The sequence below is a fragment of the Rhodococcus sp. Leaf278 genome, assembly GCF_001426085.1.
Classification (GTDB): Bacteria; Actinomycetota; Actinomycetes; order Mycobacteriales; family Mycobacteriaceae; genus Rhodococcoides.
In genome coordinates this window covers 57,127-114,797 of the sequence record NZ_LMRR01000009.1, presented here as the reverse complement: position 1 = coordinate 114,797, position 57,671 = coordinate 57,127, and the positions used below count along the sequence as shown (strand labels likewise).

Sequence of the window (57,671 nt, the reverse complement as noted above, 5' to 3'; positions counted from 1 at the left end):
CGCGAAACCGAGCGTCGGTGGAGTTGTCACCCGGGAACAGCTCGTCCAGCCGGGCCGAACTGCCGTCGAGTTGTGGGGAATCCATCGCCTCGTCCTTCGATACCAGCGTTCCGCTGGAACTCGGCGGGCGCAATCTCGGCGTCGATTGTAGCCGAGCGCCCGGTATGCAGGCGTTTCGCTCATCCTCCGTGGGGGTACTGGGCCGAGCATGCCCTCCTCATCAAGTCTCCCGTACCCCCTGGGCGTCTCACGTCTGTCCGACGACGGTGCCAACCTTGCCGTCTACTCCGAAACGGCGGACTCGGTGTCCGTGGTCGTACTGAACGACGATGGAACAGAGCGCAGTACAACTCCGTTGACGCTACGCACCGGCCACGTGTTCCACGACCTGGTTCCCGATGTCACGCCGGGTGCCCGCTACGGACTCCGGGTCGACGGCCCATGGGATCCCGCCTCGGGCCTGCGGCACAATTCCGCCAAGCTGCTCCTCGACCCTTATGCCACCGCCATCACCGGGCAGGTCGACTGGAACGAATCGGTGTTCAGCCACCTCCACGCCGAGCCCGAGACCCGCAACGACGAGGACTCGGCTCCGTACATGCCGTATTCCGTTGCAGTGCAGTCGAATTTCGATTGGTCCGGGGACGAGTCGCCGCGCACACCGTTGGATCGCACGGTGGTCTACGAGGTACACGTCAAGGGTTTCACTGCAACCAATCCTGATGTGCCCGAGGACATTCGAGGAACTTATGCAGGCCTGGCCCACCCGGCCGCAATTGCGCATCTGAAGCGAATCGGAGTCACGGCAGTCGAGCTACTGCCGATCCACCAATTCGTCCAGGATTCACACCTGCTGGAAGAAGGTCGACGCAATTACTGGGGATACAACTCCATCGGCTTCTTCGCCCCGCACAACGAGTACAGCAGCACTGGCGACACCGGCGGCCAGGTGGACGAGTTCAAGGCTCTGGTCAAGGCCATGCACGAGAACGGTATCGAGGTCATTCTCGACGTCGTCTACAACCACACCGCCGAGGGCAACCATCTCGGACCGACCCTCTCGCTCAAGGGAATCGACAACGGCTCGCACTACCGGCTGGTCGACGACGACCGAAGTGCGTACTACGACACCACCGGCACCGGCAACAGCCTCAACGTCGGTCACCCCGCCGCACTGGCGCTGATTCTGGACTCCCTGCGGTACTGGGTGACGGAAATGCACGTCGACGGCTTCCGGTTCGATCTGGCAAGTACCTTGACGCGCCAGGATTCCGGCTTGGACAAGCACAGTGCGTTCTTGGATCTGGTGCACCAGGATCCGACTCTTGCCCCGGTCAAACTCATCGCCGAGCCCTGGGACACCCAGGGTTACCAGGTGGGCGGCTTCCCGGCTCGCTGGTCGGAGTGGAACGGCAAGTTCCGCGACGACGTTCGTGACTTCTGGCGCGGCGAGAGCGGCGCGCTGCCGGCCCTGGCGCAGCGCGTCACCGGTAGCCCCGACGTCTACGAGAGCACCCGTCGACCCACGTTGGCGAGCGTCAACTTCATCACCGCACACGACGGATTCACGTTGGCGGACTTGAACTCCTACGACGAGAAGCACAACGAGGAGAACGGCGAGGACAGTCAGGACGGCGAGTCCGACAATCGCTCGTGGGGTTGCGGTGCCGAGGGCCCGACCGACGACGAGGGCGTCAATGCACTGCGCGCCCGACAGCAACGTAATCACCTTGCGACGCTTCTGCTTTCGGCCGGCGTGCCGATGATTCTCGGCGGCGATGAGCTGGGCCGCACGCAGGGCGGCAACAACAACGCGTACTGCCAGGACAACGAGGTTTCCTGGTTCGACTGGAGCACAGCCGACCAGGATCTCATCGACTTCACCACGCACCTGATTGCGCTGCGCACCGAGCACCCGGCCCTACGTCCCACGTGGTTCCGCCACGACAGCGATTCCGCGGAAGAGGGCGTCGGACCCGATACCGTCGATTTCTACCGAGCCGACGGCGAGAAGTTGTCCGACGAGGACTGGTCCGACGGCAACGCACACAGCATCCTGGTCCTCATGCGCGCAGGCGAGGGAGATGCGTCGTTCGCCTGGATGGTCAACGCCTCACCCGGAACCGTCGAGTTCACTCTGCCGGAGGGGCATTGGACTCAGTCCACGTCCAGTGATCCGGATCAGGCCTACGAGGCGGGCGGTCCGTCGATCCTGATTCGTGAGCATTCGTTCACGTTGTTGCAGGGGTAGGTCGCGAGCGCGGTGGCAGCGGTCCCCTCGACGGGATCTGCTGCCACTGGCTGCTCGCGGAGGCACGGCGGCGTATTCGACCTCATCGAGTTGATGCGCGGCGAGGCTTCCTCAACGAATTGTCGAGCCACCGATGAAGACGTGGTGCGACGGCTTCGAGATCTGGCTCCGCCTCGGTATCGAGGAGGTCCGACGCGACCTGTCTGACTGCGTAAACCGCGCCGACCAGTGCTTCCATCGAGACATCCGGGTCCAGGTCGGGATCGGACTGCGCCTGACGTCCCAACTCGGCGTGCAGAAGAGCAGCCAGCCCGCGCAGGGCTTGTCTACGACGCTCTCTGGCCCGTGGACCTGCCGCATCCATCTCGACTTGGAACGCCCGAGCAACCACCAAATCCGATCCCAAGGTGGCCAGATAGGTAGCCAGGACCGCGAACACGTCCTCGCTGGACTGGTGGACGATACTGGCGGACATCTCTGTCACCAAGACCGAAATGAATCGGGCGTATGCGGCTTCCGCGCAGGATTCTTTCGAGTCGAAACACATGTAGAAGGCCGATCGCGAAACCGAAGATCGGTCCACGATTTCTTTGACGCCGACGGCAGCGTATCCGTGCGAAGCGATGAGCTCTGTGAACGCGATCATCATTCGTTCACTGTGACTGCGGATTACCTCGTCGCGGGCGAGGCCGTGAGGTCCGCGCGGTAACCGAGGTGGGGTAGTGAAGAAAACCCCTTCGGCGATGCGCGGAATCTCCGACGCCGATTCTTTCGTCACAATGGCCCTCCGCGGTGTAGCGTACGCATTCGTACTTTACTAGACGGCGGCCCTGGGGGGGACATGCAACACAGATCGAGACGAACGACGGCAATGTTGGTGGCAGGTGTGGTGGCAGTCGCAGCCGCGACTGTCGGGCCGGTCCAGGCAGGGGCGGAGGAGACGACTTCACTCTCACGTGACGACATGATGCGGACGATACGCACGTTGACGGAGATGGCACCTCGAGCCACAGGATCACCAGGCGGTCTCGCTGCGGCGGAGTACGTCGCCGATCGCTACCGCGGCGCGGGCCTGACGGACGTTCACTTCGAGGAAGTGACGTCGTACGACTGGACTCCGTCGAACGACGGACTGACCATCGGGAACGACGACATCGCTGCTTCACCGGTGAATCATTCGTTCATACCGGCCGATGCAGGCCCCGGAAGGCAAACCACCGGGCCGGACGGCCTCACCGCTCCCGTCGTCGACATCGGCCGGGGGAAGGTGGACGGTGTCGACGTTCGCGGGCGGATCGTGCTGTTCGACCTCACCTTCGTGCTGCCGACAGCAGGCCTGCTCCCGTTCGCCGAATTCATCCACGATCCGGACAACGCGCGATTCGAGCCCGAGAAGATGTTGTCTTCCAACCCCTTCGTCACAACCTTGGAGGCGACCGTTCGAGCGGCGCAAGAGGGCGGGGCGGTGGGCTTCGTCGGAGTTCTCGCCGACTACTTCGATTCCAACCGATACCACAACGAGTACTACCGCCGGCTGGCGATGACAATCCCAGGAATGTGGGTAACCCGCGACGAGGGCGCTCGAGTTCGCGATGCGTTGACCCGTAACGATTATCGCGCCCGAATCGACCTCACCGTCGACCGCGAGGCAGTGACTGCACGGACGGTCGTGGGAATGCTTCCGGGGCGAACCGACGACACCATCATGGTGCAATCCCATCACGATTCGATCGGACCGGGGGCCGTCGAGGACGCGAGCGGCACCGCAGAAGTCATTGCCCTCGCCGAGCACTACGGCCTTTCCGCACAACGGCCCGGGGCACGCCTTCGGGAAAAGTCCCTGATGTTCGTTACCTTCGACACGCATTTCACCGGCTACCAGAGTCACCTCGCATTCATGAAGAAATACCTGATCGATAGGGAAACCCGATGGAACATCGTCGCCAACGCGACGATCGAACATGTCGGCAAGTTCGCACGGCGAACCGACGGTGGTCAACTCCAGACGCTCGACGAGCCCGAGCCGAAGGGCATCTTCGAGAATCTGAACCTAAACTTGAAGTTCGAGATGGCGAATATGTTGCAGTACAACGATGTTCGTTCGACGTCGATGCTGAATGCCGTCATACCGAAGCAGCTGGGCGGAATTCCGACCGATGCCTCGTTCGTTCTTCTCGCCGGTGTTCCGATCGTCAGCATGATTGCCGGCCCGTTGTACATGTACGACGACGCGGACACCCTGGACAAGGTGGATCAGACGCAACTCGAGCCGGTAGCCCGGTTCTATCGCGACATCCTGGATCGGCTGGACCGCGAACCCTCGCACGCCATCGGTCTGATCCCGGCTCCCATCCGATGAAGCATCGACTGTTCGGGTGGGGCACGCTGCTCGTCGTCCCTGTACTACTGGCCCCTGTCGCACATGCCGATTCGAGTCCGGGCCCGCGAATCGTGGCCGAGGCCGTCGTGAGCGACGCGCCGGTCGCGCATCCTGGAGCCTCCGTCACGACTGTCTTTCGCTACACATCGGTCGGTGTCGACGGAGGTCCCACCGAGATGACCGGGTCCTATTCGCTGCCCCGCACTCCCCCGCCGCCGGGTGGATGGCCGATCCTGGTGTTTTCGCACATGACTGTCGGCGGCGCGGACAAATGTGCGCCGTCGACAATTCGAGCCGGCGATCCCGAGTTGATTCGAACCAATACCGGCGACGCTGTCGCCGGCCGAATGCTCGACGCCGGGTTCGTCGTCGTCAGGCCCGACTACGAGGGAATAGGCACGCCCGGACCTCACCCCTACCTGATGGGAAGATCTCTGGCGCGCGCGGTGATCGACTCCGCTCGAGCTGTTCATGGGGCCGACGAGCGAATCGGTTCCGACGTCGTGCTCATGGGCCACTCGGAGGGTGCTGTCGCCGCGCTGTTCGCATCTGCGGCGGACGAGAGCGAGTGGGGGTCGCTCACACTGCGTGGTGTCACTGCAGTGACACCACCGACCGGGATGCGGCAGATCATCGAGAGTGCGCACGCGATTCCGTTCTCCGGCAGCGGAATCGGCGACATGGTAGGGCTCGCGGCGCTGTTCATCGTGGGAGCCAGTACAGTCGACCCCGCTTTCGCTGACATCCTCCGGAACGGCGGACTCTCAGCGCCCGCTGTCGCACTGCTACCTGATACAGAGAGCCGGTGCTTCGGCGAATTGTCGTCGCCGAGCTCGTTCGGTCGACTCGCACCGTCTCAGTTACTCGGCCCCAATGGGAAGCTTGCCTCGGCCACGCTGGCGAATATCGCCGACGCCAACGACGTCGCGCATCTCCGCATCGACCACACGGTGCCAATACGAATCGACGCCGGTGCCGCGGATCCTGTGGTTCCGGTTCCGGTAGCGCTTGCATTGGCCGCCCACTACCGATCGATCGGCAACGATGTGACCTTTGCGGTACAACCCGGGGGTCACACAGCCGTGCCCTCGTCACCCGAAGCAGCCGAGTCGATTGCGAGGTGGCTCGTCGACGCGGCGGGCCGACATTCGTGAGTCGGTGATCCGATGAGCCAGCGGCGGTCCTCGTCACGAGGACCGCCGCCGTTGCTCGGTTCAGCTCACCCCGGCACGCACATCCGGTGCCCCGAGCCGTGCTGCGTCGGCAGTATCGTCATCGGGCTGCTCCTGCGAATCCCGTTCTGCCAGAACACGAAGCCGATAGTGCTCGATCTCCTCGGCAACGTGCTGCTCGTCCCATCCCAGGATGGGTGCCACCAGCCGGGCCACCTCGTCGGCGGCCGCTTCACCACGATCGGGAACCTCGATGGAGATGCGGGTGCGCCGGGTGAGGATGTCCTCGAGATGCTGCGCGCCTTCATGACTCGCGGCATAGACGACCTCGGCCTTCAGGTACTCCGGTGCGCTTTCGAGAGGCTCACCGAGTTCCGGATCGGCATCGATGAGATCCAACAACTCACCCATCAGAGTGCCGTACCGACCGAGCAGATGCTCGACGCGAGAGACGCGCATCCCGGTGCGTTCGGCCGTGAGCGCCCGGGCATTGAACGCGCCGAGGTAGCCGTCGGCACCGACCAGCGGGATGTTCTCGGTGACGCACTTAGGCACCGTGCGCTCGAGTCCGTGTACCGCGGAATCGACCGCATCCTTGGCCATCACACGGTAGGTGGTGTACTTGCCACCCGCGATGACCGTCAAACCTCGGACCGGACTGGACACCGCATGCTCCCGGGAAAGGGTGCTGGTGGAATCGGATTCGCCGTAGAGCAACGGTCGAAGCCCGGCGTACACACCGACCACATCGGTCCGGTCCAGCGGATCGGCCAGCAACTTGTTCACATGTCCGAGGATGTAGTCGATGTCGCTCTGGCTCGCCGCCGGGTGAGCCAGATCGAGCTTCCAGTCGGTATCGGTGGTGCCGATGATCCAGTGACTGCCCCACGGAATGACGAACAGCAGACTCTTCTCGGTGCGCGTGATGATGCCGGTGGCACTGTTGATGCGATTGCGCGGCACCACCAGGTGCACACCCTTGGAGGCGCGAACCTGGAACTGCCCACGGCCACCGACCATCTGCTGCACCTCGTCGGTCCAGACACCGGCAGCATTGATGACCTGCTTGGCCCGGACCTCGAAGGAGCGGCCCGTTTCGAGATCGCTGGCCACGACTCCGACAACCTTGTCGTCCTCCCGGAGGAAGCCGGTGACGCGAGTGCTGTTGGCGCACAATGCCCCGTACGCAGCCGCGGTACGAGCGATCATCATCGTGTGCCGGGCGTCGTCGACCTGGCCCTCGTAGAACTTCACCGCACCACGAATCGCCGACCTCTTACCCGAGGGGAACGACTCGAGCGTCTTCTTCTTGCCGAGGTGCTTGTGGTGACTCGGTACACCGCGTCCGGCACCCATGACGTCGTACACGCCGATTCCGAGCCCGACGTACGGACGATCGATCACCTTCTCCAGCGGATAGATGAACGGCACCGGACGAGCGAGATGCGGGCACAGCGTGTTCAGTACCAGCGACCGTTCCTTCAATGCCTCGAACACCAGCGCGAAGTTGAACTGTTCGAGATAGCGCAGACCGCCGTGGAAGAGCTTGCTGGAGCGGCTGGACGTGCCGGCCGCATAGTCCCGCGCTTCGAGTAGGCCTACCTTCAGTCCGCGGGTGACTGCGTCCAACGCCGTTCCCGCGCCGACGACACCGCCGCCGATCACCAGGATGTCCAGCTCTTCGGCTTCCATTCGTGCGATCGCATCGGCGCGCGCGGTGGGACTCAAAGCCGTTGTGGTGGAACTCATTCTTCATCAACCCAATCGAGAGTACGTGTTACTGCTTTCTTCCAACCGGCGTACAGCTTGGCCCGTTGGTCTTCGTCCATGGACGGGGTCCACGTCTTGTCCTCGGCCCAGTTCTGGCGGATGTCGTCCTCGCTCTCCCAATAGCCTACGGCGAGACCGGCGGCGTATGCCGCTCCGAGAGCAGTGGTTTCGGCCACCACGGGGCGCACCACGTCGACGTTGAGGATGTCGGACTGGAACTGCATCAGCAGTTCGTTCACGACCATTCCGCCGTCGACCTTGAGCACCTCGAGATCGACACCGGAGTCCGCATTCATGGCCTCGATCACCTCACGCGTCTGGTACGCGGTGGCTTCGAGCACGGCACGGGCCAGATGACCCTTGTTGACGAACCTAGTCAATCCCACGATGGCACCGCGGGCATCCGCGCGCCAGTGCGGGGCGAAGAGCCCGGAGAATGCGGGCACGAAATACGCGCCGCCGTTGTCGTCCACCGAACGTGCGTCGGTCTCGATGTCCGCGGCCGAAGAGATCATGCCGAGGTTGTCGCGGAGCCACTGCACGAGCGAGCCCGTCACGGCGATGGAACCTTCGAGCGCATAGATCGTCGGCTGGTCGCCGATCTTGTAGCAGACCGTGGTCAGCAATCCGTTCTTGCTCATGACCTTTTCGGTGCCGGTGTTGAGCAGCACGAAATTGCCTGTGCCGTAGGTATTCTTGGCTTCACCGGGAGACAGGCAGGCCTGCCCGAAGGTGGCCGCCTGCTGATCGCCGAGGATGCCGGAGATCGGAACTCCGCGGAACGGTCCACGCTCGCGGCCGGTGCCGTACACCTCGGAGCTGGATCGAATCTCGGGCAGCATGGACATCGGAATACCCATGTCGGCGCAGATACTCTCGTCCCACTGCAGGGAGTCGAGGTCCATCAGCAGGGTGCGTGAGGCGTTGGTCGGATCGGTGTAGTGCAATCCGCCGTCGGTACCGCCGGTCATGTTCCACAACACCCAGGTGTCCATGTTGCCGAAACACAGTTCTCCCGCTTCGGCTTTCGCGCGTGCCCCGTCGACGTTGTCGAGGATCCACTTGATCTTCGGGCCGGAGAAGTAGGTGGCCAGGGGCAGACCGGTCTTGGCGGTGTACTTGTTGGCGTCGCCGCCGCCCAGCGCGGTGGCGATGCGATCGGTGCGGGTGTCCTGCCAGACGATGGCGTTGTAGATCGGCTTGCCCGTCTCGCGCTCCCACACGAGCGCCGTCTCACGCTGATTCGTGATACCGACGGCGGCGATGTCCTCGCGCGTCAGGTCGGCTGCGGCCATGGCACCGGCCGCGACGGCGCGAACGTTGTCCCAGATCTCCGACGCGTCGTGCTCGACCCAGCCGGCCTGAGGAAATATCTGCTTGTGTTCCTTCTGATCGACGGCGACAACGGTGCCCGCGTGGTCGAAGATCATGCACCGTGACGACGTGGTTCCCTGGTCGATCGCGGCGACGTACTTTCCTTCGAACTCGCTCATGACTTTTCTCCTGTGGTCTGGGTGTCGGCTGGGAGTCGTGACGGCGGTTCGGGTGCCGAACCTTCTTGCTTGCGTAGGTTCTTTCCGATCAGCAGGTCGTACAGGAACACTCCAATCGGTCCGCCTACGAGAGGTCCGACGATCGGGACCCAGAAGTACAGGCCGCCGTATTGATCACGCCATGCTCCACCGTATCCGGTGATGTACGACGCCAGGCGAGGTCCGAAATCTCGGGCCGGATTGATCGCGTATCCGGCGTTGGTGGCCCAGGCGAAGCCGATGGCAACGACGATGAGGCCGACGATCAGCGGAGCCATGTTGGCCATCGGTGCGGTACCGAGAGAATCGGTGACGGCAACAATGAGGAACAGCAGAATCGCGGTACCGATGATCTGGTCGATCAGGGCCGAGGACACGCTGACCGGCAGGGTGCCGTTACCGGGCAGCGTCGAGAAGATCCCCTGGGTGAGAGTGGTGTGCCCCGGGTCGACGGCGTTGAGCATGTCGTTGTAGTTCCAGCGCACCAGCAGTGCGGCCACGAAGGCACCTGCGGTCTGCGCGAGAATGTACGGCGCAACCATCTTCCAGCTGAATCCGCGGAAGAGTGCGAACGTGATCGTGACCGCGGGGTTGAGGTGCGCGCCGGTGATACGGCCGGCAACGTAGATGCCGAACATCACGCCCAGGCCCCATGCCCAGGCAATCGAGTCGTGGTCACCGAGACTTCCCGATTCACCGCCCGACACGACCTGCGCGACGACGCCGACGCCGAACAGAATGAGAATCATGGTTCCGGCGAACTCGGCAGCCATGTGCGCCGGCAGTCCCCATTCCGGTTCCTTACGAGCCATTGTGTAGCCTCCGCAAAGTTGGTGATGCACGCCACATTGCGTGCTGTTTGCCACGGTAGACGTCCTGCACTGCGTTGCACAGCTGATGCACATACGTGCAATTCGGTCGTACACTGGTGCCGGTGACCGAACCCGACATCACTCCCGAATCCGACCTGCGGACCGGCCACGCCACCCAGGCTGCGCGGCTTTATTACTTCCAGGACATGACCATGGCGGCAATCGGCCGTGAGCTGGGGGTCTCTCGTTCGACGGTCTCGCGGCTGATCACCTTCGCTCGGGCGTCGGGATTGGTGGAAATCAAGATCTCCACACCACTCGGGCAGGCACCGCGAATCGAGCAGGCATTCGCCGATCTGTACGACATCCGTGCACACGTCGTCCCCGTCTCGGAGACGGTGGACGAACTACAGCGTCTCGATCGTGTCGCCACGTTCGCCGGCCGACTGCTGACGTCGTTCTTCGAGTCCGACATGGTGATGGGTGTTGCCTGGGGAACAACCGTCAGCGCCGTCAGCCGCAAGCTGGCCCCCAAGAGGACCCATAATTCGACCGTCGTGCAGCTCAACGGGGCGGCCAACACCCGCACCACCGGAGTCTCCTACGCAACCGACATCATCAAAACCTTTGCTGACGCATACGGCGCTGTGGCACAGGGTTTTCCGGTCCCGGCATTCTTCGATTACCCCGAGACCCGCCGGCACCTGTGGCGTGAACGCAGCATCAAGCGAGTACTCGAGCTACAGGATCGGATGAACCTGGCCGTGTTCAGCATCGGCGTCATGAGCGGAGCCGTGCCGAGCCACGTGTACAGCGCCGGCTACCTCGAACCCGAGGACGGTGCCGAACTCCGACGGGACGGCGTGGTCGGCGACATCGCCACCGTGTTCCTCCGCTCCGACGGCAGTTACGACCGCATCGCGCTGAACGACAGGTCCAGCGGGCCCAGCCTGGACCGACTCAAAGCTGTTCCACGCCGGGTCGCGATCGTGGCCGGGGAGTCCAAACTCGACGCCCTCACCGCGGCCCTGCGCGGTGGTCTGATCACCGATCTGGTGATCGACGACATCAGCGCCGCGAACCTGGTGTTGCGTTCACGCCGGCCGTGAGTGATTCGGCACGCTGCACCACGTCGTAGGACTCGATGTCGAACGTGCGTAGTTGCTTTCGGAATCGGAAGCTGAAATCGGGCCACAGCGCGACATTGCGACCGGTGCTGTCGAGGAACCAACTTCGACAACCGCCGGTCACCCACACGCTCGTGCGCATCTTGTGCTGAAGATCCCGGTTGTACAGTTCCTGCACCTCGGGGCGCACCTCGACGCTGGCGATCTGTCGATCGTGGACAGCCGCCACCGCCTCGACGACGTAGTTGATCTGCGACTCGATCATGTAGATGGCCGAGGAGTAGCCCAGCCCCGAGTTCGGCCCGAGGAGGACGAACATGTTCGGGAACCCGGCCACGGCGGTGCCCTTGTAGGCGGTAACTCCGTGTTCCTCGTATATCTGGGTCAACGTCCGACCGCCCCGGCCGCGAAAGAGCTCGAACGCCGGCGAGTCGGTGATGCGAAAGCCGGTGGCGACCACGATCGCATCGACCGGGCGCACGGTGCCGTCGACCGTCACGATCGAATCCTTCTGCACACCGGCAATTCCGGAGCTGACAAGGTCGACGTTCTCGCGGCCGAGAGCCGGGTAATACTCGTTCGAGGACAGCATCCGCTGGCAGCCGACGCGAAATTCGGGAGTGACCCGAGCTCGCAGGGTGCGGTCTCGAACCTCGAGCCTCATCTTGACTGCCGCGATCAGTCCGAGCCCCGCAGTTGCCGGCGGAAACTTGATGAGCACGATCGCATAGATCTCTCGCAGCAGGTAGAGAATCGACCGAAAAACGCTGGTAAGACCGGGAACTCGACGAAAGGCGAACCGCTCGAGCCTGCTGTACTTACGGAGCAGCCGCGGGAAGATCCACGGTGCCGTCCGCTGGAAGACATCGAGATGAGCGACTGTGCTCGCGATTGCGGGCACGATCTGAATTGCCGAGGCTCCGGTACCGATCACCGCAACTCGCTTGTGTGCAAGGTCGACGGTGTGGTCCCACTGCGCCGAGTGGAAGATCGGTCCGTCGAACCGATCGAGTCCCTCGATGTCCGGCATGTTCGGCTCGCACAGTGCACCCATGGCCGACACCACTATTTTCGCACTGATCGGCCCGTGAGTGGTGGCCAGCATCCACCTCGACTTCGGTTCGTCCCAATCGGCTGCGATCAATTCATGATCGAAGGAGAACTTCTCTCGAATATTGTGCCGCTCCGCTACACCGAGAATGTAGTCCTGGATTTCCGGCTGCGTCGAGAACGTTTGCGACCAGTTCGGATTGTGATCGAACGAGAACGAGTACAGATGCGAGGGAACATCGCACGCGGCACCCGGATACGTGTTGTCGCGCCAGGTTCCACCGAAGTCGTTGCCGCGCTCGAGCACGACGAAGTCCTCGATACCGTGTCTGCGCAGTGCAACTGCGAGACCGATCCCGCCCACACCGCCGCCGATCACCGCAACCTCGACCTCTCGCACGGGTGTCGGCGCAGAATCGGACGGGTGCGGACGAGTCACTGCGGTGTCGTGGACGACCATGGTGTGGAATCACTTTCGGTATCGCTGGGGATGGTGTCTTCGGATCGTCCGGACTCGGGACGCGGTGGAGTTCGGCGCAGCGCCCGTATCGGCGACGGAAAGAACGCCGGCACTCGGGCGGCGTAGGCACGGTACGAACTGCCGAACCTCGCCAGCAGGTCCCTCTCCTCGAGCGCAGTCCCCAGCAGGATGTAGCCGGTGAGGCCGCCGGCCCACAGCAGATGCCCGACCGTCATCTCGCTGGCGGCCCAGAAGGTCAGCAGCAGCCCGGTCATCAGCGGGTGACGCACCAGCCGATAGGGCCCGTGAATCTGCAATCGATCCGCGGTGGCGTCGGGGGCTTGGAGGACGTACTCACGGTAGGCCTGTCGCAGGCCCAGCAGGTGGAAGTGATCGAGCAACAGGGTTGCGATGTAGACCAGGACCACGCCCAGCCAGAAGGCGGAGTCGAGCACGCGGCCGGCGACACCGTCGATCGACCACAGTCGGTACGGGATGGGCTGCCAGGCCAGGACGAGGACCCACACGACCGTGCTCACCATGAAGATGTAGACGGTGCGTTCGAGCGCCTCGGGTACTCGCCGGGTGAGCCACGCCTTGAACGACGGTCTCGCCATCCCCGAGTGCTGCAGCCCGAACAGACCGATCAGCGCCAGGTCGATGAGGACGGCAAGCCACGTCGACACGTACGGACCGTCGTCGACCGTCTTGGGCAGCAACCGACCACCGGAGAAGAGCAACAGCAATGGGACCGTCATGCCGGCGATCGCGTAACCGGTCAGAGCAACGAGGAAGGGCAGCAGCCGAGTTCGATCGCGCAGGGTCGCGTGAATCTGCGGCCCGGGAATCAGATCCATGCAAACCAGCGCATAACTCGCGGCCGCACGGTGCCTGCTTCGATCTTGCTCTCCAGCTTGGCTTTCCAGCGCTCACCGTACGTTGCGTCCAGGAACGCGCCAGGGATCGCCAGCCGCCATGCGGACTGGATCGTCATCCAGTAGGGAACGATGACCTCCGGCTCCACGTCGCGCATGAACACGAGCTTGTCCGGAATGACGCTCCAGTGCACACCGGGATAGCGATGGTGCACACTGTGATATCCCTGATTGAAGATGAAGAAGTTGAGCCAGTTCCCGGCCGTGTTCAGCGACTTGCTCGGGTCGTCCTCGAAGCCTCGGGCCGGGGCATGGGTGAGCCAGGCGAAGTATCCGGAATTGACCTGCGTGATCAGGAACGGAATCCAGTAGAACACCACGAACGGACCCGTTCCCGCGAGGTACCAGGTGGCGACGATAAAGGTCAGTGCAACAGCGCAATCCAACAAGAACTGTCGACGCCGTTTACGTCTGCCGTCCGACACCTCGGCGGCGAACAGTTCACGGATCGTGTGCATCTTGACGACCGAGCCGTACCGGAACCAGTATCCGACGGCACCCAGACCGTGCTCCCGCCCCTCGGTGGACGTCACATCTCCTGGGCCGTCGTTGTATCGGTGATGATTGAGCACGTGTACCTCGCGCATCTCGGCCGCCGTCAAGGAGGCGGGGAGAGAACACAGGATATCCACCACGCGATTGGCCCGGCGCGAGACGAACAGCGGGCGATGAGTGTGCATGTGCATCACCCCGATGGTCAAGGAGAAGCTCAGCAGAGTCAGGATGATCACGAGGGGCACTGCGACATACCAGCGTTGGGCGATCGGCACGAACAGTCCGAAGGCGAGGAGCCCGAGCCACAGGGCGACGTGGACGAGCGGACCCACGTTCGCCGGATTCTCGAGACGGAAGAAGCGCCTGCTGATCGGATCTTTCGGTTCGCCGGTCGTACCGGTCTCGTTCCGGGGTGTCACCGCAGTCATGATTGCCTTTCAGAATCGAATGGGAGATGCGGTGCCATCCGGGACATCGCAGCGGTCTGGAACCGAGTGCCGAGAAGGTGCATGGCATTGCTGTCGCCGGGGTGCATTCGCTCGAGTGATCCGAACGCGAGATGGTCGGCAATCATCATCCGGCGGATCTGGTCGTCGGGCAGCTCGCCGCGCATCGCTCCGGTCGGCAGCACATCGACGAGCGCCATTGCCGAGTCCACGACGATCGCCCCCATCGAGGTGCCCTGCGAGTGCGCATCGAAGCGAGGGAACAGGTTGTTCGGCGACTCTTGCCTTCCCCGAGCAGACGAGTCGAGCAGGAACTCGACCGTTGCGTCCACCGACTCCCGCAAGCGCTCGAGCATGGCATCCCATCGGTCGGTACCGCTGGCCGCCACCACGGCACCGAGCAGACGCAGTTTCCGGGAATACGGACTTCGCACTCCCACCGCGCTGCAGAAGAACGCGGTCGTCGTGATCGACATGTAGGCCACGGCCGCCCGGGCACCCTTGCTTCGGGTTCGCCGACCCAGATGCGACAACAGAGCGAACGCACCGAGTGCCGGTGTCAACAAACGCAAGACGATCTCGTGCGTCAACTCGGCACTGGTACCCACCCCGTACAACTCGATTTCCTGATCGCGGAGATCGTTCGCCAGCTGCGCTGCGGCTCCGACACAGTGGGCCAGCTCGACGATGTCCTCGGTGCCGACGTCCGGGTCGTTCTCGCAGATCACCGCGCACGCATAGACCACAACACGTCCGAGCACTCTCTCGCCGTAGGTGACCCGCGACATCGGCACGTCGAGATTGTCGGCCATCGCAGTGGCAACGTCGATCAGCAACTCTCGCACGCGCGCCTCGCCGGCGGCCGGCAGTCGACCGACCAACGCCCGTACGTCGGCGATCCGTTCCGCCAGAATCGAATCCACCGCATCGATCTCACGCAGAACTCGGGCACGCAACGGGGGCGGCGGAACCGGGTCCTCGCCCACGAGATAGCGAGCAGCCCAGAGCACCGTCGTCGCCGCGCCGACCGAACCCGAGTAGAGATCCTCGTAGGCGTCGAGCACTCGGCAGGCCAGCACGGCCGCAGTCGATTCGGCCCGCTGCGTCTCCGGTAGCAGGTTGATTGCCACGGCCAGATTTCGTGCGGCGGGTATCAGTGCCGATTCGGCGAGTGCGTCCACCGAGCCTGCCCGCACGAGCACAGTCGGATCGACTGCACGTCGAAGATCCCGTAGGCCGCGGGCCAGTAGCACCAGACGAGCGGGCCTCATCGGAGCACAACTCGTCGGGCCAGTGTGCGCAAGTGCTCTCGCGCAGGTGAATCGACGAAGCATTCGGTTGCAGCGCAGGCCTGCCGCGTCGCAGAATCGGCGAACTCACGCGCACTGGACATCGCTCCGCTGTGTGTCAAAGCGGCCTGCAGGTCACGGCTGGACACCGACTCGTCGAGCCACATCGTCCACGCTTGGGCATCGGTACCGAGCCACTCGATCACCGGCCACGTGGGCACTCTGCGTTCGAGGTCTCCGCAGGCGTCCTTACCCAGGCTCGGCCCGCCCTCGATGTCGCGGACGTCGTCCATGATCTGGAATGCCAATGCGAGATGATCCGCGTAGTTCATCAAACTACGCAGTCCGTCGTCGTCGACTCCTCCCGCTGTGCCGCCGTAGGCGCAGGCGACTCTGAACAGAGTCCCGGTCTTGGCTCCGGCGACCGCGCGGTAATGCCTCCTGAGCGCGCCGACGTCGAGATCCGGCGGCAGGGTCTCGATCAACTGGCCGTAGGAGAGCTCCGACAGTTCATCGAGATATGTCACACCGACGACGTGACCGATCCGGGCGAACACCGAAGGGTTGGCGTCGAGCACTCGTGCGACTTCCCGCAGTGCGGTACCGGCCAGATGGAAGCCGGCGTACGCAGCCAATCGAACTCCGAATGCGGCTGCAATGGAGGCGTTGTCGCGACGAAGCACAGAGCCGTCACAGATGTCGTCGTGCATCAGAGATGATTCGTGCAACATCTCGATAGCCGCTGCGATATCGACCGCATCGTGCAGCGGCACCGCATGTGCATCCGGCGCAAGCTGCGCACACGCAAGTACCATCCCGGCACGCACACGTTTTCCCGGTATCGAGAGAACATGGTCATAGATCGAGCGAAAAGTGCTGTGCGGTTCGAGAATGCGATTCATCGCGGCGTCGACATCGCGTAGTTGCGTCGAAACGACGACGCAATCCGACTTCGCCGGAGACGTCCATTGCAGACCCATGGCATCAGCAACCATCGACAGCACCGCTCGAACGTAGAGTGTTGTGAGACAACACTTTCGATGGATAGCTCAGAGGTGCGTTCTGCGTATCGAAACACACTTGTCTCCGGAAATTTCCGTCCATGAATACTCCCCCGCCGATCGCCCCCTGATCCTGCTGCGCGCCACATTAAGTGACACAGGGCACCGACAGCCAGCCAGGGCAACGGAATGACGCAAAGCCATAGCCAAAACGCACAGGCGGTCACGGATGATTCGTTTTTACACCTACCGACCGATTGCGAACAAGTTGATCGATGAACGAATTGATAAGCGGTGCTACCCAATTGGGAGAATAGACAAGCCTGGTGCGCTCGGACGGTGGTGCCGGCCACGGGACAACCCAACCGCCCGCGGCAGTCACCGATCGCGCCATCGACTCGGCCATGACCGCCGCCCCGATTCCGTGGGCGACAAGCGCCGGCATGGCCTGCTGCGATACCCCGCTCACCACCACTGTCGCCACGACCCCGACCCCGGCCAGGGCGTCGACGACATCGATGCCGGCGCGATGTGTCGACGCAAGCACCGCCACCGGAACCGCCGCGTCGAGCTGGTCGAGACTGCCTGCATGTCTCGATCCGGGCGGAAGTGCAAGCACGAGAACATCATCGGGCAAGTACTCGTGAACGAGGTCGATGGACGCCTCGGAATCGGGAACCACCGCGCAATCGATCTGCCCCGCCCGAACCTGGGCCAGCGCTTCCACTGGATCGGAGATCGACACGATGTCGATTCTCGAACCAGGTCGCGCAGCGACGAATCCCGCGATCAGTTCCGGCGTCATCGAGCGATCGGACACGGCGATACGCACGATCGGCGCCGCGTCGCCGGGACGCGTCGTCCGCAGCTCGTCCACCACTCGCTCGACCGCTCGATGGTCGAGTACAGTTCGACGCGCAAGCGGTAGCAAGGCAGCCCCTTCGGGGCTCAGAACCAGCGTGTTGGCCTCACGACGAAACAACTCGACACCCAGCTCGGTCTCGAGACTTCGCACGATGCCGGACACCGTCGGTTGGCTTACCCCGAGTGCACGAGCCGCGTTACCGAGTCCGTGCTCGTCGACGATGGCCACGAAGCACTCGAGCATCGAAGTGGTGACGTTCACGGCATCAGTGTGAACACTTCGGTAGAGCTGCAGCATCACGGGGGTGCGTCGGGCGCCTTCGGTGGCATCGACCGACGGGACGCGATGGAGCTTTCTTCACGGCTACTGCGGCAGTGCGTTGCCGTCGCCGACGCAGGGTCCATGTCCGGTGCGGCAACCGAACTCGGCCTCAGTCCGTCCACGCTCTCGCGCGCTGTCGCCCGATTCGAGGAGCAGACCCAACTGTCCGTGTTCGAGCGGCGCGGCACGCGGCTCGTGCCGACCGCTGCGGGACAGGAAGTCGTGCGCGCCGCCCGCCGAGTCGTGGACGATCTGGACCTGTTCTCCGCCCTGGCCGTCGACGCCGCCCTCGGACGGGCGGGGGCAGTAACGGTATCGACTCCGGCCGACGACATCGGACCGGTTCTGCCGACCATGATCGCGTCTGTGACACGAGGTCGTCCGCGCCTGAACGTACACATTGCACGCGTCGAGACCGCAACGGCAGCAATGGAATCTCTGCGATCCGGCGCAGCCGATTTGGCGTTGATTCCGCGTCTTCCCACTCCGCCCGATCTGCTCGGCATCCACGTCGGACGCCAGGAGTTGACGCTGATCGTCCCCGCGGCATGGACACCGTCGAATGTTCGGATCACCGATCACCACGGACTCGACTGGTTGGGTGAGTTCCCCTTCATCGCCGGTGTCGTCGAAACCACCAGTGCACATGCGCTGGAACGACTTCGGCGATCCGGCGCTCGCCCGCACATCGTGTTGACCGGTACGCCGATCATGACGATACCGAGCCTCGTCGACGCCGGCATGGGTGCTGCGCTCGTACCCAGCTCTCTGCCCCTCGACACATTCGCTCATGTCCGGTCGATCGATCTGACGCCACCACTGACCTACTCCATCACCTTGATGCACAGGACCGGCGAGCACACTCCCGCGACCCGGCAGTTCGTCGATTGGGCCCGGTCCGCCACCGAGGAGTGAGCTGCATCTCATATTTGCGACGGTGATACGTGCATCTCACAAGCTGTTGCGCAGTAGTAAGTGTGACGTCATGTACCACTAATGTTCGCGGCATGGTTGACGCTCTCGATCCGTGCTTCCCGTGACCGGCACCTCCTCGCCGCTGCAGAACCGGCTTCTCGGACTTGCCCTCGTGGTACTCATCGTCGTGTTCGTCGGGTGGAGCGTCACGTCGTACAACAAGACGTTCCAGGACGTCGTGACCGTCTCCCTCGAAACCGACAGCGTCGGCAACGCGCTCCCCCGCAATGCCGATGTCAAGGTGCGCGGCATGATCGTCGGCGAAGTCCGATCGGCGACGACGAACGACGGCGTCGTGACCTCCGAGTTGGCGATTCAGCCGGACATGGCCGAGATGATTCCGTCGAACGTCACCGCGCGGCTTCTCCCGAAGACGCTGTTCGGCGAGCGATACGTGTCGCTGATACTCCCGGACGGCGCACCGGCATCGCCGATCGGCGAGGGCACCGTCCTGAAACAGGATCGCAGCGGCAACGCCATAGAGGTAGGACAGCTGCTCGACGGCCTGTTGCCGTTGCTCCAAGCCGTCCCTCCGCAGGACCTCTCGAACACCCTCGGCGCGTTGGCGCAGGGCCTGAGCGGCCGGGGCGAGAAGATCGGACTCACGATCGACCGCCTGGAGAACATCTTTGCCGGGCTCAACACCGAACTGCCCGCAATTCAGCAGGATCTGCGTGGTCTCGCAGATTTCTCGCAGACCTACTCCGATGCGGCCCCCGAGTTGATCAACGCGCTGGACAACCTGCGGACCACCGGCAACACCGTCGTCGAGAAGCGTCCAGCTCTCGAGACGCTGTACGCCTCGCTCACCTCGGCCTCGAACACGACGGCCGGCTTTCTGGAGGCGAACTCTGCACAGCTGATCGGCTTGGCGGCGAACTCACGTGAGGCGCTCGAGGTGCTCGCCGAATTCTCCCCAGCTCTCGGCTGCACCGTCTCACAGTTCGCAGAGGGGGCACGTCGCGGCCGGATCGTCACCGGCGTCGGCGACGAGTACCCCGGCATCAACGTCTCGATGCCGTTGGTCAACCCGAAGGGCCGCTATCTACCGAACCAGGACGAACCGAGGCTGTTCGAGCAGAACCGTCCCCCGAGTTGCCCCAACCCGCTGGATCGCTTCGCCGGCGAGTACTTCCCCCAGTATCCGGGCGGCGCACCCAACGACGGCTCGTACCAGGTGCCCACGCGGAACCCCGGTGAGCAGAACCTTCCTACGCTTGCTGCTCCTCAATTCTCCCCCGTGCCCGCCTCGTACGCAGGCTCGGTCACCGAGCAACAGACCTTGGCGGTCATCTACGGAGGAGCCACCGGAATCGAGCCCGATTCGGTGCCGTCCTGGACCACAACGGTCGGTGCTCCCGCGCTCAGAGGAACGCAGGTCACCTTCCGGTAATCGCTACTGATTGAATAGTGCGCACCCCCGTCGACGAGCGCGGCGGGTAACGATTCAGGAGTACATATGTCTGCCGATACGAACGCCGGGTTCTCGATCCAGTCCAGCAACGATGGCCGAGTGGCCGTCATTGCAGTGGCCGGCGAACTCGACGTCACCACCGCACCGGCTCTCGCCACCGCCGTCGAAGGTCAGATCGAGTCCTCGCCCTCGGCCTTGATCATCGACCTGTCCGCCGTCTCGTTCCTGGCCTCGGCCGCGATGACCGTACTGGCGACGACGCAGAAAGATCACGGAGACGCACTGTCGTTCTCGGTCGTCGCCGACGGACCGACCACCAGCCGTCCGATCAAGCTGATGGGCCTGGACCAGGAATTCGCACTCTATGCAGACCTGGCGTCAGCGCGCGCCGCTCTCGGCTGAAGAAACTCCCAATGCCATGACGGCCGCGTCGTCGACCAAACCGGCACCGAAGCTGTCGAGCAGCTTCCGTAGATGGTCGATCAGGTCGGCCGCTGCGGCGGGAGCGTGCTCGGTCGCGAAATCCAGCAGAGCGCCGTCGTCGTCGTAGCGACCTGTGCCCACCCGGGCCTCGGTGAGTCCGTCCGTGTAGAGCATCAGGGTGTCACCGGCATCCAACGTCACGGTGGCCGACACGAAGCGCGCGTTGCGCAGAATTCCCACCAGCTGCCCGCCCGTCATGTGCACGTAGTGTGCGCTGCCGTCGGCCCGGATCACCAACGGCGGCGGATGGCCACCACTGGCCATGCACACTTCGAATCCGGCGGCCGAGCGGGTGAGAACACCGAACACCGCCGTACAGAACTGTGCGTTGTTCTCGCGAAATTCTTGACGCAGAACCGAATCCAGGTTGTGCAGCACTGCCACCGGATCGTGGTCGTAGACCGCAGCCGCACGCAATGTGTACCGCGTCAGCGACGTGACGGCTGCAGCCGACGCCCCTTTTCCGCACACATCGCCGAGGAAGAATCCCCATCGGTCGTCCGAGAGCGGAAACAGATCGTAGAAATCACCGCCCACCTCGTCGCTCGACGCCGCGTGGTAGTGAGCGGCCGCGGTCATTCCCGACGGCGGCAGCAGACTCGGCGGCAACAGAGACCGCTGCAGTGTTTTCGCGAGCAATTCTGCTCGCGTGCGGGACTCCAGTAGTTCGCGCTCGTAGGTGCGTCGATCCCGGGCATCGAGCGCGGTGATACGGATCAGCACCGGCGTGCCGGCCTCGTCGGTCTTGACGTTCGCAGTCATGAACACCGGCAAACGACGACGATCCGACGTCACGAAATCCAACGCGATGCCGTCGAGCTGGCCGTACATACGCAGGATGGGGCCGAAGTGCGTCTCGTAGTGAATGCGTCCACCACCGGTGAGCAGCTCGGTGAAATCCGTACCGATCAGCGCGTCGACGTCGAAACCGAGCCAACCCGCCAGCGTCGCGTTGAGCCTCGCGATCCGCATGTCGGGATAGACCGACAGGTAGCCGCACGGCGCGTTCTCGTAGAGATCCTCGACGTCGAGGTCGTTGATCACGACGATCTCACGAAGGTCGCAATCGCCTCGGCGGTCTGCTCCGGTTCGGTGACGTGCGGGCAATGGCCGCTGGCATCGAGTGTCTTCAGAGTGCTGCCGGCAATGTGTTCGTGGACGTACCTGCCGACCTGAGGCGGGGCCAGCGAATCCCGCGCGCAGTCGACGATCATCGTCGGCAGAGCCACCCCGGCCAGGTCAGCGCGATTGTCGGACAGAAAAGTAGTGCGGGCGAACACCCGTGCACACGCCGGGTCGGTTCGACAGAAGCTCGCGGACCACAGGTTCTCCAGCTCCGGTCGATCCGGTGCGTTCACCACGATCGGTGCCATGGCCGCGGACCAGCCCAGATAGTTGCTGTCCAACGACTCGAGCAACTCGTCGATGTCCTCACGGCTGAAGCCTCCGCGATAGTCGCCGTCGTCGATGTAGCGGGGCGACGGCGTCAGGAGAAACAGCTTGGAAAACCGCTCGGGAGCCGCCTGAACCGCAAGAACACCCATCATCGACGCCACCGAGTGACCGACGAACGTGACGTTCTGGAGGTCGAGTTCTTCGACGATCTCCACGATGTCCTGGGCATAGGCGTCCAACGGGGCGTATTTCTGGGCATCCCAGGCGGCCGGATCCGACGCTCCCGACCCGACGTGGTCGAAGAGCACCACACGAAAACTTGCCGCCAGGATGTCGGTCACCGAACGCCACAGTGTCTGGTCGCAGCCGAAGCCGTGAGCCAGCATCACCACGGGACCGTCGGCAACCCCGACGACCCTGACGTTGTTCCTGGTGCGTGCGTTCACCCGCACAGTCTGCCATCTGCCACCGACAGCGGGGAGTGAGACTGCTCGGACCGGGTATCGCATGTGTCTACAGAAACGAGATTCATCATGCGAGTACTGGTCACCGGCGCAACCGGATACATCGGGTCTCGGCTGATCCCCGTGCTCCTCGAGCAGGGCCACGAGGTCCACGCCGCGATGCGTGACCCGGCGAAGAAGTCGCGTTTCGCGTGGGGTGCCCAGGTCACCGCCGTGCATTTCGACCTCGACGAGCACGACACCTTCGACACCGCGACGGCAGATGTCGACGCCGTCGTCTACCTGGTGCACTCGATGGACGAGGGAGACTTCGTCGAGAAAGATCGCCACGCGGCGCAGGCCATGGCCGCAGCAGCCGAACGCAACGGCCTACAACGGATCGTCTACCTCTCCGGTCTGATCCCCGACGACGACACACCGTTGTCGGATCATCTGCGCTCACGGCTGCAGGTCGAGGAAGCGTTCCTCGACAGCTCGGTCGATGCCACCGTGTTGCGCGCGGCCATCATCCTCGGCTCCGGATCGACATCGTTCGAGTTGGTTCGACGCATGACCGAACGACTGCCGCTCACTCCGATACCGACGTGGATGCGCAGGCAGGTACAGCCCATTGCCGTCGTCGACGTGGTTGCCATCATCGCTCGCGCCCTCGGCGACACCGCCCGCCCCGGTTCCTTCGACATCGGGGGCACCGAAACGATGAGCTATCCAGAACTGCTGCAGGCCTACGGCAGCGTCGCCGGCCTGCGCCGCGCCCAGCTGCCGGTCCCGCTGCTGCCGACCGGATTGGTGGGTCGCGCCGTCGCGATCATCACCGGCATGCCCCCCGGTACCGTGATCTCGTTGGTGGACAGCCTCACTCACGACATGGTGGTACGCCGTGGCAACGCCGCAACGGAGGTGTTCGCCGAACCGAATACGACGCCGATGAGCGTCCGAGAAGCCCTGCAACGTTCCATCACCGTGGTGGCCGAGGAAGGTACCGACGCCCACGCCGATCCCCAGGCGGCCGCCGACACCGATCCTGATTGGGCCGGCGGCGTCGTCGACATCGTCGATGGGCAAGTGCGGCAACGCCCGTCGGGGATTCTGGGCAAGGTTCAGCTGGGAGCGACCCGCTAGTCGAGGGTGCTGTAGCGATGCACCCAGGGCGCTGCACGTTCGACCTGCCCTGCCAGTTGGACGAGCAGCGCCTCGCCGCCGAGCGGCGCGGTGAAGTGTGCACCCATCGGGAGCCCGTCGGGTGTCCAATGCACGGGCAGGGTGAGCGCGGGGCGCCCGGTGACGTTGGCCAACTGGGTGTACGGAATCCACGAGATGTTGTCGTCGATCATCTGATCGACGATGCCCGTGTATTTCAGAACCGCAGCAGTCTTACTGCGCAACAACAACTCCGACGCCAGCTGCAGCGGCTTCGCGAGGTCGAACGCGCCGATCTTCGGGGGCAGCTCGGCAAGGGTCGGCGTCAGCAGCAGATCGTATGTTTCGAAGTAGGTGGCCAGTGCCCGAACGTGAACGTGGCGGCCTTCCACCGCTTCGAGGTAGTCCACGCCGCTGGCCGATCGTCCCAGCGCAGCCATGATGCGGGTATCACGCTCGAATTTGTCGTCACCGCAACCGGTTCGACGTTTGGTCTCGTCCATTTCCCAGGCCAGGTAGGTGAACCACGCCAGCAGAAATTCTCGGTTGAGCGCTGCATCGTCGAACGGTGGGGTGTCGAGCAGTTCGACGGTATGCCCCAGGTCGGTCAAAATCTTCGCCGCCTGTTCCATCGCGGCGACAGCCTGCGGGTCCGGTGCTGGATTCACCGACGTAGCCGCGTACATCCCGATGCGTAAAGCCTTGGGATCCTTCTGCGTTCGCGACAGAAACGTACCGTCCGGACGCGCAGGCGAGTAGCCGGACGTCGCCTCGCCGCCCGCCAGCACGTCGAGCATCGCTGCGGTGTCTCGTACCGATCGGGACACGACGCCATGCACCGCTGCCCCGTGCATCGCCTCACCGAACGTGGGACCCGACGGCACCAGTCCGCGGCCCGGCTTGAGCCCGACCAAGCCACAGCACGCCGCCGGGATACGAATCGAACCGCCGCCGTCATTGGCTCCTGCTACCGGCACGATGCCGGCCGCAACAGCAGCGGCCGATCCGCCCGAGGACCCACCCGGAGTTCTGCTGCGGTCCCACGGGTTTCGAGCAGGGCCGAACACCGTCGGCTCCGTGATCCCCTTGGCACCGAATTCCGGGGTGTTCGTCTTTCCGAAGATGACCAGGCCGGCGTCGAGCCAGCGCTGCACCACCGTGGAATGCTCCGGCATCGGCAGATCCGTGAGCGAACGCGACCCACTCGACGTGGGTAGCCCGGCGTAGTCCTGCGAAAGATCCTTGATCAGAAACGGCACTCCGGCGAACGGGCCTTCGAGTGTCCCGGTCAGCTGCTCGTCGGCCTGCTTCGACATGGGGCGCACGATTGCATTGAGCGCGGGATTCACCGACTTCGCATGTGCCGATGCGCAATCGAGTAGCTCTCGGGGCGTGACGTCACCCTGAGCTACCAATTCCGCCAAACCGAGGCCGTCGTACTGCCGATACTCGTCGGTGCGCATGCCGACCACAGTATCCGAGAGCACCCTCGTCACGACTGCGAATTCAGTGACGAGAGTTCGACCCGGGCAGTGGTCGCAGTGCTCCCATCACGAGCAGCGAAGCCGCAAGAAGGGCCGCCACGACGAGCAGCGCATGGAGCACGTCACCATGACCACCGAGGAAGCCGATCAAAGGCGGGCCGCCCAGGAAGGCGAAGTATCCGATGGAGGCCACCACACTGACGCGCGAGGCTGCGGCGGCGGGCTCGTCGGCCGCCGCGCTCATGGCAACGGGGAACCCGAGCGACACGCCCGATCCCCACAGAAATGCGCCCAGAAAAGCCAGCGGCACAACTGGACTGAGCACGAACAGCAGCACTCCTACCACCGAGACTCCCGCCAATCCCCGCAGTACCACTACTCGACCGTAGCGATCGAGTAGTCCGTTACCGAACCACCGCACAGCCGTCATCGCGACCAGGAACGTGGTGAACGCGAGGGTTCCAGCCACGGCCGATGCGTCGTACCCGTCTATCAATGCGATGTTGAGCCAATCGTTTCCACTGCCCTCGGCAAACGCGAAAGACAACGCGACAACGCCGATCAGCAGGGTGCGCGGCTCCTTCCACCGGGCAAGGGCGTGCGGCTGCGAGGCATCAGTGGTCGACTGTTCGGGTTCGGCATCGGATTCGTTCAGGAAGTTGCGCACTCCCCACGGGATCAGCCCGACTATTACGACTGCCACCGTCAGCAGGTGCACGGTGACGGAGATGTCGAGCGCCACCATTGCGGTGCCGATCAGGGCTCCCGCCACAGTTCCGGCGCTGAAGCCCGCGTGGAAACGCGGCATGATCGAGCGCCCGAGCCGACGTTCGGCCACCGCGCCGTGCACGTTCATGGCGACATCCCATGCACCGTTGGCAAATCCGAGAACGAAAAGTCCGATGAGCAACGGCACTACACCCACGAGATAACCGGTGGCGATGATCGTCAGACCGGCCGCGAGCACCAGGGACATCACGGTAACGGTGAGACGAGACCCGAAGCGATCGATGATGATCCCGGACATCGGCAGCGCGAGCAGAGATCCGACTGCGATGGCGAGCAACACGATTCCGAGTTGAGACGAGGTGAGTTCGAGTCGATCGCGCACCTGGGGGATCCGAGAAGCCCAACTGGCGAAGGCGAAGCCGGCTCCGATGAACGCGATATAGGTCGCCCGTACCGCCACGGCCGTGCGCGCCGAGGCGGCGTCGATATCTGACACTGTGAATTACCCTGCTCTCTCGCTGTACCCCCAAGGGTAACCAACGACAGGGTCGATGCCGCGGTGGCCGCCGAGCTCGAAATCATGGATGGATTCCGGGGAAATTCCGTCCATAACTTCGAGTTGGGCGGTGCTCTTACACCGCAGAAATATCCGACGGGTGCTGCGCGAGCGGGGACACCTCGATGCTCATGTACTGGAACAGCGGTAAATTCCACAGGATCTCGTGGAGCCGCTCGTTGTCGCGGACGTCGAAGATGCTCAGGTTGGAGTACTGGCCGACGATGCGCCAGATGCTCACCCATTCACCGTCGCGCTGCAGCTGCTGCGAATACGCCTTCTCTCGGGCGAGGGTGTCGCTTCGTACGTCCGCATCGAGATCCTGCGGCAGCGCGACATGCATCTTCACTGCAAAAAGCATGTGCCTCAGCCCTTGTCGAGTACGAAGTTGTAGGTCACCTCTTGGCCACCGTCGACATCCCGAGGATCGAGGATGAGCTCCGGCTTGACGGCGTTGGCGACGTCGTCCTCGTTGTGGACGTCACCCGGGAAGTACAGCTGAGTGGTGACCTGTTGGTGGCCGGCTGCGGCGACCTTGAGGTGCAGGTGCGCCGGACGCCACGGGTGCCAACCCGCCGCGGAGATCAGACTGCCGCAGGCACCGTCGGTCGGAATCTGATACGGCGCAGGCTTCATGGTGTGAATCCAGAACTGGCCCTGATCGTCGGTGGTCACCGTACCGCGCAAATTCCACTCCGGAATCCCGGGCGCGAACTGCGAGTAGAAACCGTCGGAGTCGGCGTGCCAGATCTCGATGACCGCGTGCGGCAAAGGGCTACCGTCGACACTGGTGACCTGCCCCTGGAACAGCAGCGGGGTGCCCTGTTCACCGTCCCGCGTCGGCACGACCGCAGCCGATCCGAGCTCGGGGGCACCCGGGACGTAGAAGGGCCCTTCGATAGTGCCCTTGCTGCCCTCGCGGGACTCGCCGGCCACTTCTTCGACGACGTGCTCGACCCAGACGTCGAGGAACAACGGCCACTCACCGGTCTGTCCCACATTGATGAGCCAGGCTTTGAGGGCGTTGTACTCGTCGTAGGTGACCTTGTGCTCGCGGATGGTGTCGTGGACGGCCGAGAGGACCTGGCGGGCAAGCAGACTGACGCGCTCGGGTGGGGTGTCGGCTGCCAATTGCTTGTCGGAGGAAAAGCGCTCGGTAGCGTTCGCGCCGGTCGCCGCGGCGGTGGCCACCTCGGCGGGGACGTCTGTCGATGCTGCGTGGTCGATGCTCATGGTGAACTCCTTGTGTGAAAGTTGCGCTGTTCGGGGCTGAAAATTATTGATCGGTACGGTATTTCGCGATTTTGTCCGGGTCGATGCGAACGCCGAGTCCCGAGCCGGGAAGGGCGCTGAGTGTGCCGTCCCGAATCTCGAGACTCTCGGTGAGCAGGTCGTCGCTCATGTCGAGGAAGTTGGACAGCTCGCCTGCTCGACGCGACGTCAGGTCGAACGCCGCACCGAAGGCAACGGTGCAGGCCGTGCCGAGCTGACCGTCGATCTGGTTCCCCATCACCACGTCGATGCCGAGGCCCTCACACAGGTGGTGGGTTCGCTGTGACGTCGTGAATCCGGTGCGCGCGGTCTTGATGCTCACCGCGGTCGCGGAACCACCGAGAATCTCACGGGTGACCTCGGCCGGAGTGGTTGCGGATTCGTCTGCCACGAACGGGATGTCGAGTTGCTGCACCAGCCACCGGCGGCCGAGAACGTCGTCGGCCGGGCACAGTTCCTCGGCAAGAGTGAGCCCGAGATCGGACATCTCTTTCATGGCGCGCGCGGATTCTGCGGCGGTCCAGCCTCGATTGCCGTCCACGTAGAGTTCGACGCCCTCGCCCAGTCCTTCTCGGAGAGCGCGGACGACTGCGGTGTCGAGGTCGACGGGCCGACGGCCGACCTTGACCTTGAAGACCTCGATTCCGTACGTCTCGCGCATCCTGGTGGCTTCGTCGACCATCGCTGCCGGGGTATCGAACCCGAGCATGTGGCTCACTCGCATCCGGTCGGTGTATCCGCCGAGCAATTCGGTGACGGGCAGGTCCAGGGTCTGTCCCAGTGCGTCCCAGATCGCCATGTCCACCGCCGACTTGGCTACCGGATTGCCCACGGTACGAGCCAATTTCGCATGCACTACCTCGCGCTCGACGAGGGTGAGCCCGACGATCGCCGGCGCGAAGATGGTCTCGATCACCGCAACCACTCCCCGCTGGGTCTCGCCGTAGGTGAACGGCCGCGGCGGCGCGTCTGCGATACCGATGACGCCGTCGTCGGTGTGTACCCGAACGAGTACGTGCTCGGCCGAGGAGACCTCGCCGCTGGCGAACTTCAGTGGCTTTCGGTACGGGATCGAGTACGGGATGGCCTCGACTGCAACGATTTTCATGACATATCTTTCAACTGAGCAGGCGGTATGGATAGTTCGAGTCGAGGAAGCACTCCCGCATCCTCGAGGGCACCGACGAGCGAGTCCACCAGTGCCGACGGCCGATCCCGGCACCAGGCCAACGCCAGATCGATCGTGCTCGCACCGGAGATGTCGCGGAACACGACACCGTTCAACTGCAGGGCGCGTACGGATTCGGGAACCAACGCAACACCCAACCCGGCCGCGACGAGCGCGAGCAACACCGACGTGTCCGGAGCCTCGTGTTCGCGCCTGGGACTGAAGCCCGCGGCTCTGCAGCTCGTCACGACAGCTTCGTTGACGACCGAATGCGTGTCGGCATACATGACGAAGTCCTCGTACGCGAGATCGGCGACGTCGAGCGCCGGTTCGGTGGAGAACCGGTGATCGACGGGCAAGGCGAGCACCAAAGATTCCGTGGTGATCTTCCGTAGCACCAGATCGTCACCCACAACAGGTGGCCGCAGCACCGCAACGTCGAGATGTTCCGAGCGCAGACCGTCCACCTGCGCCGGGGTCAGGAGGTCCCCGTGGATCTCGAGCGCTATACCGGGCAGCCTCTGCTTGATGGCACGTGCGATCGGCGGAAGTTGATCGAAGGCCGCGGTACCGGTGAAGCCGATGCGTACCAATCCGTATCGGCCGTCGGCGATCCGTCGTACTCCCCGTGCGCTCTGCTCGATGTTGTCCAGATTGCGAAGCGTCTCTTTGTAGAAGAACTCCCCCGCCGGAGTCAGGCTGACCTGGCGAGTCGTTCTGGCCAGCAGTGTCACACCCAGCTCGGCCTCCAACTGACGAACCGATTGCGACAACGCCGGCTGAGCCAGGTGCAGCCGCGTGGCGGCCTGCCCGAAGTGCCGAGTCTCGGCCACGGCCACGAAGTGGTAGAGGTGCCGAAGTTCCATGAACGAGCCTCTCTGTGCGTGGTGGGGTGACCCTGACCACAGTAGGGCGGTGATCCATCGTTGACAAAGACCTATTTTGGGTCGATTGATAAGTGGCAGCTATCAATGTGCACCCAGGTTAGGCCTAGGCAAAGCCCTGGTGTGACGGCGGCCACTCGCTGACAGAGTCGCTTGTAATCGAACTCGAAGCGCCTGGAGGAACCCGATATGACCGAGATGCTGGATCACGTACAGAACACGATCGACAGAGCAGTGATCGACGATGTCGCGGCGGGCATCTACCGCGCCAACCGCAGCATCTTCACAGACGAGGAGGTCTTCGAGCTCGAGATGAAGCACATCTTCGAGGGCAACTGGATCTACCTGGCCCACGAAAGTCAGCTCCCGAACAACGGCGACTACTTCACGGTGCACATGGGTCGGCAGCCCGTGGTCATCACCCGCGACAAGGACGGCGAGCTGCATTGCCTCATCAACGCGTGCGCTCACCGCGGTGCGATGCTGTGCCGACGCAAGACCGACAATCGCACCACGCTCACCTGCCCCTTCCACGGCTGGACATTCCGAAACGACGGCACGCTGCTCAAGGTCAAGGATCCCGACGGTGCCGGCTACCCCGACACATTCGACGTCGATGGATCGCACAACCTCACCAAGGTCCCTCGCTTCGAGAGCTACCGCGGTTTCCTCTTCGCGAGCCTGAACGACGACGTCTCGACCCTCGCCGAGCATCTCGGTGACACGACGAAGGTCATCGACATGCTCGTCGACCAGTCGCCGGAGGGACTCGAAGTACTGCGCGGATCCTCGTCGTACACCTTCGACGGAAATTGGAAAGTACAGGCGGAGAACGGGGCCGACGGATATCACGTCAGCGCCGTGCACTGGAATTACGCTGCAACCACCTCGCGCCGCAACAACGGCGAATCCAAGAACACCACCAAAGCGCTCGACGCCGGCGGCTGGGGCAAGTCCGGCGGCGGCTACTGGTCCTACCCCAATGGCCATCTCTGCCTGTGGACCTGGGCAGCCAATCCCCAGGACCGCCCACTGTGGGATCAGATGGATGCGCTGAAGGAGAAGTTCGGCGACGCCAAGGGTGAATTCATGGTGAAGGGTTCACGCAACCTGTGCCTGTACCCGAACGTCTACCTGATGGATCAGTTCAGCACCCAGATCCGGCACTTCCGGCCGATCGCGCCCAACAAGACCGAGGTCACCATCTACTGCATCGCACCCAAGGGCGAGAGCAAAGAGGCTCGCGCACATCGGATCCGGCAGTACGAGGACTTCTTCAACGCCTCTGGCATGGCTACACCCGACGACCTGGAGGAGTTCCGTTCTTGCCAGCTGACGTTCCAGGCTACCAATGCACCGTGGAACGACATGAGCCGCGGCGCGGAGCACTGGCTCACCGGACCCGACCCAGTGGCCGAGGCACTCGACATGCACGGTGTCATTTCGGCGGGTGTCAAGAACGAGGACGAAGGCCTGTTCCCGGTTCAACACGGCTACTGGCGCAAGACCCTGCTCGCGGCCCTCGACAAGCAACGCGCAGCCGACTCCGCACACGTTGCAGCACAGGAGGTCTGACATGAGTGCCACCGTCGACAACATCGATACCGAGCGGCCGTCCTCGTCGCGGCTGATCACGCAATCTTCCATCGAGCAGTTCCTCTATCGCGAAGCTCGCTATCTCGACGATCGCGAGTTCGAGAAGTGGCTCACGTGCTACGCGGACGACGTCGAATACTGGATGCCCTGCTGGGACGACAACGACCTGCTCACCGAGGACCCGCAGACCGACATCTCGTTGATCTACTACGAGAACAAGGGCGGGCTCGAAGACCGCGTGTTTCGCATCCGGACCGAACGTTCCAGTGCCACATCCATACCCGAACCGCGGACCAGCCACAACATCAGCAACGTCGAGGTCATCGAGCGTCGGGGAGATATCGTCGACGTCCGATTCAACTGGCACACGATGTACTTCCGCTACAAGACAATCGATCCGTACTACGGAACGTCGTTCTACACGATCGACTTCTCCGGCGAATCGCCGCTCATCCGACGCAAGACCGTGGTGCTGAAGAACGACTACATCCATCACGTCGTCGACATCTATCACTTCTGATCGACCTGCCGTAATCTCGAGGAGTTCCATCGTGAGCCATTCCGTCGCACTGTCTTTCGAAGACGGCGTCACCCGCTTCATCACCTGCGAGGACGACCAGACCGTTGCCGACGCCGCCTACCGATCGCGGATCAACATCCCCCTCGACTGCCGGGACGGTGCGTGCGGAACGTGCAAGGCTCTGTGCGAATCGGGTGCATACGACGGTGGTACTTACCTCGACGACGCGCTCTCGCAGTCGGAATCGGAGGAGGGCTACTGTCTGCCCTGCAGCATGAAGCCCACCTCCGATCTGGTGCTGCAGATCGCCAGCACCTCGGCAGTCGCAAAAACCCAGGCGGCGACACATGACACGGTCGTGACCGCCGTGGAGAAGCTTTCTCCCACGACGGTCAGGCTCGCTGTCGAGGCACCGACAGGTGGCGCGCTCGCGTTCCTCCCCGGCCAGTACGTCAACATCACGGTCCCCGGATCCGAAGAAACCCGGTCCTACTCCTTCAGCTGCGTCTCCGGCTCGGACGAGTTGGAATTCCTGGTCAAGCTCACTCCGGGCGGGTTGATGTCCACCTACCTGAGCGACACGGCGGCCGCGGGCGACAAGATTTCGTTCACCGGCCCGCACGGCAGCTTCTTTCTGCGCGAGGCTCAGCGACCTGCGCTGCTATTGGCAGGCGGCACCGGTTTGGCTCCGATCCTCTCGATCCTCCGCACGATGGCCGGCGAATCCAGCACTCGTCCTGTACATCTCGTGTACGGCGCCAGTACCGACGACGACGTCGTCCAGCTGGACGAGCTCGCTGCCCTGGCCTCGTCGTTGGACGCGTTCACATGGGATCACTGTGTTTCGGACCCCTCGAGCACCGCCGCGAACAAGGGGTACGTCACTGCCCTGTTGACCGACGAACACCTCAACGGCGGTGATGTCGCGGTCTACCTGTGTGGTCCGCCTCCCATGGTCGAGGCCGTCCGAACGCACTTCGCCGAGGCCGGCATCGAACCGACCGGCTTCTATTACGAGAAGTTCGCGCCGTCCTCGGCACCGGCGAAGGAGACTCCTGACCTCGAAACCGACTCGGCCCCTGCGGTTGTGGTGGATGACGAGACCCCGGTGACCGATGCCGATGCCGATGCCGACGTCCTACCTGCAGCGTCGGCCGATCTCGAACCCGCTGTAGATGGCAGAAGCATCTTCGGGCGAGCCGTGTTCGGCAGTCGTGCCGCGGAACCTTTGCGCCTGCGCGGCAGCGGCATCTCGGCAACCGAGGACACAGACACCATGCGTGCGATCGCGGGTCAGCGCATCGCCAGGGCCGGGTCGACGGCCGCTCCGGTGACGATGGACGAGAGTGCCGATCTGCTGGAGACACCCGAGGCACACTCCGTTGCTGCGCAGCGTATTTGGCCGTCCAGAAATATTCAGCCGCTCGTCGAGCGCACCTCGGAACCGGTGACTGCGTCGACGGCGCGGTACGAGATCGGCGAGGAGCATCCATCGGTACACGAGTCGGACGCAGTGTTCGAGGCCAGGCGCGCCCTCGAACTGGGTGCCCTCGAACTCGTGATCGGCCGACTGTCCTCGCAGCAGATCTCCGGATACCGACTCTTGGCCGAGACCACCACTCGCTACGTCGACGGCGATCGGTTCGTCGATGCCGCCGCGTACACCGAAACCAATGCCGCCTTTCACGACTACCTGTTCACCCAGACGGGCAACGAGCATCTGCTGCAAGCCTATCGGGCTCTCGGCGTCAAGGCCGCGATGGAGGACGTACTGCGTAACGCGACGTGGTGCGATCCGCTGTGCGCCCAGGATCACCTCGACATCGTCGACGCGTTCGAGGCCGGAGACCGTGACCGCGCACGGACGTTGATAGCCGATCACGCCGACCGCTCGAAGGCGACGATGAAACGCGCCATGAACGAATCCCGGACGAACAAGAGACCCAAGTTCGTCAGCCCCGGTCGGTTCGCAGGGAAGGTCGTGCTGATCACCGGCGCGGCCCAGGGCATCGGCGAATTCGTTGCTCGACGGATCGGTGCCGAAGGCGGATCACTGGTGTTGGCCGACAGGTCCGAGTTGGTCGAATCTCTCACCGAGGAATTCGAGCAGGACGGTGTCGAAGCCACTCCGGTCATCGCCGACCTCGAAACATGGGAGGGCGCTTCATCGGTGGTCGACGCTGCACTCAACGCGCACGGACGCGTCGACGTATCCATTCACGTTGTCGGCGGAACAATCTGGGCCAAACCGTACGCCGAGTACCAGCCCGAGCAGATCGAGAAGGAAATCTCTCGGTCGCTGTTCCCGACTCTGTGGTCGTGCCGCGCCGTGATCCCGCACATGATCGAACGCGGCGGCGGCACCATAGTCAACGTCTCCTCGGTCGCAACCCGCGGCATCCACCGGGTTCCCTACGCAGCTGCGAAGGGTGGCGTCAACGCCATCACGGCAACTTTGGCTCTCGAAGCAGCACCGCACGGCGTTCGGGTGGTTGCCACGGCCCCCGGCGGCACAGACGCACCGCCGCGACGCGTGGCTCGGGGGCCCGCACCCTCGACCGAACAGGAAAAGGACTGGTATCAGGCCATAGTCGACCAAACCGTGGACTCCTCGTTGCTCAAGCGGTATGGAACCCTCGACGAGCAAGCCGCAGCGATCTGCTTCCTCGCCTCCGACGAGGCGTCCTACATCACCGGCACCGTGCTCCCGGTGGCCGGCGGCGACCCGGGCTGAGTCGTGACCGTGTTGGTTCGATCGCCCCACGCAGTTGCCCGACGCGGATACGGTGACGTCATGTCCCCCTCACCGTTGATCGGCCGCGGTGAACTGCTGGACGTCCTGGTTCGGGCGGTCGAGGCGCTCGACGGCTCGGCGACCTTCGTCGTGCTGACCGGCCCGGCAGGCATCGGCGCATCGTCGATTCTGCGTGAAGTGGAACGGACGATCGGTAGCGACGGCGAGGGCGCGGTGGTACGGCGCGCAGGTGCGGTGCCGTGGGAAACGCACGTGCAGTTCGGTCTGGTCACCCAACTCGTCCCGGGCGTCCGGATCGACGGGGCGGACCCGGTGGAGTGGGGACACCGCATCGCCGACTCGTTGCCGACGGACGACATGACGATCCTGCTGATCGACGACGCGCAGGACTGTGACGCGGACTCGCTGCGTGCACTCGCTTCGACCGTCCGGCACCATCGAACCGCGAGGCTCGCGGTTGTCTGCACTCGAAAGCCGTTGCCCCACGGCTCTATCGAGTCACACCGGGTTCTCGATCGCGCTGCCGACCTGTCCTTGACGGTACCGGCGCTGACGGTGTCGGCAGTTGCCGAACTCGCTGCGCTGCAGGGGATCATCTTGTCGCCCTCCTCGGCTGCTCACCTGACACGTCACACCGGTGGACGTCCTCGACACGCCTCGGCGCTGTTGAACGAGGTGCCGCGCGAGACCTGGAAGGGTGTACGACCCGACCTACCTGCGCCCGCTTTCGTGCAGGCAGACGTTCAGTCCACTCTTGCTCTCTGCACGGACGCAGCTCGGCGTCTGGTATCGGCCGTCGCTGTTCTCGAAGACGCCCGACCGTTGACCACGGTGTGCGAGGTCGCCGGCATCGAGGATCCCTGGTCTGCTGTCGATCTCGCAGAACAGTTGGCACTGATCACCGTCCGACGCAGCTCCGCGGCGACCATCCTCGAGGTTCACGACCCCTCGGTCCGTGCCGCGGTGCTCGCGACGATGACCAGAGTCGAGCGCGCACGGGTTCATCGAGCCGCTGCCGCGGCCGAGGCCGACCCGGCCGACCAGCTGGCGCACCTGGTTCACGCGTCGCCGTTGCCCGATCCATCGGTCTCGGACCGCTTGGACGCACTCGCTGCGTCACGCGCAGGAATCGGCGAATGGGCCACCGCGGCACGGCTGTACCTTCTGTCGAGTCGATCGACGCAGGAACCCCATGCGCGTGAGGATCGGCTCGTCCGCGCGGTGGACGCCCTCATCGGTGCCGGGGACATGCGCACGGCCTCGGACTACATTGCCGAGATCGAAAGTCTTCGTGAAACGCCTACTCGCAACGCTGTACTCGGATATCTGGCCATCCTGCGCGGCCGCCCCAACGAAGCCGAAGCGCGACTGACTCGGGCATGGCAGCTGGTCCGGACGCGGCACGACCCCGAAGTCGCGGCCGTGATCTGCCATCGTCAGGTTCTGCACAATCTGGCTCGCTGCGACGGTGCCAACCTCGTGTTGTGGGCCGACCGCGCAGTCGAACTCGTCGGGGCCGACCACGCAACCGCGGTGGAGGCGCAGTCCATTCGGGGTCTCGGCCTGGCCGGCACGGGCCGCGTCGCAGAAGCACTGACCAGCTACCGAGACCTGTGGGGCCACGCCAGCACCGGAGCCGTCGGACAACGTGTGCAGATGGGTGCCGGCTGGCTCCACTTCGCGACGGACCACATCGACCTCGCCCGCTCGGAACTCGAAGCCGCTGCACCGACCGACTTTCTCGGCGGTTCGACGCGAATCTCGTTGTGGGCCCATGGTTGGCTGGCACGCACCTATTTCGTCACCGGAGAATGGGACGCGGCGCTTCGGCTGGTCGAAGCAGGTTCCGAACTGGCCGACCGTTCCGGTGCCGCGTTGATCGTTCCGCTGCTCCAGTGGTCTGCGACGCAGATCCATGCGCTCCGCGGAGACTGGGTGGCCGCAGCAAAGAGCGCACATCGCGGTGACTCCGGCGCACGCGACTACGAGATCATGAGGGTACCAACGGCTCTCGGTCGTGCAGCCATCGCGGAGGCTCGAGCCGACTATGCCGGGGTCCTACGCGCCCTGGCCCCGTTGACCGAGCAGTGGGCTCACGCCGACGTCTCCGAGCCCGGATTCTGGGCGTGGCCCGATGTGTATGCCAATGCGCTGATAGTCGAGGGCCGACTGGACGAAGCGGACGAGTTTCTGATCCCACACGAGGCCAGAGTGCACGATCGTGGTCACCGCTCCGCGCACGCACGCCTGGCCTGTGCTCGTGGCCGACTGCACGGTGCAATGGGCGATCTCGACTCTGCCCGAGCATCATTCGAGGATGCCCTGACATCGTTGGCCCCGCTGCCCCTGACGTACGACCGTGCCCGAGTGAACTATGCCTACGGGCAGACCCTGCGCAGAGCAGGGAAGAGACGAGAAGCCGATGCCGTCGTCAGTGCGGCGCGCGATGGCTACCTGGCACTGGGGGCCACCACGTACGTACGACGGTGCGACCGTGAACTCAAAGCCGGTGGCGTGCACGCGGTCCTGAGGGACAGAGCGCACGATGCATTGACACCACAGGAAGATGCCGTCTCGAGCCTGGTCGCGACAGGAATGACCAACCGTGAGGTCGCTGCCGAGTTGTTCCTGTCGGTCAAGACAGTTCAGTTCCACCTGACCAGGGTGTACGCCAAAATGGGCATCCGCTCGAGAGCTGAGCTGGCTGCTGCGCGGTCGGCCGATGACGGCTCGTCGACATGATGGGTGCGCCCGCTCTGACAATGCCGAGGTAAGCACTAGGCAAAGCCCTGGTGTGACTCAGCCCACTATTTGAGACAGTGATCCAACCCGCTCGGCCGTCAGCGCCGATTCGCCCCTCCAAGCGGTACTCCCAGACCGAAAAGGATCCCCGATGACTGCACCGGACTCCACCATGAACACCAGTTGGGCCAGTGACCGACACCGCCGAAGTGTGTTGTGGATCGTCGCACTGTCCACGGCCGCAATTGTTTTCGACGGCTACGATCTCGTCGTCTACGGCACCGTGCTACCGACGCTGCTGGCCGACTCCACTCAGCTGGGCGCGCTGGATCCCGAAACTGCCGGCGCGCTGGGCTCCTACGCGCTGATCGGGGTCATGGTCGGCGCTTTGACCGCTGGTGCCTTCGGTGATCGGATCGGCCGTCGCAGAACGATGTTGACCTGCATCGTCTGGTTCTCGATCGGAATGGGGGCCACCGCCCTCGCACAGAACGTCACGATGTTCGGCATTCTCCGGTTTCTGACCGGCATCGGGGTAGGCGGACTCGTCGCCACCGTCGGAGCAATGATTGCCGAATTCGCACCACCCGGACGGCGAAACCTGTTCAACGCCATCGTCTACAGCGGCATTCCGGCCGGCGGCGTGCTGGCGTCACTGGCGGCGATCACCCTGCAGGATTCCATCGGTTGGCGCGGACTGTTCTGGCTCGGTGCGCTGCCACTGTTCGTACTGCTGCCGCTCGCTCTGCTTCGGATGCCGGAGTCCCCTCGGTGGCTACTCGCGCACGGACGCGTCGCCGATGCGCGGGAGATCTGCGCACGGACCGGCATTCCGATGCCCGAGGCCGAGCCAATGGTCGCCGGCGATCGTGTCGGATTCGCAGCACTGGCCCGCAAGCCGCTGCTGCGACCGACGGCCCTACTCGGGCTCATGAGTTTCTCCGGGCTGCTCCTGACCTACGGCCTCAACACCTGGCTACCGCAGATCATGTCCGAGGCCGGATACAACGCCAAAGGATCACTGTCGTTCTTGTTGGTACTCAACGGCGGTGCCATCGTCGGCGGTCTGATCGCATCGCGCATCGCCGACCGTACCGGCCCCCAACGCGTCATCGCGGTCACCTTCTGCCTCGCTGCGCTGTCGTTGGTGTTGCTGACGCTGGACTTCCCACTCGGAGTTCTGCTTGTCGCCGTGGCCGGTGCCGGCATCGGCGCCATCGGTACTCAGGTGTTGATCTACGGATTCGTCTCGAACTACTACCCCACCACCGCTCGCGCTGCAGGCGTGGCATGGTGCGCCGGATTCGGCCGGCTCGGCGGCATACTCGGCCCGCTGCTCGGAGGAATTCTGCTCGGAGCCGGCATCGCGTCGTCCACCGCGTTCTACATCTTCGCTGTCGTAGCGCTGCTCGGCGCACTCGTCACCACCGCTGTTCCCGCGCTCCGGGCCCTGCGCAGATCCAATCCAGCACCCAGCGAGCCGGTGAAAGTGGCTGAATGACGGATATTTTCGAGCGTCTCGCCTCGGGCGAACTACCCGAGCGTCGTCCGCCGAGTCTGCGTGCTCTCCGCGCCGACTTCGGCGGGCAGTACGTCAGTGCAGGGGCAACCGGCGTGCTGTTCAGCGCAACAGGACCGGTTGCGGTCATCATGGGTGCCGCCGCAGCGGGCTCGCTCACCGCCGCGCAGACAGCGTCGTGGGTCTTCGGAGTATTCGTACTCAACGGCATCCTCACCGTGGTGGCGAGCTGGGTGTACCGCATGCCGCTCAGCTTCTTCTGGACGATTCCGGGCACGGTTCTGGTAGGTCAGTCGCTCGCCACGCTGACCTGGCCGGAAGTCGTCGGTTCCTACCTCGCCACCGGAGTGCTCATCCTCGTGCTCGGAGCCACCGGAGCGGTCGCGAAATTGATGGCATTCCTGCCGCACAGTGTCGTGATGGCGATGGTCGCCGGTGCCTTTCTGTCGTTCGGAACCGGACTGGTGCAGTCTGTTTCGTCCAACGTGCTCGTCGCGGGCAGCATGGTCGTGGCGTGGTTGGCGCTGACACGATCCGATACGTGGTCGAAACGGATTCCTCCGGTACTCGCCGCATTGGCCGCCGGTCTCGTTGCTCTCGCGATCACCGGCGGGTACACCCGACTGAATGGGGCCGCGGCAGACCTACCCCTGATCGGCTTACCGGAACTCGTTGCGCCGTCGTTCAGTGGGGCGGCGATGGCGCAGTTGGTGATACCGCTCGCAATCACAGTGGTCGCCGTGCAGAACGGGCAGGGTGCTGCTGTCTTGCACTCTGCAGGCCATCGGCCGCCGATGACCGTCGTCACCATCGCCTGCGGCGTCTGGTCACTTCTCGTCGCGCCGCTCGGTGCGGTGTCGACCTGTCTCGCCGGCCCGACCAACGCGCTGCTCGTTGCCGTCGGTGCACGGTCGCGCCAGTACATCTCCGGAATGACCTGCGGCGCATTGGCGATCGTGGTGGGCGTGTTGGCACCACTGTTGGTACGCGGCCTGTCCGTCGTGCCCGCGACGTTCATCGCCGCCCTCGCGGGTCTGGCCATGCTCGAGGCACTGCGCGGTGCCTTCACCGCCGCGTTCTCCGATTCGTCCGGCCGCCCGATGCTCGCGCCCCTGATCACCCTGCTGGTCACCATCTCCGGCACCGACGTCGGAGGCCTCGGTGCTCCGTTCTGGGGACTCGTGGCCGGTGTCGCGGTCACCTATGTATTGGACCGCCGACGGTAGGTTCTCTAGCCGAACTCGAAGTTAGGGATGGAGTCCGGGCAAATTCCGTCCATAACTTCGAGTTGGGCGGTGCTCGGGGTCAGAACCCGATCGGCAATCCGGCGTAATTCTCCGCCAGTCCCATGGCACCTGCTTCGCTGGAGGCCACCCATTTCAGCTGCGAGAGCTGCAGCTGCGCATCGAAGGGGTCGTCGCCGGTATGCAGCATCGTCGTCATCCACCAGGAGAAGTGGGTGCAACGCCAGACGCGTCGAAGTGCGTTGTCGCTGTATGCTTCTGCGGCCCGGGAGTCGTTCGACTTCAGCATCGAGATCAATGCCGGTGCCAGCAGCGCCACGTCCGCGACGGCGAGATTGAGGCCTTTCGCTCCGGTCGGCGGCACGATGTGCGCTGCATCTCCCGCCAAGAAAAGGTTTCCGTGCCGCATCGGTATCTGCACGTAGCTGCGCATCGGCAACACACTCTTCTCCGTGATCGGGCCCGGGTTCAGCGTCCACCCGTCCTGGCCGTGGCCGAGTCTGGTGGCCAACGCATCCCAGACGCGGTCGTCGGACCACGTGTCGATGTCGGTTCCGTTCGGCACCTGCAGATACAGCCGACTGACCGTCGACGATCGCATGGAGTGCATCGCGAATCCATCCTGATGCCAGGCATAGATCAGTTCGTCGGTCGAGGGAGCGACATCGGCAAGCACACCGAGCCAGGAGTAGGGGTAGACCCGTTCCCAGGTGTTGCGCACCGAATCGGGCATCGCCGCTCGGCTCGGCCCGAAGGAACCATCGCAGCCGGCAATGACATTCGCGTCGATGCGTACCGCGTTGCCCGACGCGTCGGTGAAGGTCACGTAGGGGGCGTCGGATTCGACGTCGTGCAATGCCGTGTCGGAGACGTCGTAGTAGATCTGCTGGCCGGCCTTCTCGCGCGCCACAACAAGGTCCTTGGTGACTTCGGTCTGCCCGTACACCCACACGGTGCGGTCGATCAGCTTGCTGAAGTCGATGTGGTGCCGCTCTTCCGGCCACTGCAGGTAGACACCGCGGTGCTCGTCGCCCTCGCGGTGCAAACGCTCACCGAGTCCGTGTTCGTCGAGCAACTGGACGGTGGAGTGTTCGAGGACTCCGGCCCGGATTCGCGAGAGCACATAATCCTGGGTACGTGACTCGATCAGAACGGAGTCGATGCCCTGCTCGTCGAGCAGATGGGACAGCAGCAGGCCCGCGGGTCCTGCGCCGATGATGGCGACCTGTGTACGCATATGTGCAGTACACCCCCGGACTTCGGACCGAACAAGGCAACGTTTCCACTGAGTGGAAACGCTGAACTATCCGCGCAGGCTTCGACCGATTCCCTGCGCCGCAACCTGCAGCGCTGCAACCAGTTTCACTCGATCTCGGCCCAATTTCGGAACGACGATTCCCAATGCGGCGACCACACTGTCGTCGCCCACACGAACGGGCACCGCCACCGAACACGCACCGAGCGTCATCTCCTCGACCGTCTGCGCAAAGCCCTCACGGCGCACTCGGCGGAGTTCGTTCTCGAGCTGACCGGGCTGCGTGACGGTGTATGGGGTGATGCGGTTCAGGGAGTGCATAACTCGCTCCTGTACATCCCGAGGCGCATACGCCAACAACACCTTGCCGACGCCAGTGGCATGCAGGGGAAGGCGCGCCCCGACACGACTGACCGCCGGAACCGATGCATGACCGGCCAACCGGTCGAGGTAGAGCACCTCGTCGCCGTCTCGGATGGCCAGGTGCACCGTCGCGAGAGTCGCGCCGTAGATGTCGTGCAGAAAGGGTGACGCGATCTCGCGTAGATCGGACTGATCCGGTGCCAGCAGTCCCAGCTTCCACAGCCGTCGTCCCACCACGTAGCGGCCGTCCTCGGTGCGGACGAGCGCGCCCCACTCCACCAGTTCACGCACCATCCGATGCGCGGTTGCAATGGGTAGACCGGCACCGTCGGCCAATTCGGTCAATGTCAGCCCAGGGGCCTTCTCGTCGAACACACCGAGTATGGCCAGCAGGCGCGCAGCCACCGAGACTCCGGGATCCCGAGCATTGCCAGCCACCCGACCGACGATAGTCCTCGGCCGACCACCGCCGAACTCGAAGTTATGGATGAATTCGGACGCAAATCCATCCACAACTTCGAGTTCGGCGGCTGTCAGGCTGAGGCGGCTCGGTCGACAGCTAGTTCGTGTGAACACGTGCCCTGTCTCGATCGCTCAGCCGTCGATCGCCGAGGACCGTCAAGCCCGCTGTCACCACGGCAATGACGACAAGGCTCAGCCGCTCGGTGGTCCCAGACCAGATCGCAATTCCGGCGACGGTGTGTCCGACCAAGGCACCGCCCACTACCGCGAGGGTGTGCCGCTGTGTCCAGACCGTCGATTGCGCGCAATAGCGCAGTGTCGCAACTGCAACCGCCAGGACAGTCACAGCTGCCGTCATGGGGATCAGCACCTGTGCGCCATGGGTATGGGCCGGCTGCGACGATCCGAAGGTTCGGAACGTCAGCCACATCACGGCGATTGCGGTGGCGCAGGAGCCGAAATAGAACCACGGAAGCGCCACGAGCGGACGGTGCCACGATCGAGAAGTCCGTTTCGGAAGAATTCTCAGCGCAACGAACCCCAGGATCGATATGGCGACGACACAGCCCACTACGAACCCGATCGGGGCCTGATACCCGGGGTCCTGCGACGGTGGCACGGTGAAGCGCAGTGCCGCAACACTTGCCACTACGGCCAAGGCGATCACCACAGTCCCCCGGACACCGAGATAGGGACGGCCCCGATGTTCGGGGTATACCAATTCGGTCAGGACGATGGGCACCGCGACCGTAAAGATGGCGTGATAGAGCACATTGGCTTCCCAGTACGTGACGTTGACTCCGAGAAATCGAATTCCCCAGTCCGCCGCCCCGTAGAGCCGTGAACTGGTGAGGGCTTGCAATCCGATTCCGTCTTCGGCGATCTCGAATGCGATGGCGAGTAGCAGCACACTCGGCCACCCGCGTCCGGACCGAACGACCAGCTCACGGATCAGCAGAACGCCGCACCCGTAGAACGGGGTCCACAGAACGATCAACCACGCCAACGCGATCGGGGTGGAACCGAAAGCAAGTTCGGCAACCACCGGGGTCGCCACAGCCAAGAACAGCCCGGCCTTGGGATGCCCGGTTGCAACTTTTTTCCTGTAGCCGAACAGTTCCCGCACACTGGTGCGGGTAGCGGCCACGAACGTTGCGACAACGGCGACCGCCTGCAGCAGGTACAGCACGCGCAACCACGTCGGATAGTCTCCGCCGACCGTGAGCCATCCGACCGAAAGCAGTTGAAGCACAGCAATGATCAACACACGGCGATAGCTTCGTCGTCGACCGGATCTCAAGCTTCGCACCAACAGTGGGAACAGCACAGCGATACCTGCAGCGGGCCCCGGGCGCGACCACAGCGTTGCCGAGAGGGTGTCGCGCATTGCGGCATAGCCGGCACCGGTCGGGTCCATACCGGCGAGCTGAAAGGACAGGATCCGATCATGAAAGATCCACGTGCACATCGCGGCGATCAGCCCGATCGCCAGGTTGACGAACATGATTCGGACGAGTCGGTCGAGTGCAGGTGAGCTGCCTCTCGGCGTGGTGTTCTCCGGGCGTTCGGGCATCGAGGATCAGCCTTTCGTAGCACGGCGGAAGGTCGCCACCAGTTCGTCCGCGTAGTGGTCCAGATTCAGGTCCGGATGGGTCCGCAGCAGAAAGGCGATGCCGTCGAGTGAGCGCTGAATGGTGGCGGCCATGATCGACGTATCGAACTCGGTGAACTCGCCGGAGTTCTGACCATCGGTCAGAATCTGCTGGATCGGCGACATCGCGGCCGACTCTTCGGCGGGTCCGTAGGCGGCCCACCCTCCTTCAGGGTGATGCTCGAGAAAGATGCTCATCAGCGCCTGCATGGACGATCCGTGTGCGGAGTTCAGCGCCACCGTAGTTCTGATGGCGCTCTCCAGAGCGTCGCCGGCCGAGCCGAACGGACCTGCCGACCTACCGGACATGAAGCTTCGGACGGTCGAGAAGATGCTGTCGACCACTGCCTCGATGAGCTCGTCGCGACCGGCGAAGTGGTAGGAGATGGTCCGCGTCGACTTGATCCCGGCGCGTGCGGCTATGGCCTGGAACGTGGCTGCGCGATACCCCCCGGAGGCGATCACCTCGACGGTGGCAGCGACGATCTGTTCGCGTCGCGCCCGGTTGGTGACCGATTGCCGCTCAAGTGGTACTTGCATGAGTAACAAAGTACTCGCGCAAGTACCTGTGTCAACACCGACTTGTCCCGGACCAGCTGGATCGAGTCGACCCGCCCGCTGTTGACATCCGCAGGCACGTCGGTGCATCGTTATTGGCATTGCGCCAACAAGAAGCGGGCGCGCGTCGAGCCAAGGACCCACCATGACTGCACTCGCAGACCGCACCAGTGACGACCTCACCACCGAACTCTCCGATGTCAGACAGCTCGCCCGAGGATTCTTCGAGAAGGAGGTCGCGCCCCGTCGCGAGGAATTCGCCGCGGCCGGACGGCCCAGCCGCGAGGTGTACCGAACCGCAGGCAGCCTAGGGCTGCTCGGCATGTCGGTACCCGAGCAGTACGGCGGTGGCGGTGGCGACTTCCGCCATGAGGCGGTGCTGTTCGAGGAGCAGGTTCGCTCCGGCGACTCGGCCATGCAACTCGGCGTGCACAGCGGCATCGTTCCGCACTACCTCCTGGCCTACGCCTCCGAGGAAAAGAAGCAGCAGTGGCTGCCGAAGCTGTGCTCGGGAGAGTGGATCGGCGCGATCGCGATGACCGAACCGGGCACCGGATCCGACCTTCAGGGCATCACCACCCGCGCGGTACGCGACGGCGACGATTACGTGGTCACGGGCGGAAAGACGTTCATCTCCAACGGAGCTCACTGCGACCTGATCATCATCGCCGCCACAACCGATCCGGCTGCCGGAGCGCGAGGGCTGTCGCTGCTCGTCGCCGAAGTCTCCGACGACACCGACGGTTTTCACCGCGGACGCGTGCTGCACAAGATCGGCCAGAAGGGGCAGGACACAGCCGAACTCACCTTCGATGAACTCCGAATCCCTGCCGCGAACCTGCTGGGCGAAGCAGAGGGCCGAGGCTTCGCGCAGTTGATGCAGCAACTCCCCCAGGAACGCCTCATCTGCGGCATCGCTGCCGCAGCGATGATCGACGCCGCCGTCGCACAGACCGTCGACTACACCAAGTCGCGCAGCGCCTTCGGCAAGACCCTGTTCGACCTGCAGAACACGAAATTCGAGCTTGCCGAATGCGCAACCATCGGCCGCGTCGTTCGCACCTTCGTCGACGACGCACTGGCCAAGCACATTTCGGGTTCCCTCGACGTGTCGACGGCCGCGATGGTCAAGTACTGGACCACCGACCGACAGTTCGAAGTGGTCGACCGTTGCCTGCAACTCTTCGGCGGCTACGGCTACATGGAGGAGTACCCCATCGCCCGAATGTTCGTCGATGGCCGTATCGCCCGCATCTACGCCGGTGCCAACGAAGTCATGAAAGACCTCATCTCTCGCTCTCTCTAGTACTCGCACCGACCTGAGGATCCGATGAACAGCTCAACCGCGCTACAGACTTCCACCATCACCGGAGAGGTCGGCACCGACCGAATCCTCGTCCTGACGATCGACGACCCGACGCAGTCCACCAACACCATGAACGCTGCATTCGGTGAATCGCTCGCGCAGACCGTCGACTGGATCGAGACCAACCTCGATGCCTACGACGGCATCATCATCACCTCGGGGAAGGATTCGTTCTTCTCCGGCGGCGACCTCGAATTGCTGCGCGACGCCGGTCCATCCGACCACGCGGCCATCGCCGACGCACTCGATTTCACCAAGGACAAGTTCCGCCGTCTCGAGACGCTCGGCAAACCGGTTGTGGCAGCACTCGGCGGCACCGCACTCGGCGGCGGCTTCGAGATCGCCCTGGCCTGCCACCGTCGAATTACGTTGAACAACAGCACCGCTCGGTTCGGGTTACCCGAGGTCACCCTCGGGTTGCTGCCCGGGGCCGGCGGAGTCACCAGAACCGTCCGCATGTTCGGCATCGTCACAGCGCTGACCACGGTACTGGGCCAGGGTCAGCGATACCGGCCCAGCCAGGCACTCGAACATGGACTCGTCGACGAGGTCGTCGACACCCACGAGCAGATGATGGCGAACGCGCGTGCCTGGATCTCTGCCAACCCTGACGCTGTACAACCCTGGGACAGAGATGGATTCACAGTTCCCGGTGGCACCGCGGAGTCGCCGGCCGTGGCCGCACAGCTGTCGGCCTTCACAGCCACGGTGCGGAAGCAGGTCAAGGGCGCGCCGATGCCCGCTCCGATCGCGGTGGTTGCCGCGGCTGTGGACGGGGCGGTGCTCGATTTCGCGGCCGCCTCGCTCGTCGAAACTCGCCACTGCACCTCGCTGGCCTGCGGGCCAATCTCGGGCAACCTCATCCAGTCGATGTTCTTCGATCTCGGCTCCATCACCAAGGGTGCTTCCCGCCCGTCGGCCGAACCCCATCGCGTCCCCGACAAGGTGCTGGTGATCGGGGCCGGAATGATGGGTGCCGCCATTGCCTACGTCGTCGCCTCGGCACAGGTTCCGGTGATCCTCCGCGACGTCTCGATCGAGTCCGCCGAGCGCGGAAAGGATTACGCACGTGCGACTCTCGGCAAAGCTATCGCAAACGGACGCACGACCCAGGCCGACGCCGATGCGGTGCTCGCGCTCATCACGCCCAGTTCCGACGCGGCCGATGCCGAGGGGTGCGATCTGGTGGTCGAGGCCGTGTTCGAGGATGCCGCCGTCAAGCAGAGTGCTTTCGAGGCGGTCGACAAGTACCTGACCGCCGACGCACTGCTGTGCTCCAACACCTCGACGCTGCCCATCACCGAATTGTCGAAGGGCGTGACACGAACCTCGAACTTCATCGGCACGCACTTCTTCTCCCCCGTGGACAAGATGCCGTTGGTGGAGATAGTCGTAGGGGAACGCACCAGTGACTCTGCACTGGCCCGCGCCTTCGACTTCGTTCGGTTGATCGGCAAGACACCTATCGTCGTCGGAGACAGCCACGGCTTCTTCACCACCCGCGTCATCGGCCGATTCATGGACGAGGCTATCTCACTGGTCGCCGAGGGCGTGCACCCTGCGACCGTCGAGCAGGCCGCGCTCGAGGCCGGCTACCCGTCCGGTGCGCTGGCTCTGATGGACGAGATTTCGTTGACCCTGTCCCGACACATCCGTGAGGGCATGGCCGAAGCTGCTCACGCCGAGGGTCGCCCATGGATCGTCTCGAATTCGTACGCCCTGGTCGATCGCTTGGTCGACGAGTTGGACCGTCCGGGTCGCAAGGCAGGACGCGGGTTCTACGAGTACGCCAAGGACGGCACCAAGCTCGGATTGTGGCCGGGCCTGATGGAGCACTACCACCGCCCCGATCACGGAATTCCGTTCGAGGACATGATGGATCGGATGCTCGTCGCCCCATCGTTGGATTCGATCGCGTGCCTCGACGAGGGCGTCCTACGAAGCGTCGCCGACGCCAATATCGGTTCCATTCTCGGTATCGGCTTCCCGGCCTGGACCGGCGGTGTGTTGCAGTTCGTCAATCAGTTCGACGGCGGACTTCCGGGATTCGTGCGCCGAGCCGACCAGCTGCAGGCTCGGTACGGCGACAGGTTCGTCGTACCGAGCTCGCTGCGTTCACGCACCGAGCGGTACCTCTGAGGTCACGCTCGGTCGCTTCGGTGCAATCATGAGAACCATGCCGGCTGCAAGTACACCCAAGTGGAACCGCCTGGAACCGGACGAGCGCCGAACGCAGATTCTGGCCGCCGCCGTCCGGTTGTTCGGCGACAAGCCGTACGCCGAGGTGTCGATGGCCGACGTGGCGGCGTCTGCGGGTGTCGCACGCGGGCTCATCCACCACTACATCGGCGGTAAACGCGATCTGTATCTCGAGTGCGTTCGCTATCTGGTCACCGTGCCGCCGATCGAGGATGTTCATCTGCCCACTGGTTCGCTCGAAGAGCGCGCACGTGGCAGTGTGCACTGGCTGGTGGGCGTCATAGAGACACACGGAACAGCGTGGGTATCGGTGGCGAGCGGCTCGGGCGTGGACGAACAGGTGGCCCAGATTCTGGACGACGCCGACGACCTTGCCGCCGAACGCGTTTTGGACGCAACTGCTTTCGAGGCGCGCCGGGGCGACCGACGCATCGCCACGTCGGCAGTGCGGGCTTTCGGCGGCATGGTCAAGGCAGCAGGCCGCGAGTGGCTGGTGCGGGGCACTCTGACCCGCGAACAGGTCGAAATACTGCTAACGGACGTGCTCGTTACCGTTCTCGCTACGGCACGTTCTCTCGACGACGCCCCAGAACGTTAGCCGGGCAACCCTTTTCGAAGTGTGCCTCCAACCGTCATCACATGCCGCCACTATTGACACTACGCCAACAAGGTGGAACTGTGACCGTATTCACCCGGGCGCACGTCGCCCCGTCTTCCACAAGGGACCTCACCATGTATCTCACTCAAGGACTGCATCGATCCGCATCCACCACACCTGATCGCGCAGCAACGGTGTTCGGTGATCGCGTGCGAACCTTCTCGGAGCAGATCGACCGCGTGGCGAGATTGGCAGCCGGCCTGCATTCCATCGGAGTCGAGAGTGGCGATCGAGTGGCAATGCTCGCGTTCAACAGCGACCGCTATTCCGAATACCTGCTTGCGGTCCCGTGGGCCGATGCCGTCCTCAATCCCGTCAACATTCGGTGGTCCCCCGTCGAAGTCGCCTATGCGCTCAACGACTCTCTGACCAAGGTTCTGATCGTCGACGACACCTTCGGCGCGATGGTTCCGGCTCTGCTCTCGTCGTGTCCCGACTTGGCCACCGTCGTCTACTGCGGGGACGGTGCCACACCGGACGGGATGGTGTCGTACGAAGATCTGGTCGCGTCCCACGATCCCGTTCCCGACGTTCGGCGTAGCGGCGACGCCCTTGCCGGCCTCTTCTACACCGGCGGCACCACCGGATTTCCCAAGGGCGTCATGCTTTCCCACGCGAACCTGGTCACCTCGGGCCTGGGAACGGTGGCAACCGGTCAGCTGCTCGACGACGCCTCCGTTCTTCTCCATGCCGCCCCGATGTTCCACCTCGCCGATCTGGCCGCATGGGTGGGTCAGGTCATGCTCGGTGGCACCCATGTCATGGTTCCGTTCTTCGAGCCGACGGCCGTCCTCGGCGCAATCGCCCGGCACTCCATCACCGATGTGTTGCTGGTGCCCACGATGATTCAACTGCTTGTCGATCACCCCGGGTTGAACCAGTTCGACACCTCGTCGCTGAGCCGCGTGCTCTACGGAGGATCTCCGATCTCCGCCGGCGTCCTCGAACGCACCCTCGCCCGGCTTCCGCAGGCCCGCCTCACTCAGGCCTACGGCATGACGGAACTTGCACCGGTCGCGTCTCTCTTGTGGCCGGAACATCATGTCGGAGAACGTATCGGCTCGGCCGGGCGCGCGGCTCCACACTCCGAGATCCAGATACTCGGACCCGACGACGAGCAGCTGCCCACCGGCTCGGTCGGCGAGATCTGTGTCCGCGGTGGACACGTGATGCTGGGCTACTGGAACAAGCCGGAAGAGACTGCAGCTGCCGTTCGTGACGGATGGATGCACACCGGTGACGTCGGCTACCTGGATTCCGACGGCTTTCTGTATGTCGTCGATCGACTCAAGGACATGATCATCACCGGCGGCGAGAACGTCTACAGCGCCGAGGTGGAGAGTGCGCTCAGCCGTCATCCTGCCGTTCTGGCCTGCGCCGTGATCGGTGTGCCCGACGAGGAGTGGGGCGAGCGAGTACACGCGTGTGTCGTTCTGGCCGAGGGACTTTCACCAACTACGGCCGAACTGATCGAGCACACTCGTAGCTACGTTGCCGGGTACAAGACCCCACGCACCATCGAGTTCGTCACTGCTCTTCCCATGAGCGGGGCAGGCAAAATCCTCAAGCGCGACTTGCGGAATGCGCACGTGGCGAAGGACGCGCTCGAAGCGTCCCGGTGACCACCGAGGTCCGCGCACGGCGGTCGGCCGTACCGGTACTCGGTCAGTCTGTCCGCGCAGGTGCCGGGAATCCGTAGTTTCGACGCACCACCTCGTTCAGAGTCGCCTCGAACTGTTCGTCGCTCAGGGCACGCGGGTGTGCAACCGACGCGGCCGATAGGTATACCTCGCAGAGCCATTCGAGCAGTTCTATGTTCGACAGCGCCGAACCGAGGTCGTGTCCGGTGGCCACCGATCCGTGGTGGGCCATGATCACCGCCGACCTCGACTGCATCGCCGCCACCACCGCGTTCGCGAGCTCGGCGGTGCCGAACGGCGCGAACGGCACCACCGGAACCCTGCCGCCGAGTGCCAGCTGCGCGTAATGCACGGGCGGCAGCTCGTCCGCGACGAGCGAAAGTGCCACGGCCGCAGAAGAATGCGCATGCACCACCGCCCGAACCTCGGACGATGCGTAGATGCCCAGGTGCAGGCCCAGTTCCGATGTCGGTTGGCACGCACCTGCGCGCACGACGCCGTCCATCCCGACGAGCGTGATGTCCTCGATCGTGGCGTCTGCCAGCACCAGGCCGGTCGCCGTCACCGCCACCACATCATCCACACGTGCGCTGACGTTGCCGGCGGTACCGAGTACCAGACCCCGTCGGCCCAGGTGCCGGGCGATCGCCGCGACGGACTCCCGGACTTCACCGGTGTCGGTCGACATCAGGTGGTCCTGCACGTGCGAGCGAACTTCCGAACGAATTCGAGGTCATAGGTGCCGAAATCCGTACCGAGACCCTGCGCCACTTGCGCCGCGGTCGCATTGCCCAGTTCCGCTGACTCGACGACGCTCATGCTCAGCGACAGGCCACGAACGAACCCTGCCGAGAACGCATCTCCGCATCCACTGGTATCCACCACGTCCACGGCGTACGCGGAAACTTCGACGGCGTCGTCGGCCGTCACGACGAGTGTGGGCGACGCCCCGGCAGTGGCGACGACGCAGGACGCACCGAGTTCGAGCAGTCGGCGGCATCCATCCTCGAGGGTCGCACAGCCGGTCCAGCCGAGAACCTGCTCGTCGTTCGGCAGCAGGTAGTCGACGTACGGGAGTGCGGGTGCGAAAGCACCGAGGCCCTCGGGAACGGACGGTGCCAGACTGTCGACGGTGACGACGACGCCGTCCTCGTGAGCGCGACGAGCGATGTCGCGCGCGGTGTCCGGTCCGAAGAACTCGGGTCCGCCGAGATGCAGGAAGTCGACGTTGTGAAACATGTTCCACGGAACATGCTGAGACAGATAGCCATTGGCACCGATCACATGCAAGGCCGGTCGCGAGCCATCCGGCCGAATCGGCAACACCGACGCCGAGGTCTGCACCCCGTCCATACGGTGCACCAAGGAGACGTCCACTCCGTCGTCGGCGAGGATTTGCAGCAAGAACGTGCCTGCCGAATCAGTACCGACGACTCCTGCGGTGTGTACAGCGGCACCGAGCCGGGCCAGCACCAGGGCGGTGCCACCGGCCGTTCCCGCCGCCGACATCGCGATCTGCTCCGCCAGTGCGGCCTGCTGACCGTCGGGTATCTCGGTGACCGGCCGCACCAGAGTGTCGAGCACGTGCACCCCGAGGGTGAGGACTTCGGCCGATTCTCTCATCGGATCGTCGCTGTTCGTTCGGACAGGATCAGCGCCTCGAGGTTGCACATCGAAACGTCGAATCGTGCGGACATCCCGGCGGTCGCGATCGGCCGCACAATACGTCCCACCCAGCTCGGAGCCACATCGAACCAGAACTCGAAGGTCATCGCGGTGGAGGTTCCGCCGCTGAGCGGTGCGAAGCGAAAGACGTTCGCCACGTTGGTGAGCGGCGCGAATCCCTGACCCGAATCGACTCGCAGTCGGTTCGGTTCCAGATGCCGGACGGTCCACGTGGCGTGAGTGGTGAAGCGTCCGAGCGCCGCCACTTCCTCGGTGTACACACCACCGGTACGAGCGGTGCCGTGATGGGCGGTGACGGTACGGACGTCGGACACCCATTCCGCGTAGCGGCTGGTGTCGGCGGTCAGTGCCCAGACTTCCTCCGGACTCGCCGAGAGTGTGCGGTGGGCCGAGACTACGAAGCGTTGTTCCACGAGAGTTCTCCTTCGGTCGAAAGTATTTCTGCTGCGGCCTTTTCACCCGATCGCACGGCGCCGTCCATATATCCGTTCCAATAGTCGGAGTGTTCTGCACCGGCCCACCGCACCCGTCCGAACGGAACGTCGCGCCACCGACCCAGCCCGGTCAAGACGCCGGGCGTCAACACCGCGGTCGGCCCACCACGCGTCCATTGCTCGCGGGTCCAGTCCAGTTCGATCCATTCGGTCGGCTCCAGAGCGCGCGGCCCCACCACCGAGGCGAAGGCACGCAGAACCTCACCACGTCGCTCGGATTCATTGCCCTCGGACCAGTTTCGACCTCCTCGATAGCGTGCGCCCCAGGTACCGACGAAGCCCATCAGCACGCCCCGACTTCCGTCGGGAGGCGAGTTGTCGAACATCGAGGACACCGGCACGTCGCCGTCACGAAAGAGCGCCTGGCCGGAGAGCCCACTCGCGCGCCAGAACGGTTCGGGATACACGGCCTCGCACTTGGCCAATCCGCCGAAGTTCATCCGCTGGAACAGTGCTTCCTGGGGTGCGGGAAGCGCAGGGCTCCAGTCGATTCGGGTGGCCAGAACAGGCGGAATCGCAACGACGACCGATCCGGCGCTCCACGATTCGGTATCGGTTTGTACCACCACTCGATCCGGATACTGCTCCACCCGGCGCACCGGGCTGTCGAGCCGGACGGCGTCACCGAGTTGCTCGGCCAGTGCGATCGAGATCGCCTGGGAGCCGCCGACGAAGCGCCATTGTTGCGCTCCCCCAGCTACACTCATCAATCGGTCCACCGTGCCGGGGGTGTACTCGTTGCCCGCCCCGGCGATGTACGCCAGACCGAAGAGCGCCGACACGTCGGCGGATGTGCCACCGAACACCGAGCCGAGCAGGATGTCGAGCAACTCCACGCCGCCGTCGGTGGCCGAGTGATTCCGAGCCCAGGTGGCCAAAGTCATTGCGTCCCAGTCGTGTGCGCGCGGTGCCGACCACGGCCTGCCCAGGGGAATCTGCCGCGCGGCTCGATCGATCCGCGCCACCAGCATCCCGACGTCCGGTAGTGCCGCCAGGTCCGGCGGCACCCCACCGTCGAAGCGTCGGGCACGTCCGTTCTTGACGTAGATGCTCGCACCGATGTCGTACGCCGGGAACGTCCCGACGCCGACGTCCCTGGCCAGGCGGAGGATGTGGTCCTGCGTCGGACCGACGAACTGCCCACCGGTCTCCACCACAGCGTCTCTGCCGATCGCATGATTCACCGTCCTCCCGCCGACCCGATCGCGGGCTTCGAGAACCTGGACGGTCAGGCCCGCTGCTGTTAGCTCCCTGGCGGCGGTCAGACCCGCGAGCCCTGCGCCGACGACCACTACGTCGACACGCGAGGCTTCCGGAATGTCGGTCATGGGTGCACCTTTCCGGGCTGTTCGATGTAGCGGCGACAGTAACCCAATATTGGCCACTAGGCCAGGATTGACCGAAATCGCCTGTTGAAGGACACTGCAATGAGGGTGGGCGACATCATCCCCGCTACGTTGTAGCAATGACCGACGAGCGCCGTAGGACTCGATACGCGCGTGGCCAGGAGCGCCGCGACGCCCTGGTCGACGCCGCCATCGGCGTGATCGGAACACGCGGACTCGAACGCGTCTCGTTTCGGTCCGTGGCCGACGCTGCCGGCTTCCCGCCGTCGACCACCAGCTATTTCTTCGGCTCGGTCGGTGAACTCATCGACGCAGCGATCACTCGCATCGCCGAGAACGTGACGGCAAAGGTCACCGCTCTACTCGACGTTGCTCACGCCGGTGGGCTCACCCGCGACGATCTCGCCGACGCGATCATGGACCTGGTCTCGCTGCTGTCCTCCCCCGAGGACGACGACTCCCTCGTCCAGTTCGAGGCGTACCTTGCCGTGCGCAGACGGCCCGAGCTGGCGGACTCGGTACACCGAATCATGCGGATGATCGAGGAGGCGGCCGAGGCCGCACTCGGGGCATTCGGCATCCCGGAACCACATCTACCGGCACGGCATTTCCTGGCCTTGATCGACGGCTACACCCTGCACGAGATCGCCAGGCCCACACCGGGTGGTAATCGAACTGCATTGCGCGACGCACTGTTTCGGGTTCTCGACTCGTACGAGCGGACACCCTGACTCGATGGGCCGATCGTGCGGCTGTCGAACGCAAACAGTCGGTCGACTCGGACGCTCGCCTGACTAGTCGTCCCGGTGGTCGTCGCTGACCAGCAACGGCACGATGCTGCGGTGCGCGAAGGCGAGCAACTCGTCGTACGTCTCGAGTGCAGCGCCGGCCGCAGGCGTCAAGAGAATCGAATGCACTACGCGGACCACGATTTCCGGAGCATCGGGTATCTCGAACCGGTCCGAATCCACCTCTCCACGCGCGATCTGAGTGGCCGCGTCTATCGCGGACGCGAGCAGCATCGACGCATTGGTCGTCAATTGTTCGAGCACCAATGCACTCTCGGAATCGAACATCTTGAGCAGAACAGGGTTGGTTCGAACCGAATCGATCGTCGTCGCGAAGCCGTGCGCGGCTCGATCCGCCTGTGACGTCTGCTCGGCAGCCGCTTCCGCCACCGCGACGAACAGTCGCGTCGACTCACGGGCCGTGACCGCACGCACCAACTCGTCCTTGGAGCCGATGCGGCGATAGACGGTTACCCGGTTGATCTTGGCTCGCTTGGCCACGTCACCGATGGTCGTTCTGGGAATGCCGACCTCGCCGAACAACTCCAACGCGGCATCGAGGATCGGCCCGTCGTCACCGTCTGGATGCATCGTCCGATCCTAACGGCATCCCCGATGGTCAAATGCAACATTGCAACAGTGTCTGTTGCTATGTAACATCAGCGCATCAGCATCTCGACGAATGGAGCTCGAATGTCTCGTGACAGAGCGATCGACCCGAATGCGCGCCACCTGGGCGAGTCCTACGCGATCGTGGCCCGCGCGGTGACGTTCGACTGGACCGGCGTTCCGCTGCAGTACATTCCGGACGAGTGGTATGCCACGCACTTCTGGAACGTCATGCACCTGGTGCTCCCAGAGGGCGAACGGGCGATGGCCGACGTGTTCGCCCTCGCGCTCCCCTACATCGACGACCGCAGGCTGCACGAGGAGGTCGTCGGTTTCGTCGGACAGGAAGCCACCCACGCGTCGTCGCACGAGAGCTTTCGTACATACCTCGTGGCGCACGGCGTCGACATCGAGCCGATCCTGCAGCGCATTCGATTCGCGGTGGGCGTGATGTTCGGCGATCACGGCCTCACCGGGCGCGCGGGCAAGGCCTGGCTGAACGAGCGCCTCGGCATCTACGCCGCTGCCGAACATTTCACCGCAGTAGTGGGCGAATGGCTTTTGGACAACACCGAATTCGACCGCGTCGGTGTCGATCCGACGATGCTGGACCTGCTTCGCTGGCACGGAGCCGAGGAACTCGAACACCGCAACGTTGCCTTCGACGCATTCCAGTACGTCGACGGTGGTGGATTTCGCCGCGCCCGCACCGCAGTGATAGCCAGCGCCGGATTGGCCGTGTTGTGGTTCAGCACCGCCGCCTACCTGTACAAGAATTCGGTGGCCACCCCCCGTACCGGGAAGCGTCGGCTTCGCACCCCCTGGCCTCTCGCATTCGCGAGAGCGTCACGCAAGCACCTCATCCCGGGCCTGTCTTTCCTGTTCGTACAACTCGCCCTCTACATCCGGCCCGGTTTCCACCCGTCGACGATGGGCGACATCGACAAGGCCGTGCGATACCTGGCAGTATCTCCCGCGGCCCTGGCAGCTCAGCGGTGACAACCACAGCATCGACGAGCGCAGCGTCTCCGATTCACAGCCATCTGGGTGAGATCACGGTGAGCGAACCCGGTCGCGGTCTGCGAGCGATCGCTGCCGCCTCACGGATGTACGCCAGATTGGTGACCGACTCGTCCCTCGTGACCGCTCTGTCCCCGGCACGACCACGCCGATGCATCGGCTACGAATTCGAGACCACCATCGACGACATCGTCGACGAGGCCGAGGACGTGCGCTCACTGTTGCTCCGCCGCAGCGACGGAGCTGCATTGCCGACGTGGCTCCCCGGTGCACACATCGACGTCACCACCCCCTCCGGTTCGATGCGGCAGTACTCGCTCACCGGGCGTTCCGGCGCAGGTGACCGCTACCGCATCAGCGTCCGCAAGGTACCCGGCGGCACGGCCTCCGAAGAGATCCACACCCTCTCCCGCGGAGATGTTCTGCGAGTCCGTGGACCTCGCAACGCTTTTCCGATGGCCACCGCCGAGCACTACCTCTTCGTGGCCGCCGGCATCGGCATCACCCCCATCCGGTCCATGATCGAACGCGCAGTCGCCGAAGGCAGACGGTGGACGCTCTACTACCACGGACGATCGCGTGCCAGTCTGCCGTTCGTCGCCGAACTGCAGCAGATGGCCCTCGTCTCGCATGGCCACGTGATCGTGAAAACTGATGACGTCGAGGGACTTCCGATTCCTGCGGACATCGTCGATCTCGGAACGCGATCCTCGGCCCTGTACGTCTGCGGACCCGCGGCACTCTCGCGCCGGCTGCGAGAAGAGGCCGTCCGCGGCACCGCGGTTCGGGAGTTCCACACCGAGCTGTTCGCGCCAGCCCCCGTGGTCGACGGTCGTCCGTTCATGCTGAAGCTCGCACGTTCCGGCGACACCGTCGAGGTCGGCGCACAAGAGACCGCCCTCGACGCTCTCCGACGAGTCCGCCCGGATCAGCCGTTCTCGTGCCGCCAAGGCTTCTGCGGTGCCTGCGTCGTCGGCCTCACCGGCGGACGCGTCGACCATCGCGATCGCGTGCTGAGCGGCACGGAGCGCGAAAGCTCACTCACCCTGTGCGTCTCACGCGGCGCGGTCGACTGCGACGTCGTCGTTCTCGATCTGTAGAAGGAGCCACACATCATGACCGACAACGACTCTGGAGCGCGGCATATCGACGTCGCCATCATCGGTGCCGGCTTCGGCGGCCTCGGCGCCGCGATCAGGCTCGAGCAGGAAGGCCGCAGCGACTTCCTGGTCTTCGAGCGCGACGACGCCGTCGGCGGAACGTGGCACGTGAACACCTATCCCGGGGCCCAATGCGACATTCCGTCGGCGCTGTATTCGTTCTCGTTCGC

The 57,671-nt window shown here is 64.0% G+C and carries 50 protein-coding genes and 1 pseudogene (2 of these 51 only partly in view); 22 read left to right on the top strand and 29 right to left on the bottom strand.

Features of this window, described 5'->3' with window-relative positions; genetic code table 11:
- Positions 1 to 85, bottom strand: partial view of an ATP-binding protein gene (locus ASG84_RS10725; RefSeq protein ID WP_057477012.1) — the beginning only. Its footprint begins 2,297 nt before the window's first position; 85 of the gene's 2,382 nt are visible here — the first part of the coding sequence; its start codon is at positions 83 to 85; its stop codon lies beyond the left edge, outside the window.
- Positions 86 to 208: 123 nt separating this feature from the next.
- Between ASG84_RS10725 and glgX the strand changes: the two genes are divergently transcribed.
- Positions 209 to 2,251: a glycogen debranching protein GlgX gene (gene glgX, locus ASG84_RS10720; protein WP_057477011.1), complete on the top strand. Its 2,043-nt coding sequence runs from the start codon at positions 209 to 211 to the stop codon at positions 2,249 to 2,251.
- Between the two features lie 82 nt (positions 2,252 to 2,333).
- Here glgX and ASG84_RS28175 read toward each other — a convergent pair whose 3' ends face one another.
- Positions 2,334 to 2,726, bottom strand: a complete 393-nt coding sequence (locus ASG84_RS28175) for a hypothetical protein (RefSeq protein WP_235581625.1) — start codon at positions 2,724 to 2,726, stop codon at positions 2,334 to 2,336.
- Between the two features lie 45 nt (positions 2,727 to 2,771).
- Positions 2,772 to 2,897: pseudogene (locus ASG84_RS28530) on the bottom strand (TetR/AcrR family transcriptional regulator); the annotation flags it as partial.
- A 225-nt stretch (positions 2,898 to 3,122) separates the two neighbouring features.
- Between ASG84_RS28530 and ASG84_RS10710 the strand changes: the two are divergent.
- Positions 3,123 to 4,610, top strand: coding sequence for a M28 family peptidase (locus ASG84_RS10710; protein WP_057477009.1), 1,488 nt, complete (start codon positions 3,123 to 3,125; stop codon positions 4,608 to 4,610).
- On the top strand, positions 4,607 to 5,785 hold the full coding sequence (locus tag ASG84_RS10705) for a lipase family protein (RefSeq protein WP_057477008.1): 1,179 nt from the start codon (positions 4,607 to 4,609) through the stop codon (positions 5,783 to 5,785). Before ASG84_RS10710 ends, ASG84_RS10705 begins: the two co-directional genes overlap by 4 nt.
- Positions 5,786 to 5,845: 60 nt before the next feature.
- Here the strand turns inward: ASG84_RS10705 and ASG84_RS10700 are convergent, their stop codons facing one another.
- From ASG84_RS10700 to ASG84_RS10690, 3 genes are read right to left on the bottom strand one after another with little or no spacing between them, the layout of a single operon-like run.
- A complete protein-coding gene (locus ASG84_RS10700; protein WP_057477007.1) occupies positions 5,846 to 7,552 on the bottom strand; it encodes a glycerol-3-phosphate dehydrogenase/oxidase in 1,707 nt (568 codons plus the stop codon).
- Entirely contained in the window at positions 7,549 to 9,066 is a 1,518-nt protein-coding gene (gene glpK / locus ASG84_RS10695) for a glycerol kinase GlpK (protein ID WP_057477006.1), read from the bottom strand. Before glpK ends, ASG84_RS10700 begins: the two co-directional genes overlap by 4 nt.
- The gene (locus ASG84_RS10690; RefSeq protein ID WP_057477005.1) at positions 9,063 to 9,917 is read right to left on the bottom strand and encodes an MIP/aquaporin family protein; all 855 of its coding nucleotides are present in this window, start codon (positions 9,915 to 9,917) and stop codon (positions 9,063 to 9,065) included. The genes glpK and ASG84_RS10690 overlap by 4 nt, the downstream gene beginning before the upstream one ends.
- A 122-nt stretch (positions 9,918 to 10,039) precedes the next feature.
- Between ASG84_RS10690 and ASG84_RS10685 the strand changes: the two genes are divergently transcribed.
- Positions 10,040 to 11,026 (top strand): sugar-binding transcriptional regulator, encoded by a 987-nt coding sequence (locus ASG84_RS10685; RefSeq protein WP_156399460.1) that lies wholly within the window; start codon positions 10,040 to 10,042, stop codon positions 11,024 to 11,026.
- On the opposite strand, the gene ASG84_RS10680 is transcribed toward ASG84_RS10685, so the two are convergent.
- The 6 genes from ASG84_RS10680 to ASG84_RS10655 all read right to left on the bottom strand — a co-directional run bounded on the left by ASG84_RS10680 (position 10,986) and on the right by ASG84_RS10655 (position 17,846).
- Positions 10,986 to 12,554 (bottom strand): flavin-containing monooxygenase, encoded by a 1,569-nt coding sequence (locus ASG84_RS10680; RefSeq protein WP_082520918.1) that lies wholly within the window; start codon positions 12,552 to 12,554, stop codon positions 10,986 to 10,988. The genes ASG84_RS10685 and ASG84_RS10680 overlap by 41 nt on opposite strands.
- The gene (locus ASG84_RS10675; RefSeq protein WP_082520917.1) at positions 12,530 to 13,411 is read right to left on the bottom strand and encodes a methyltransferase family protein; all 882 of its coding nucleotides are present in this window, start codon (positions 13,409 to 13,411) and stop codon (positions 12,530 to 12,532) included. The genes ASG84_RS10680 and ASG84_RS10675 overlap by 25 nt, the downstream gene beginning before the upstream one ends.
- Positions 13,402 to 14,412 carry a fatty acid desaturase gene (locus ASG84_RS10670; protein ID WP_057477004.1) on the bottom strand — a complete coding sequence of 337 codons (1,011 nt, stop codon included), beginning with the start codon at positions 14,410 to 14,412 and terminating at the stop codon, positions 13,402 to 13,404. Before ASG84_RS10670 ends, ASG84_RS10675 begins: the two co-directional genes overlap by 10 nt.
- Positions 14,409 to 15,701: a squalene/phytoene synthase family protein gene (locus ASG84_RS10665; RefSeq protein WP_057477003.1), complete on the bottom strand. Its 1,293-nt coding sequence runs from the start codon at positions 15,699 to 15,701 to the stop codon at positions 14,409 to 14,411. The genes ASG84_RS10670 and ASG84_RS10665 overlap by 4 nt, the downstream gene beginning before the upstream one ends.
- A complete protein-coding gene (locus ASG84_RS10660; RefSeq protein WP_082520926.1) occupies positions 15,698 to 16,714 on the bottom strand; it encodes a polyprenyl synthetase family protein in 1,017 nt (338 codons plus the stop codon). Before ASG84_RS10660 ends, ASG84_RS10665 begins: the two co-directional genes overlap by 4 nt.
- 229 nt (positions 16,715 to 16,943) lie before the next feature.
- Positions 16,944 to 17,846: a LysR family transcriptional regulator gene (locus tag ASG84_RS10655; protein ID WP_162248327.1), complete on the bottom strand. Its 903-nt coding sequence runs from the start codon at positions 17,844 to 17,846 to the stop codon at positions 16,944 to 16,946.
- Positions 17,847 to 17,855: 9 nt separating this feature from the next.
- Here ASG84_RS10655 and ASG84_RS10650 point away from each other — a divergent pair, with 9 nt between their 5' ends.
- The 3 genes from ASG84_RS10650 to ASG84_RS10640 all read left to right on the top strand — a co-directional run bounded on the left by ASG84_RS10650 (position 17,856) and on the right by ASG84_RS10640 (position 20,697).
- Positions 17,856 to 18,821, top strand: coding sequence for a LysR family transcriptional regulator (locus ASG84_RS10650; RefSeq protein ID WP_156399458.1), 966 nt, complete (start codon positions 17,856 to 17,858; stop codon positions 18,819 to 18,821).
- 121 nt (positions 18,822 to 18,942) lie between these two features.
- Positions 18,943 to 20,274 (top strand): MCE family protein, encoded by a 1,332-nt coding sequence (locus ASG84_RS10645; RefSeq protein WP_057477103.1) that lies wholly within the window; start codon positions 18,943 to 18,945, stop codon positions 20,272 to 20,274.
- Positions 20,275 to 20,340: 66 nt separating this feature from the next.
- The gene (locus ASG84_RS10640; RefSeq protein ID WP_057476999.1) at positions 20,341 to 20,697 is read left to right on the top strand and encodes an STAS domain-containing protein; all 357 of its coding nucleotides are present in this window, start codon (positions 20,341 to 20,343) and stop codon (positions 20,695 to 20,697) included.
- Here ASG84_RS10640 and ASG84_RS10635 read toward each other — a convergent pair.
- A complete protein-coding gene (locus tag ASG84_RS10635; RefSeq protein WP_057477102.1) occupies positions 20,674 to 21,819 on the bottom strand; it encodes a PP2C family protein-serine/threonine phosphatase in 1,146 nt (381 codons plus the stop codon). The genes ASG84_RS10640 and ASG84_RS10635 overlap by 24 nt on opposite strands.
- Positions 21,819 to 22,619: an alpha/beta fold hydrolase gene (locus ASG84_RS10630; protein WP_057476998.1), complete on the bottom strand. Its 801-nt coding sequence runs from the start codon at positions 22,617 to 22,619 to the stop codon at positions 21,819 to 21,821. The genes ASG84_RS10635 and ASG84_RS10630 overlap by 1 nt, the downstream gene beginning before the upstream one ends.
- Before the next feature lie 87 nt (positions 22,620 to 22,706).
- On the opposite strand from ASG84_RS10630, the gene ASG84_RS10625 reads away from it, so the two are divergent.
- Positions 22,707 to 23,759, top strand: a complete 1,053-nt coding sequence (locus ASG84_RS10625; RefSeq protein ID WP_057476997.1) for an NAD(P)H-binding protein — start codon at positions 22,707 to 22,709, stop codon at positions 23,757 to 23,759.
- Here the strand turns inward: ASG84_RS10625 and ASG84_RS10620 are convergent.
- From ASG84_RS10620 to ASG84_RS10595, 6 genes are all read right to left on the bottom strand, one after another.
- Positions 23,756 to 25,240, bottom strand: a complete 1,485-nt coding sequence (locus tag ASG84_RS10620; RefSeq protein WP_057477101.1) for an amidase — start codon at positions 25,238 to 25,240, stop codon at positions 23,756 to 23,758. The two genes, ASG84_RS10625 and ASG84_RS10620, sit on opposite strands and share 4 nt — an antisense overlap.
- A gap of 43 nt (positions 25,241 to 25,283) precedes the next feature.
- Entirely contained in the window at positions 25,284 to 26,486 is a 1,203-nt protein-coding gene (locus ASG84_RS10615; RefSeq protein ID WP_057476996.1) for an MFS transporter, read from the bottom strand.
- 136 nt (positions 26,487 to 26,622) lie between these two features.
- Positions 26,623 to 26,907 (bottom strand): muconolactone Delta-isomerase, encoded by a 285-nt coding sequence (gene catC, locus ASG84_RS10610; RefSeq protein WP_057476995.1) that lies wholly within the window; start codon positions 26,905 to 26,907, stop codon positions 26,623 to 26,625.
- A 5-nt stretch (positions 26,908 to 26,912) separates the two neighbouring features.
- Entirely contained in the window at positions 26,913 to 27,779 is an 867-nt protein-coding gene (gene catA, locus ASG84_RS10605) for a catechol 1,2-dioxygenase (RefSeq protein ID WP_057476994.1), read from the bottom strand.
- A gap of 43 nt (positions 27,780 to 27,822) precedes the next feature.
- Entirely contained in the window at positions 27,823 to 28,926 is a 1,104-nt protein-coding gene (locus ASG84_RS10600; RefSeq protein ID WP_057476993.1) for a mandelate racemase/muconate lactonizing enzyme family protein, read from the bottom strand.
- Entirely contained in the window at positions 28,923 to 29,852 is a 930-nt protein-coding gene (locus ASG84_RS10595; protein ID WP_057476992.1) for a LysR family transcriptional regulator, read from the bottom strand. The genes ASG84_RS10600 and ASG84_RS10595 overlap by 4 nt, the downstream gene beginning before the upstream one ends.
- Before the next feature lie 207 nt (positions 29,853 to 30,059).
- Between ASG84_RS10595 and benA the strand changes: the two genes are divergently transcribed.
- The 6 genes from benA (at position 30,060) to ASG84_RS10565 (ending at position 40,228) form a co-directional block, all read left to right on the top strand.
- Positions 30,060 to 31,445, top strand: a complete 1,386-nt coding sequence (gene benA, locus ASG84_RS10590) for a benzoate 1,2-dioxygenase large subunit (RefSeq protein ID WP_057476991.1) — start codon at positions 30,060 to 30,062, stop codon at positions 31,443 to 31,445.
- 1 nt (position 31,446) lies between these two features.
- Positions 31,447 to 31,986, top strand: a complete 540-nt coding sequence (gene benB / locus ASG84_RS10585) for a benzoate 1,2-dioxygenase small subunit (RefSeq protein ID WP_057476990.1) — start codon at positions 31,447 to 31,449, stop codon at positions 31,984 to 31,986.
- A 31-nt stretch (positions 31,987 to 32,017) separates the two neighbouring features.
- Entirely contained in the window at positions 32,018 to 34,720 is a 2,703-nt protein-coding gene (benC, locus tag ASG84_RS10580; protein ID WP_057476989.1) for a benzoate 1,2-dioxygenase electron transfer component BenC, read from the top strand.
- 60 nt (positions 34,721 to 34,780) lie between these two features.
- Positions 34,781 to 37,483 (top strand): LuxR family transcriptional regulator, encoded by a 2,703-nt coding sequence (locus tag ASG84_RS10575; protein ID WP_057477100.1) that lies wholly within the window; start codon positions 34,781 to 34,783, stop codon positions 37,481 to 37,483.
- Positions 37,484 to 37,634: 151 nt separating this feature from the next.
- Positions 37,635 to 38,984, top strand: a complete 1,350-nt coding sequence (locus ASG84_RS10570) for an MFS transporter (RefSeq protein WP_057476988.1) — start codon at positions 37,635 to 37,637, stop codon at positions 38,982 to 38,984.
- Positions 38,981 to 40,228, top strand: a complete 1,248-nt coding sequence (locus ASG84_RS10565; RefSeq protein ID WP_057476987.1) for a benzoate/H(+) symporter BenE family transporter — start codon at positions 38,981 to 38,983, stop codon at positions 40,226 to 40,228. The genes ASG84_RS10570 and ASG84_RS10565 overlap by 4 nt, the downstream gene beginning before the upstream one ends.
- 79 nt (positions 40,229 to 40,307) lie before the next feature.
- On the opposite strand, the gene ASG84_RS10560 is transcribed toward ASG84_RS10565, so the two are convergent.
- From ASG84_RS10560 to ASG84_RS10545, 4 genes are all read right to left on the bottom strand, one after another.
- Positions 40,308 to 41,483 (bottom strand): 4-hydroxybenzoate 3-monooxygenase, encoded by a 1,176-nt coding sequence (locus tag ASG84_RS10560; protein ID WP_057476986.1) that lies wholly within the window; start codon positions 41,481 to 41,483, stop codon positions 40,308 to 40,310.
- 66 nt (positions 41,484 to 41,549) lie between these two features.
- On the bottom strand, positions 41,550 to 42,302 hold the full coding sequence (locus tag ASG84_RS10555) for an IclR family transcriptional regulator (RefSeq protein WP_057477099.1): 753 nt from the start codon (positions 42,300 to 42,302) through the stop codon (positions 41,550 to 41,552).
- Between the two features lie 121 nt (positions 42,303 to 42,423).
- Positions 42,424 to 43,899, bottom strand: a complete 1,476-nt coding sequence (locus ASG84_RS10550; RefSeq protein ID WP_057476985.1) for a hypothetical protein — start codon at positions 43,897 to 43,899, stop codon at positions 42,424 to 42,426.
- A 6-nt stretch (positions 43,900 to 43,905) separates the two neighbouring features.
- Positions 43,906 to 44,517 (bottom strand): TetR/AcrR family transcriptional regulator, encoded by a 612-nt coding sequence (locus ASG84_RS10545; protein WP_057476984.1) that lies wholly within the window; start codon positions 44,515 to 44,517, stop codon positions 43,906 to 43,908.
- A 163-nt stretch (positions 44,518 to 44,680) separates the two neighbouring features.
- On the opposite strand from ASG84_RS10545, the gene ASG84_RS10540 reads away from it, so the two are divergent.
- The 4 genes from ASG84_RS10540 to ASG84_RS10525 all read left to right on the top strand — a co-directional run bounded on the left by ASG84_RS10540 (position 44,681) and on the right by ASG84_RS10525 (position 50,380).
- Positions 44,681 to 45,841, top strand: coding sequence for an acyl-CoA dehydrogenase family protein (locus tag ASG84_RS10540; protein WP_057476983.1), 1,161 nt, complete (start codon positions 44,681 to 44,683; stop codon positions 45,839 to 45,841).
- Positions 45,842 to 45,865: 24 nt separating this feature from the next.
- Complete coding sequence (locus tag ASG84_RS10535; protein ID WP_057476982.1) at positions 45,866 to 48,040, top strand: 3-hydroxyacyl-CoA dehydrogenase NAD-binding domain-containing protein; 2,175 nt, start codon at positions 45,866 to 45,868, stop codon at positions 48,038 to 48,040.
- Positions 48,041 to 48,068: 28 nt separating this feature from the next.
- A complete protein-coding gene (locus tag ASG84_RS10530; RefSeq protein WP_327213069.1) occupies positions 48,069 to 48,698 on the top strand; it encodes a TetR/AcrR family transcriptional regulator in 630 nt (209 codons plus the stop codon).
- Positions 48,699 to 48,832: 134 nt separating this feature from the next.
- Positions 48,833 to 50,380 carry an acyl-CoA synthetase gene (locus tag ASG84_RS10525; protein WP_057476980.1) on the top strand — a complete coding sequence of 516 codons (1,548 nt, stop codon included), beginning with the start codon at positions 48,833 to 48,835 and terminating at the stop codon, positions 50,378 to 50,380.
- A 43-nt stretch (positions 50,381 to 50,423) separates the two neighbouring features.
- Here ASG84_RS10525 and ASG84_RS10520 read toward each other — a convergent pair whose 3' ends face one another.
- The 4 genes from ASG84_RS10520 to ASG84_RS10505 are packed head-to-tail and all read right to left on the bottom strand — an operon-like array spanning position 50,424 to position 53,906.
- Positions 50,424 to 51,086 (bottom strand): class II aldolase/adducin family protein, encoded by a 663-nt coding sequence (locus ASG84_RS10520; RefSeq protein ID WP_057477098.1) that lies wholly within the window; start codon positions 51,084 to 51,086, stop codon positions 50,424 to 50,426.
- On the bottom strand, positions 51,086 to 52,021 hold the full coding sequence (locus tag ASG84_RS10515; RefSeq protein ID WP_057476979.1) for a carbohydrate kinase family protein: 936 nt from the start codon (positions 52,019 to 52,021) through the stop codon (positions 51,086 to 51,088). Before ASG84_RS10515 ends, ASG84_RS10520 begins: the two co-directional genes overlap by 1 nt.
- Complete coding sequence (locus ASG84_RS10510; RefSeq protein ID WP_057476978.1) at positions 52,018 to 52,497, bottom strand: SRPBCC family protein; 480 nt, start codon at positions 52,495 to 52,497, stop codon at positions 52,018 to 52,020. Before ASG84_RS10510 ends, ASG84_RS10515 begins: the two co-directional genes overlap by 4 nt.
- Entirely contained in the window at positions 52,479 to 53,906 is a 1,428-nt protein-coding gene (locus ASG84_RS10505; RefSeq protein ID WP_057476977.1) for a flavin monoamine oxidase family protein, read from the bottom strand. The genes ASG84_RS10510 and ASG84_RS10505 overlap by 19 nt, the downstream gene beginning before the upstream one ends.
- A 137-nt stretch (positions 53,907 to 54,043) precedes the next feature.
- Between ASG84_RS10505 and ASG84_RS10500 the strand changes: the two genes are divergently transcribed.
- Positions 54,044 to 54,655, top strand: coding sequence for a TetR/AcrR family transcriptional regulator (locus ASG84_RS10500; RefSeq protein ID WP_057476976.1), 612 nt, complete (start codon positions 54,044 to 54,046; stop codon positions 54,653 to 54,655).
- Positions 54,656 to 54,718: 63 nt separating this feature from the next.
- Here the strand turns inward: ASG84_RS10500 and ASG84_RS10495 are convergent, their stop codons facing one another.
- Positions 54,719 to 55,303 carry a TetR/AcrR family transcriptional regulator gene (locus tag ASG84_RS10495; RefSeq protein WP_057476975.1) on the bottom strand — a complete coding sequence of 195 codons (585 nt, stop codon included), beginning with the start codon at positions 55,301 to 55,303 and terminating at the stop codon, positions 54,719 to 54,721.
- Between the two features lie 102 nt (positions 55,304 to 55,405).
- Here ASG84_RS10495 and ASG84_RS10490 point away from each other — a divergent pair, with 102 nt between their 5' ends.
- The 3 genes in view from ASG84_RS10490 to ASG84_RS10480 are tightly spaced (at most 59 nt apart) and all read left to right on the top strand, a layout consistent with a single transcriptional unit that may run on beyond the window.
- Entirely contained in the window at positions 55,406 to 56,320 is a 915-nt protein-coding gene (locus ASG84_RS10490; protein WP_057476974.1) for a metal-dependent hydrolase, read from the top strand.
- Positions 56,321 to 56,379: 59 nt separating this feature from the next.
- On the top strand, positions 56,380 to 57,441 hold the full coding sequence (locus tag ASG84_RS10485; protein WP_057476973.1) for a PDR/VanB family oxidoreductase: 1,062 nt from the start codon (positions 56,380 to 56,382) through the stop codon (positions 57,439 to 57,441).
- 15 nt (positions 57,442 to 57,456) lie between these two features.
- Positions 57,457 to 57,671: the start of a flavin-containing monooxygenase gene (locus tag ASG84_RS10480; RefSeq protein WP_057476972.1), read on the top strand. Its footprint extends 1,291 nt past the window's final position; only the first 215 of its 1,506 coding nucleotides appear in the window; its start codon is at positions 57,457 to 57,459; its stop codon lies beyond the right edge, outside the window.

What these genes read in the sequence shown, in the direction of transcription:
- glgX (WP_057477011.1), top strand. Translation starts at nt 209, where the DNA reads ATGCCCTCCTCATCAAGTCTCCCGTACCCCCTGGGCGTCTCACGTCTG.
- ASG84_RS28175 (WP_235581625.1), bottom strand. Translation starts at nt 2,726, where the DNA reads ATGTCCGCCAGTATCGTCCACCAGTCCAGCGAGGACGTGTTCGCGGTC.
- ASG84_RS10710 (WP_057477009.1), top strand. Translation starts at nt 3,123, where the DNA reads ATGTTGGTGGCAGGTGTGGTGGCAGTCGCAGCCGCGACTGTCGGGCCG.
- ASG84_RS10705 (WP_057477008.1), top strand. Translation starts at nt 4,607, where the DNA reads ATGAAGCATCGACTGTTCGGGTGGGGCACGCTGCTCGTCGTCCCTGTA.
- ASG84_RS10700 (WP_057477007.1), bottom strand. Translation starts at nt 7,552, where the DNA reads ATGAGTTCCACCACAACGGCTTTGAGTCCCACCGCGCGCGCCGATGCG.
- glpK (WP_057477006.1), bottom strand. Translation starts at nt 9,066, where the DNA reads ATGAGCGAGTTCGAAGGAAAGTACGTCGCCGCGATCGACCAGGGAACC.
- ASG84_RS10690 (WP_057477005.1), bottom strand. Translation starts at nt 9,917, where the DNA reads ATGGCTCGTAAGGAACCGGAATGGGGACTGCCGGCGCACATGGCTGCC.
- ASG84_RS10680 (WP_082520918.1), bottom strand. Translation starts at nt 12,554, where the DNA reads ATGGTCGTCCACGACACCGCAGTGACTCGTCCGCACCCGTCCGATTCT.
- ASG84_RS10675 (WP_082520917.1), bottom strand. Translation starts at nt 13,411, where the DNA reads ATGGATCTGATTCCCGGGCCGCAGATTCACGCGACCCTGCGCGATCGA.
- ASG84_RS10670 (WP_057477004.1), bottom strand. Translation starts at nt 14,412, where the DNA reads ATGACTGCGGTGACACCCCGGAACGAGACCGGTACGACCGGCGAACCG.
- ASG84_RS10665 (WP_057477003.1), bottom strand. Translation starts at nt 15,701, where the DNA reads ATGAGGCCCGCTCGTCTGGTGCTACTGGCCCGCGGCCTACGGGATCTT.
- ASG84_RS10660 (WP_082520926.1), bottom strand. Translation starts at nt 16,714, where the DNA reads ATGGTTGCTGATGCCATGGGTCTGCAATGGACGTCTCCGGCGAAGTCG.
- ASG84_RS10640 (WP_057476999.1), top strand. Translation starts at nt 20,341, where the DNA reads ATGTCTGCCGATACGAACGCCGGGTTCTCGATCCAGTCCAGCAACGAT.
- ASG84_RS10625 (WP_057476997.1), top strand. Translation starts at nt 22,707, where the DNA reads ATGCGAGTACTGGTCACCGGCGCAACCGGATACATCGGGTCTCGGCTG.
- ASG84_RS10620 (WP_057477101.1), bottom strand. Translation starts at nt 25,240, where the DNA reads ATGCGCACCGACGAGTATCGGCAGTACGACGGCCTCGGTTTGGCGGAA.
- catC (WP_057476995.1), bottom strand. Translation starts at nt 26,907, where the DNA reads ATGCTTTTTGCAGTGAAGATGCATGTCGCGCTGCCGCAGGATCTCGAT.
- catA (WP_057476994.1), bottom strand. Translation starts at nt 27,779, where the DNA reads ATGAGCATCGACCACGCAGCATCGACAGACGTCCCCGCCGAGGTGGCC.
- ASG84_RS10600 (WP_057476993.1), bottom strand. Translation starts at nt 28,926, where the DNA reads ATGAAAATCGTTGCAGTCGAGGCCATCCCGTACTCGATCCCGTACCGA.
- ASG84_RS10595 (WP_057476992.1), bottom strand. Translation starts at nt 29,852, where the DNA reads ATGGAACTTCGGCACCTCTACCACTTCGTGGCCGTGGCCGAGACTCGG.
- benA (WP_057476991.1), top strand. Translation starts at nt 30,060, where the DNA reads ATGACCGAGATGCTGGATCACGTACAGAACACGATCGACAGAGCAGTG.
- benB (WP_057476990.1), top strand. Translation starts at nt 31,447, where the DNA reads ATGAGTGCCACCGTCGACAACATCGATACCGAGCGGCCGTCCTCGTCG.
- ASG84_RS10575 (WP_057477100.1), top strand. Translation starts at nt 34,781, where the DNA reads ATGTCCCCCTCACCGTTGATCGGCCGCGGTGAACTGCTGGACGTCCTG.
- ASG84_RS10570 (WP_057476988.1), top strand. Translation starts at nt 37,635, where the DNA reads ATGACTGCACCGGACTCCACCATGAACACCAGTTGGGCCAGTGACCGA.
- ASG84_RS10565 (WP_057476987.1), top strand. Translation starts at nt 38,981, where the DNA reads ATGACGGATATTTTCGAGCGTCTCGCCTCGGGCGAACTACCCGAGCGT.
- ASG84_RS10560 (WP_057476986.1), bottom strand. Translation starts at nt 41,483, where the DNA reads ATGCGTACACAGGTCGCCATCATCGGCGCAGGACCCGCGGGCCTGCTG.
- ASG84_RS10550 (WP_057476985.1), bottom strand. Translation starts at nt 43,899, where the DNA reads ATGCCCGAACGCCCGGAGAACACCACGCCGAGAGGCAGCTCACCTGCA.
- ASG84_RS10545 (WP_057476984.1), bottom strand. Translation starts at nt 44,517, where the DNA reads ATGCAAGTACCACTTGAGCGGCAATCGGTCACCAACCGGGCGCGACGC.
- ASG84_RS10540 (WP_057476983.1), top strand. Translation starts at nt 44,681, where the DNA reads ATGACTGCACTCGCAGACCGCACCAGTGACGACCTCACCACCGAACTC.
- ASG84_RS10535 (WP_057476982.1), top strand. Translation starts at nt 45,866, where the DNA reads ATGAACAGCTCAACCGCGCTACAGACTTCCACCATCACCGGAGAGGTC.
- ASG84_RS10530 (WP_327213069.1), top strand. Translation starts at nt 48,069, where the DNA reads ATGAGAACCATGCCGGCTGCAAGTACACCCAAGTGGAACCGCCTGGAA.
- ASG84_RS10525 (WP_057476980.1), top strand. Translation starts at nt 48,833, where the DNA reads ATGTATCTCACTCAAGGACTGCATCGATCCGCATCCACCACACCTGAT.
- ASG84_RS10520 (WP_057477098.1), bottom strand. Translation starts at nt 51,086, where the DNA reads ATGTCGACCGACACCGGTGAAGTCCGGGAGTCCGTCGCGGCGATCGCC.
- ASG84_RS10515 (WP_057476979.1), bottom strand. Translation starts at nt 52,021, where the DNA reads ATGAGAGAATCGGCCGAAGTCCTCACCCTCGGGGTGCACGTGCTCGAC.
- ASG84_RS10505 (WP_057476977.1), bottom strand. Translation starts at nt 53,906, where the DNA reads ATGACCGACATTCCGGAAGCCTCGCGTGTCGACGTAGTGGTCGTCGGC.
- ASG84_RS10500 (WP_057476976.1), top strand. Translation starts at nt 54,044, where the DNA reads ATGACCGACGAGCGCCGTAGGACTCGATACGCGCGTGGCCAGGAGCGC.
- ASG84_RS10495 (WP_057476975.1), bottom strand. Translation starts at nt 55,303, where the DNA reads ATGCATCCAGACGGTGACGACGGGCCGATCCTCGATGCCGCGTTGGAG.
- ASG84_RS10490 (WP_057476974.1), top strand. Translation starts at nt 55,406, where the DNA reads ATGTCTCGTGACAGAGCGATCGACCCGAATGCGCGCCACCTGGGCGAG.